General features: G+C 30.5%; 54 protein-coding genes, 2 tRNA genes, 1 riboswitch and 1 other annotated feature. Of the genes, 41 read left to right on the top strand and 15 right to left on the bottom strand.

What is annotated here, in order from left to right:
• Positions 1-449: 449 nt before the first annotated feature.
• The 3 genes from KPL38_RS19960 (at position 450) to aroD (ending at position 2064) form a co-directional block, all read left to right on the top strand.
• Complete coding sequence (locus KPL38_RS19960) at positions 450-572, top strand: hypothetical protein (RefSeq protein WP_281419323.1); 123 nt, start codon at positions 450-452, stop codon at positions 570-572.
• Positions 573-682: 110 nt separating this feature from the next.
• Positions 683-1204 carry a DUF421 domain-containing protein gene (locus KPL38_RS04950; protein WP_216287755.1) on the top strand — a complete coding sequence of 174 codons (522 nt, stop codon included), beginning with the start codon at positions 683-685 and terminating at the stop codon, positions 1202-1204.
• 98 nt (positions 1205-1302) lie between these two features.
• Entirely contained in the window at positions 1303-2064 is a 762-nt protein-coding gene (aroD, locus tag KPL38_RS04945; RefSeq protein WP_216287753.1) for a type I 3-dehydroquinate dehydratase, read from the top strand.
• 13 nt (positions 2065-2077) lie between these two features.
• Here aroD and dhaS read toward each other — a convergent pair whose 3' ends face one another.
• Positions 2078-2653 carry a dihydroxyacetone kinase transcriptional activator DhaS gene (gene dhaS / locus KPL38_RS04940; RefSeq protein WP_216287749.1) on the bottom strand — a complete coding sequence of 192 codons (576 nt, stop codon included), beginning with the start codon at positions 2651-2653 and terminating at the stop codon, positions 2078-2080.
• A gap of 602 nt (positions 2654-3255) precedes the next feature.
• On the opposite strand from dhaS, the gene KPL38_RS04935 reads away from it, so the two are divergent.
• Positions 3256-4635 (top strand): sugar porter family MFS transporter, encoded by a 1380-nt coding sequence (locus KPL38_RS04935; protein ID WP_312884154.1) that lies wholly within the window; start codon positions 3256-3258, stop codon positions 4633-4635.
• A gap of 159 nt (positions 4636-4794) precedes the next feature.
• On the opposite strand, the gene KPL38_RS19955 is transcribed toward KPL38_RS04935, so the two are convergent.
• Both KPL38_RS19955 and KPL38_RS04930 read right to left on the bottom strand, forming a co-directional pair.
• The gene (locus KPL38_RS19955; protein ID WP_281419322.1) at positions 4795-4917 is read right to left on the bottom strand and encodes a hypothetical protein; all 123 of its coding nucleotides are present in this window, start codon (positions 4915-4917) and stop codon (positions 4795-4797) included.
• 350 nt (positions 4918-5267) lie between these two features.
• Entirely contained in the window at positions 5268-5462 is a 195-nt protein-coding gene (locus tag KPL38_RS04930) for a hypothetical protein (protein ID WP_216287747.1), read from the bottom strand.
• A gap of 334 nt (positions 5463-5796) precedes the next feature.
• Between KPL38_RS04930 and adhE the strand changes: the two genes are divergently transcribed.
• From adhE to KPL38_RS04910, 4 genes are all read left to right on the top strand, one after another.
• On the top strand, positions 5797-8409 hold the full coding sequence (gene adhE / locus KPL38_RS04925; protein WP_216287745.1) for a bifunctional acetaldehyde-CoA/alcohol dehydrogenase: 2613 nt from the start codon (positions 5797-5799) through the stop codon (positions 8407-8409).
• Between the two features lie 205 nt (positions 8410-8614).
• Positions 8615-9262 (top strand): redox-sensing transcriptional repressor Rex, encoded by a 648-nt coding sequence (locus KPL38_RS04920; RefSeq protein WP_216287743.1) that lies wholly within the window; start codon positions 8615-8617, stop codon positions 9260-9262.
• A 26-nt stretch (positions 9263-9288) separates the two neighbouring features.
• Entirely contained in the window at positions 9289-9795 is a 507-nt protein-coding gene (locus KPL38_RS04915) for a hypothetical protein (protein WP_216287741.1), read from the top strand.
• 383 nt (positions 9796-10178) lie between these two features.
• Complete coding sequence (locus tag KPL38_RS04910) at positions 10179-10637, top strand: hypothetical protein (protein WP_216287739.1); 459 nt, start codon at positions 10179-10181, stop codon at positions 10635-10637.
• Between the two features lie 660 nt (positions 10638-11297).
• Here the strand turns inward: KPL38_RS04910 and KPL38_RS04905 are convergent.
• The 5 genes from KPL38_RS04905 to KPL38_RS04885 form a co-directional block, all read right to left on the bottom strand.
• The gene (locus KPL38_RS04905; RefSeq protein WP_216287737.1) at positions 11298-11492 is read right to left on the bottom strand and encodes a hypothetical protein; all 195 of its coding nucleotides are present in this window, start codon (positions 11490-11492) and stop codon (positions 11298-11300) included.
• A 361-nt stretch (positions 11493-11853) separates the two neighbouring features.
• Entirely contained in the window at positions 11854-13389 is a 1536-nt protein-coding gene (locus KPL38_RS04900; protein ID WP_312884153.1) for a phosphohexomutase domain-containing protein, read from the bottom strand.
• A gap of 389 nt (positions 13390-13778) precedes the next feature.
• Entirely contained in the window at positions 13779-14828 is a 1050-nt protein-coding gene (locus tag KPL38_RS04895; protein WP_216287736.1) for a hypothetical protein, read from the bottom strand.
• Between the two features lie 54 nt (positions 14829-14882).
• The gene (araD, locus tag KPL38_RS04890; RefSeq protein ID WP_216287735.1) at positions 14883-15572 is read right to left on the bottom strand and encodes an L-ribulose-5-phosphate 4-epimerase; all 690 of its coding nucleotides are present in this window, start codon (positions 15570-15572) and stop codon (positions 14883-14885) included.
• A complete protein-coding gene (locus tag KPL38_RS04885; protein WP_216287734.1) occupies positions 15556-16434 on the bottom strand; it encodes an L-ribulose-5-phosphate 3-epimerase in 879 nt (292 codons plus the stop codon). Before KPL38_RS04885 ends, araD begins: the two co-directional genes overlap by 17 nt.
• Before the next feature lie 334 nt (positions 16435-16768).
• Here KPL38_RS04885 and KPL38_RS04880 point away from each other — a divergent pair, with 334 nt between their 5' ends.
• The 6 genes from KPL38_RS04880 (at position 16769) to KPL38_RS04855 (ending at position 21856) form a co-directional block, all read left to right on the top strand.
• Complete coding sequence (locus KPL38_RS04880) at positions 16769-17752, top strand: sugar-binding transcriptional regulator (RefSeq protein WP_216287733.1); 984 nt, start codon at positions 16769-16771, stop codon at positions 17750-17752.
• Between the two features lie 99 nt (positions 17753-17851).
• Positions 17852-18328, top strand: coding sequence for a PTS sugar transporter subunit IIA (locus KPL38_RS04875; protein WP_312884152.1), 477 nt, complete (start codon positions 17852-17854; stop codon positions 18326-18328).
• A gap of 27 nt (positions 18329-18355) precedes the next feature.
• Positions 18356-19837 (top strand): PTS sugar transporter subunit IIC, encoded by a 1482-nt coding sequence (locus KPL38_RS04870; protein WP_376769016.1) that lies wholly within the window; start codon positions 18356-18358, stop codon positions 19835-19837.
• A 111-nt stretch (positions 19838-19948) separates the two neighbouring features.
• Entirely contained in the window at positions 19949-20242 is a 294-nt protein-coding gene (locus tag KPL38_RS04865; protein ID WP_216287732.1) for a PTS sugar transporter subunit IIB, read from the top strand.
• 28 nt (positions 20243-20270) lie between these two features.
• Entirely contained in the window at positions 20271-21335 is a 1065-nt protein-coding gene (gene ulaG, locus KPL38_RS04860) for an L-ascorbate 6-phosphate lactonase (RefSeq protein ID WP_216287731.1), read from the top strand.
• Positions 21336-21682: 347 nt separating this feature from the next.
• Entirely contained in the window at positions 21683-21856 is a 174-nt protein-coding gene (locus KPL38_RS04855; protein WP_216287730.1) for a hypothetical protein, read from the top strand.
• 52 nt (positions 21857-21908) lie between these two features.
• Here KPL38_RS04855 and proS read toward each other — a convergent pair whose 3' ends face one another.
• Positions 21909-23345, bottom strand: coding sequence for a proline--tRNA ligase (gene proS, locus KPL38_RS04850; protein WP_216287728.1), 1437 nt, complete (start codon positions 23343-23345; stop codon positions 21909-21911).
• Positions 23346-23933: 588 nt separating this feature from the next.
• On the opposite strand from proS, the gene KPL38_RS04845 reads away from it, so the two are divergent.
• The 4 genes from KPL38_RS04845 (at position 23934) to KPL38_RS04830 (ending at position 28767) form a co-directional block, all read left to right on the top strand.
• Positions 23934-26093, top strand: a complete 2160-nt coding sequence (locus tag KPL38_RS04845; RefSeq protein WP_216287726.1) for a Tex family protein — start codon at positions 23934-23936, stop codon at positions 26091-26093.
• A gap of 61 nt (positions 26094-26154) precedes the next feature.
• Positions 26155-26268, top strand: a riboswitch (FMN riboswitch).
• Between the two features lie 91 nt (positions 26269-26359).
• Positions 26360-26995, top strand: coding sequence for an ECF transporter S component (locus KPL38_RS04840; RefSeq protein WP_216287724.1), 636 nt, complete (start codon positions 26360-26362; stop codon positions 26993-26995).
• A gap of 105 nt (positions 26996-27100) precedes the next feature.
• Positions 27101-27790 carry a helix-turn-helix domain-containing protein gene (locus KPL38_RS04835; RefSeq protein WP_216287719.1) on the top strand — a complete coding sequence of 230 codons (690 nt, stop codon included), beginning with the start codon at positions 27101-27103 and terminating at the stop codon, positions 27788-27790.
• A 32-nt stretch (positions 27791-27822) separates the two neighbouring features.
• Entirely contained in the window at positions 27823-28767 is a 945-nt protein-coding gene (locus KPL38_RS04830; RefSeq protein ID WP_312884151.1) for an IS3 family transposase, read from the top strand.
• A gap of 123 nt (positions 28768-28890) precedes the next feature.
• On the opposite strand, the gene rimI is transcribed toward KPL38_RS04830, so the two are convergent.
• The 3 genes from rimI to tsaE are packed head-to-tail and all read right to left on the bottom strand — an operon-like array spanning position 28891 to position 30501.
• Complete coding sequence (rimI, locus tag KPL38_RS04825; RefSeq protein WP_216287717.1) at positions 28891-29340, bottom strand: ribosomal protein S18-alanine N-acetyltransferase; 450 nt, start codon at positions 29338-29340, stop codon at positions 28891-28893.
• On the bottom strand, positions 29333-30046 hold the full coding sequence (gene tsaB / locus KPL38_RS04820; RefSeq protein WP_216287715.1) for a tRNA (adenosine(37)-N6)-threonylcarbamoyltransferase complex dimerization subunit type 1 TsaB: 714 nt from the start codon (positions 30044-30046) through the stop codon (positions 29333-29335). The genes rimI and tsaB overlap by 8 nt, the downstream gene beginning before the upstream one ends.
• Complete coding sequence (gene tsaE, locus KPL38_RS04815) at positions 30043-30501, bottom strand: tRNA (adenosine(37)-N6)-threonylcarbamoyltransferase complex ATPase subunit type 1 TsaE (RefSeq protein ID WP_216287713.1); 459 nt, start codon at positions 30499-30501, stop codon at positions 30043-30045. The genes tsaB and tsaE overlap by 4 nt, the downstream gene beginning before the upstream one ends.
• 191 nt (positions 30502-30692) lie before the next feature.
• Here tsaE and KPL38_RS04810 point away from each other — a divergent pair, with 191 nt between their 5' ends.
• The 13 genes from KPL38_RS04810 to KPL38_RS04750 all read left to right on the top strand — a co-directional run bounded on the left by KPL38_RS04810 (position 30693) and on the right by KPL38_RS04750 (position 41414).
• Positions 30693-31313 carry a CBS domain-containing protein gene (locus tag KPL38_RS04810; protein ID WP_216287710.1) on the top strand — a complete coding sequence of 207 codons (621 nt, stop codon included), beginning with the start codon at positions 30693-30695 and terminating at the stop codon, positions 31311-31313.
• Positions 31314-31447: 134 nt separating this feature from the next.
• Positions 31448-31523, top strand: a tRNA-Trp gene (locus tag KPL38_RS04805).
• Positions 31524-31544: 21 nt separating this feature from the next.
• Positions 31545-31620 (top strand) — tRNA-Trp (locus tag KPL38_RS04800).
• Positions 31621-31733: 113 nt separating this feature from the next.
• Positions 31734-32714, top strand: coding sequence for an NAD(P)/FAD-dependent oxidoreductase (locus tag KPL38_RS04795; protein ID WP_216287707.1), 981 nt, complete (start codon positions 31734-31736; stop codon positions 32712-32714).
• A 197-nt stretch (positions 32715-32911) separates the two neighbouring features.
• Positions 32912-33177 (top strand) — a binding site (T-box leader).
• Positions 33178-33332: 155 nt separating this feature from the next.
• Positions 33333-34244, top strand: coding sequence for a cysteine synthase A (gene cysK, locus KPL38_RS04790; protein WP_216287705.1), 912 nt, complete (start codon positions 33333-33335; stop codon positions 34242-34244).
• A gap of 187 nt (positions 34245-34431) precedes the next feature.
• Positions 34432-35016 carry a serine O-acetyltransferase EpsC gene (gene epsC, locus KPL38_RS04785; protein ID WP_216287703.1) on the top strand — a complete coding sequence of 195 codons (585 nt, stop codon included), beginning with the start codon at positions 34432-34434 and terminating at the stop codon, positions 35014-35016.
• 14 nt (positions 35017-35030) lie between these two features.
• Positions 35031-36023 (top strand): tRNA epoxyqueuosine(34) reductase QueG, encoded by a 993-nt coding sequence (queG, locus tag KPL38_RS04780; protein WP_216287701.1) that lies wholly within the window; start codon positions 35031-35033, stop codon positions 36021-36023.
• A gap of 38 nt (positions 36024-36061) precedes the next feature.
• Positions 36062-36769, top strand: a complete 708-nt coding sequence (locus KPL38_RS04775) for a lysophospholipid acyltransferase family protein (protein WP_216287699.1) — start codon at positions 36062-36064, stop codon at positions 36767-36769.
• Between the two features lie 243 nt (positions 36770-37012).
• Positions 37013-37642, top strand: a complete 630-nt coding sequence (gene nth, locus KPL38_RS04770; RefSeq protein ID WP_216287696.1) for an endonuclease III — start codon at positions 37013-37015, stop codon at positions 37640-37642.
• A complete protein-coding gene (locus tag KPL38_RS04765) occupies positions 37632-38255 on the top strand; it encodes a DUF1836 domain-containing protein (protein WP_246577813.1) in 624 nt (207 codons plus the stop codon). The genes nth and KPL38_RS04765 overlap by 11 nt, the downstream gene beginning before the upstream one ends.
• A 34-nt stretch (positions 38256-38289) precedes the next feature.
• Positions 38290-39534 carry a peptidase T gene (gene pepT, locus KPL38_RS04760; RefSeq protein ID WP_216287695.1) on the top strand — a complete coding sequence of 415 codons (1245 nt, stop codon included), beginning with the start codon at positions 38290-38292 and terminating at the stop codon, positions 39532-39534.
• Positions 39535-39885: 351 nt separating this feature from the next.
• Positions 39886-41103: a S1C family serine protease gene (locus KPL38_RS04755; protein WP_216287694.1), complete on the top strand. Its 1218-nt coding sequence runs from the start codon at positions 39886-39888 to the stop codon at positions 41101-41103.
• A gap of 119 nt (positions 41104-41222) precedes the next feature.
• Positions 41223-41414, top strand: coding sequence for a hypothetical protein (locus KPL38_RS04750; RefSeq protein WP_216287693.1), 192 nt, complete (start codon positions 41223-41225; stop codon positions 41412-41414).
• A 190-nt stretch (positions 41415-41604) separates the two neighbouring features.
• On the opposite strand, the gene KPL38_RS04745 is transcribed toward KPL38_RS04750, so the two are convergent.
• A complete protein-coding gene (locus KPL38_RS04745; protein ID WP_216287692.1) occupies positions 41605-43596 on the bottom strand; it encodes a fructose-1,6-bisphosphatase in 1992 nt (663 codons plus the stop codon).
• Between the two features lie 319 nt (positions 43597-43915).
• On the opposite strand from KPL38_RS04745, the gene KPL38_RS04740 reads away from it, so the two are divergent.
• The 3 genes from KPL38_RS04740 to KPL38_RS04730 all read left to right on the top strand — a co-directional run bounded on the left by KPL38_RS04740 (position 43916) and on the right by KPL38_RS04730 (position 46552).
• Complete coding sequence (locus KPL38_RS04740; RefSeq protein ID WP_216287690.1) at positions 43916-44935, top strand: MarR family transcriptional regulator; 1020 nt, start codon at positions 43916-43918, stop codon at positions 44933-44935.
• A gap of 152 nt (positions 44936-45087) precedes the next feature.
• Positions 45088-45657 carry a LemA family protein gene (locus KPL38_RS04735; RefSeq protein WP_216287689.1) on the top strand — a complete coding sequence of 190 codons (570 nt, stop codon included), beginning with the start codon at positions 45088-45090 and terminating at the stop codon, positions 45655-45657.
• A gap of 121 nt (positions 45658-45778) precedes the next feature.
• A complete protein-coding gene (locus KPL38_RS04730; protein WP_246577816.1) occupies positions 45779-46552 on the top strand; it encodes a TPM domain-containing protein in 774 nt (257 codons plus the stop codon).
• A 73-nt stretch (positions 46553-46625) separates the two neighbouring features.
• On the opposite strand, the gene KPL38_RS04725 is transcribed toward KPL38_RS04730, so the two are convergent.
• Positions 46626-47237, bottom strand: a complete 612-nt coding sequence (locus KPL38_RS04725; protein ID WP_216287684.1) for a DUF4230 domain-containing protein — start codon at positions 47235-47237, stop codon at positions 46626-46628.
• Between the two features lie 257 nt (positions 47238-47494).
• On the opposite strand from KPL38_RS04725, the gene KPL38_RS04720 reads away from it, so the two are divergent.
• From KPL38_RS04720 to glgP, 7 genes are all read left to right on the top strand, one after another.
• The gene (locus tag KPL38_RS04720) at positions 47495-49270 is read left to right on the top strand and encodes a proton-conducting transporter transmembrane domain-containing protein (protein ID WP_216287682.1); all 1776 of its coding nucleotides are present in this window, start codon (positions 47495-47497) and stop codon (positions 49268-49270) included.
• A gap of 12 nt (positions 49271-49282) precedes the next feature.
• The gene (locus KPL38_RS04715; RefSeq protein ID WP_216287680.1) at positions 49283-50212 is read left to right on the top strand and encodes a respiratory chain complex I subunit 1 family protein; all 930 of its coding nucleotides are present in this window, start codon (positions 49283-49285) and stop codon (positions 50210-50212) included.
• Between the two features lie 11 nt (positions 50213-50223).
• Positions 50224-50835 carry a hydrogenase gene (locus tag KPL38_RS04710; RefSeq protein ID WP_216287678.1) on the top strand — a complete coding sequence of 204 codons (612 nt, stop codon included), beginning with the start codon at positions 50224-50226 and terminating at the stop codon, positions 50833-50835.
• 11 nt (positions 50836-50846) lie between these two features.
• On the top strand, positions 50847-52307 hold the full coding sequence (locus KPL38_RS04705) for a proton-conducting transporter transmembrane domain-containing protein (RefSeq protein ID WP_216287677.1): 1461 nt from the start codon (positions 50847-50849) through the stop codon (positions 52305-52307).
• A gap of 11 nt (positions 52308-52318) precedes the next feature.
• A complete protein-coding gene (locus KPL38_RS04700) occupies positions 52319-53776 on the top strand; it encodes a hydrogenase large subunit (protein WP_216287674.1) in 1458 nt (485 codons plus the stop codon).
• Positions 53777-53787: 11 nt separating this feature from the next.
• The gene (locus KPL38_RS04695; RefSeq protein ID WP_216287672.1) at positions 53788-54510 is read left to right on the top strand and encodes an NADH-quinone oxidoreductase subunit B family protein; all 723 of its coding nucleotides are present in this window, start codon (positions 53788-53790) and stop codon (positions 54508-54510) included.
• A 211-nt stretch (positions 54511-54721) separates the two neighbouring features.
• A complete protein-coding gene (gene glgP, locus KPL38_RS04690) occupies positions 54722-56341 on the top strand; it encodes an alpha-glucan family phosphorylase (protein ID WP_281419321.1) in 1620 nt (539 codons plus the stop codon).
• Between the two features lie 80 nt (positions 56342-56421).
• Here glgP and KPL38_RS04685 read toward each other — a convergent pair whose 3' ends face one another.
• On the bottom strand, positions 56422-57450 hold the full coding sequence (locus tag KPL38_RS04685; RefSeq protein WP_216287669.1) for a branched-chain amino acid aminotransferase: 1029 nt from the start codon (positions 57448-57450) through the stop codon (positions 56422-56424).
• Positions 57451-57578: the final 128 nt, after the last annotated feature.

Raw genomic sequence — 57578 nt, 5'->3', positions numbered from 1 at the left:
AAGGAATGTTAAATTTAATTAACATATTCCTTTATCCTTTTTATATTTTAAGGGTTACTTAAATTTGCAAGTTACTTATATTATTAGGATATATTAAACTACACGTCTACACGTAGGGAGATTTTGTTCTTGGATATTTTTTTGGATTTTAATATATTTAATATATTGAAACACCCATTAATTATATCGTTTTTATAAGAGTTAAATTCACATATAAAGTATTGTAGAAAGTGGGATATATTCATTAAAATGTTGTGAGTTGTTTAAGCACACTTATAGGGGGTAATGCACTTATCTATTTATGTCTAGGTTCGGGTGTTCACTTTTTAATAAGAATTAGATTTTTTTAAATTAGGCATATTAAAGACATGTTAAAATACTTATTTAATTGTGGAGACTAAGTGCAGAAGTAACTTCCTTTCAAGCATTTGCAATATCAGTAGTAGGATGTGCGTTGGTATATGCGATTAGTAGGGGCTGATACTGCCATAGCTATGGGAGTACCTAACGGTGTTTTCTGGATGGCGGATATGCATTTCTTGGATTTTCAGTTCGACCCAATAGCATTGTAGTCGGGGTAACTAATTGCATTTTTTATTAGAGTAATATAACATTGACATTATTATTGTATGAAACTTTGTTATAATGGTTCTTATAATAATTAATTAAGTTGAGGTGGGGTATGACAATATTATTATTTTCATATTTGAAGATATTTTTAAGTTGCATAAGTATATATATTTTCATTGTAGTTGCTATAAGGTTGTTTGGTAAAAATGAATTAGCTCAATTATCTGTAATTGATTTGGTATTTATTTTGCTTATAAGTAATGCTGTTCAAAATGCAATGGTAGGTACAAATTCTACATTAGGTGGCGGATTAGTAGCAGCAACCTCATTATTTGTTGTAGATTATCTGTTTAAATTTGTAATGTATAGATTTCCTAAATTTAACAAACTAATTCAAGGAGAACCATTAATGTTAATATATAATGGCAAAATCAACATTAAAAATATTACTAAAGCTAAAATATCAATGGAAGAAATTATGGAAGTAATAAGAGAACATGGAGTAGCAAAGATAGATCAGGTGAATTTAGCCATATTAGAAGTTGATGGAAATATAAGTGTAATGTCGAGTGGGTTCGGGCATAAAACCATGAAAAAGAGAAAAGCACATAAGGCAATTACAAAGAGTACATAATCAGCAGCTACTCAAATTTTTTTGTATTAATATTTTTTAATGATTTTTTATTTTGTATTTGATACTTTACTTAATATATACAAGGAAGGGCGATATATATGAAAAAAGTAATTAAGATTAAAGATGTTACACTTGGGGAAGGGCTACCTAAGATTTGTACATCGCTGGTTGGAAAGACTACTCTAGAGCTTGTAGAGGAAGCCGATTTTCTAAAAGATTTTGATTTAGATGTTATAGAATGGCGTGTAGATTTTTTTGAAGATGTTATGAATATAGATAAAGTTATGCAGGCATTACGATTAATTAGAAAAATACTAGTTGATAGGCCAATTATTTTTACATTTCGAAGTGCTAAAGAAGGAGGACAGAAAAAAATCAGCAATCTGAATTATGTTAAATTAAATAAATCAATTATTGAAACAAAACTTATTGAAATTATAGATGTTGAGTTATTTAACGACGAAAAAGATGTAAAAGAATTAGTTAAAGTGGCACATGAAAATGGAGTAGTGGTTATTATATCTAATCACGATTTTTATAAAACCCCAGAAAAAGAGGAGATTATATTACGATTATGCAAAGCTCAAGAGTTGGGGGCAGATATTCCTAAAATTGCAGTAATGCCTACTTGCGCAAAGGATGTAATTACACTCTTAGATGCAACACGTATTATGAGTGAAGAATACGCTAAGGGACCTATTATTACAATGTCTATGGCTAAAACGGGTGTCATAAGCAGAGTGTCAGGGCAATTGTTTGGATCTGCATTAACATTTGGTGCAGTTAAAGAAGTTTCTGCACCGGGACAAATTTCTATAAAAGAGTTACGTAAAATAATTAAGTTACTCAATAATATGTAAATAGGAGTTATATTTAATTCTGATGGTGATAATTAGAAAATCTAGTTAGAGCGCCGAGCATGCTTCCTTCAACTACATCATTAAGTTTGTCTACCATTAATTCCGGTGATTCTTTCATACTGTCTTTTATCCATTGTATGGTTATACCTACAAAGGCATGAGTGTAAAAATCTGCTATAAAGTTTTTATCAGTAGGGGTCACATTTAGATTAGATGATATATCATTTACAACACCCATAATAAGATCATAGGTTTTTTCAAAAAGATATCCATCAAATCCATTTTGACCTGGAGTATTAACAGCATTGGTATAAAATGACTTGTTATTCATGAAATATACTAATGTTTTGTACATGCCATCAGTCCAGTGAGCATAGTTTTTACAGTCTGATATACTTTCTATGGCTTCACTATAATATATCCAATTTACAAGGTCAAATTTGTCTTTGAAATGATAATAAAAGGTTTGTCTGTTAATTCCACAGTTATTAACGATTTCACGAATTGTTAATTTAGCTAAAGGGATTGTTTCCATTAATTTTTTAATAGATAATGCAAGAGCTTTTTTTGTTATTTGAGATTCTGACATTATATTCACCTACAAATATGTGTATTAGTAAAAAGTAATAATGGAACAAGCGTTTCCACAATGTTTTACTAATTTTATTATAACAAAAATAATTCAAGCATTCAACAAAAGACTGGTAACATGGCTAAATGATTATTAACACAAATATTTATTATATAAAGCTCTAATTATAATTAAAGGGAAACAGGGTATTATCAATAGTTTTAACACAGGGATGGATTTGAATATATAATTTTTCTTCAAAAATACTTTTTAAAATGCATTGAAAAAGTATTTTTGAAGTGGTATACTAAATTTATTAAAACAACTCATGAGGTTTTTTAATAAATATGAAACCGTTTAATGTGCTAATAAATTTACAAGTAAATAAAATATAAATTAGGAGTTGGTAATAATTTATACGAAAAATTTTAATAACCATGAAACCGTTTAACGTTTTTAGAACCATATATTAATAAATCTACAAGTAAACAAAATATAAAATAGGGTATGGTAATAACTTATGCGGAATTTTTTAATAATCATGAAATCGTTTAACATTTACAAAACCATGCATTAATAAATTTACGAATAAATTAAATAAAATATAGGAGATGCTTTCAGTGAGGGTAAAAAGGAAAATTAGTAGTTCTTTAATATATGTTTTTGGAGCACTTGGCGGACTTTTGTTTGGTTATGATACTGGAGTTATTTCAGGAGCAATTTTGTTTATTCAAAAACAAATGAACCTTGATTCATGGCAACAAGGCTGGGTTGTTAGTGCTGTATTAATAGGGGCCGTTCTGGGGGCTGCAATTATTGGGCCAATGTCTGACAAGTATGGACGTAGGAAATTGATTTTATTATCATCAATTATTTTCTTTGCTGGTGCACTTGGATCAGCATTTTCTCCAGGGTTTTGGGCATTAATTTTGTCACGTATTGTTCTTGGTATGGCAGTAGGGGCCTCCTCCGCTTTAATTCCAACATACTTAGCTGAATTATCACCTGCGGATAAACGTGGTTCTATGTCAAGCTTATTCCAGTTAATGGTAATGAGCGGTATTTTATTAGCCTATATAACTAACTATAGTTTCTCTGGTTTGTATAGTGGTTGGCGTTGGATGCTTGGATTTGCGGCTATCCCAGCTGCAATTCTTTTCTTAGGAGGTCTTGTAATACCAGAAAGTCCTCGTTTTTTAGTTAAAGATGGTAGGATTGATGAAGCTCGAGATATTTTAGAACAAATGAATAAACATAATAAAAGCGTTGTTAATGGCGAACTTATGCAGATTAAAAAACAAGCTGAAATGAAAAGTGGTGGAATTAAAGAATTATTTGGTGAATTTGTTCACCCAGCGTTGGTTATTGGTGCTGGACTAGCTATTTTTCAACAGGTTATGGGTTGCAATACAGTTCTTTACTATGCACCAACTATCTTTACTGAGGTTGGATTTGGGGTTCAAGCGGCTTTGCTTGCGCACATCGGAATTGGAATTTTTAATGTTATTGTTACTATTATAGCTGTCTTGATCATGGATAAAGTTGATCGTAAAAAGATGTTGATTTATGGAGCTATTGGAATGGGAACTTCATTATTAATTATGAGCGTTTCAATGAAGTTCTCTCATGGGTCATTAACTGCTGCAATTATTTGTGTTATCGCATTAACAGTTTATATTGCATTTTTCTCAGCTACTTGGGGACCTGTAATGTGGGTTATGATTGGTGAAGTATTTCCTCTAAATATTCGTGGACTCGGCAACTCGTTCAGTAGTGTAGTTAATTGGGGTGCTAATATGATTGTATCATTAACATTTCCTCCATTACTGAATTTCTTTGGGACTGGTAGTTTATTCATAGGTTATGGTGTACTTTGCTTTGTCTCGATATGGTTTGTTAGTTCTAAGGTATTTGAAACACGTAATCGTTCTCTTGAAGAGATTGAAGCTACACTTAGGGCACATGCTAGTAAGAACCATAAGCAACATATTAGTGGCTAGAATTCTAGATGAAATATATTCAATTAAATAGTGACTTATTGCACATAATGAAGTTGCAATGAGTTATAAACTAAATATAGTGCTATAACAAATGTCGTGAAATGAATAATTTCACGACATTTGTTTTGCATATATCACTACATGGTATATACAACTTTATTATGTTGTATGGTCTTTTGGTATAATTCCTTTGTCTATAAATAATTTTTTTATCTCATCTTTATGGTGGTTATTTTCTTTTAGTATTTCTTTTATTTTTAATTCAGATATAGAGTCTTTCATATTCTCATCTCCCTTTTTCCGAATACTTCAAACTTTTTTCTACAGAGATAGAAATATTTGTATAAACTTGTAAGTCTTATTTTTAACAAGTTATGAAGCAAGTTTAATGGTCAGACCGCTAAACTTACTTCATAATATCACATTATTTGTAATATTTCTACTCAAACTTATATGTTTTTAATGTTCATTTATAATTTTTCAATGACTAACACTAGAGCATAGCATTAGTACAAATTAAAAATAAAATTTACAGGTTAAGCTGATAGAAGCAGATATAAATATTTGTTCTTGCTGTGGCAAAGGCAAAATAATTACAAAAGGGAAGGTGTATCGCCAAAACTTTTAGCTATTTAAATAACTAAACCCCAAATACAACTTGTACCAGCAAGAGGAACTGAGACTGTTTTGTCAAATCTAATATTCGCTTGTATTTTCACAACTAAATCTTCAGCAACTGTTATATGTTCAGCGTATCTGCCATTGGAAGGAGTATTAGGTCTTGCTAATAACAGGCATACAAAAAACTGAATGCGTAATAGGATCATTAACCAATTACATTGAAATTTAAAAAATCAACATTTAGTTCAACATCTATTATTTAGGCTAAAATAAATATAAATGTAAACGTAAATGTCGTAGAAAATGATTGTTAAATGTTTGACAAACACATAGTACTGATATATACTAACCTAGAACTTAAATAAGTGATAATTTATAATATTACCAGTATTAGTGCATAATTAAAATTTAACCACAATATATTATATAAAATCGCTGTATAACATTAGCTTATCTTTGAATATGATACATATGTGTGTTAAATAAATATCAATATGTTGAACTTAAAATAATATAAATTCAAAAAAGGAGTATGTATATATGAAATTAACAAACGTAGAAGAATTAAATATGAAACTTAAAAGTGTAAAAGAAGCTCAAAAAAAGTTTTCAACTTATACTCAAGCTCAAGTAGATGAGATTTTCAAAAAAGTAGCAATGGTAGCATTAGAGGCTAGAATATCCCTCTCTAAAATGGCAATAGAAGAAACTGGTATGGGATTACTAGAAGATAAGGTAATCAAAAATCATTTTGCAGCAGAATATATCTACAATAAATATAAAGATGAAAAAACGTGTGGTGTTATCGAAAGAGATGAAACTTATGGTATAACTAAAATTGCAGAACCAATAGGTGTTGTAGCAGGTATAGTACCAACTACAAACCCTACATCAACAGTAATTTTTAAATCATTGATATGTTTAAAAACAAGAAATGGCATAATATTTTCTCCTCATCCAAGAGCAAAAAAATCAACAATAGCAACAGCAAAATTGCTTTTGGATGCTGCAGTTAAGGCAGGAGCACCAGAGGAAATAATAGGTTGGATAGATGAGCCTTCTATAGAACTTTCACAAATACTTATGAGTGAAGCTGATGTGATACTTGCTACCGGAGGCCCAGGAATGGTTAAATCAGCCTATTCATCAGGAAAACCAGCTATTGGTGTTGGACCAGGAAATACACCAGCAATAATTGATGAAAGTGCAGATATAGAAATGGCTGTAAGTTCAATAATACTATCCAAGACATATGACAATGGTACAATATGTGCTTCAGAGCAAGCTATAATAGTGTTAGATTCAATATATAGTAAAGTAAAAAATGAACTTATTAAAAGAGGAGCATACATATTAAATCAGGATGAAATAGATAAGGTTAAAAAGGTTATGTTTAAAAATAATAGGATTAGTCCAAGTATAGTTGGAAAATCTGCTTGTGACATAGCCAAGTTAGCAGAGGTTAATGTACCAGAATGGACAAAGGTACTTATAGGAGAAGTTGAATCAGTTGAACTAGATGAACTATTTTCACGTGAAAAATTATCAACAGTATTAGCTATGTATAAAGTAAAAAGTTTTGATGAGGCTTTAGAAAAAGCAGAAAGACTAATTGAATTAGGTGGCATGGGACATACATCTTCATTGTATATAGATTCTATGAAGGAAAAAGAGAAAGTAGAAAAATTCAGTTCTAAAATGAAGACTGTAAGAACTTTTATAAATATGCCTTCAGCTCAAGGGGCTAGTGGTGATTTATTCAACTTTAAGATAGCACCTTCATTTACCCTAGGTTGTGGATTTTGGGGCGGAAATTCAGTGTCAGAAAATGTAGAACCTAAACATTTGTTAAACATAAAAACAGTAGCAGAGAGAAGGGAAAATATGCTTTGGTTTAAAGTACCAGAAAAAATATACTTCAAATATGGGTGTTTGGAATCTGCACTTAAGGAATTAAAGAATATGGGTAAGAAGAGAGCATTTATTGTAACTGATAAAATGCTTTATGAATTAGGATATGCAGACAAAATAACAAAAGTTCTTGAAAAGATAGGTATAAGCTTTAAGGTGTTCTCAGATGTTCAGTCGGATCCTACACTTGGATGTGCTTATGAAGGGGCTAGACAAATGCTTGATTTTCAGCCGGATACTATAATAACAACTGGTGGAGGATCTGCTATGGATGCAGCTAAAATCATGCAAGTGTTATATGAACATCCAGAAGAAAAGTTCAATGAGCTTGCAATGAAATTTATGGATATAAGAAAGAGAATACATCATTTTCCAAAGCTTGGAATTAAGGCTATGTTAGTAGCGATACCAACAACTGCAGGTACTGGTTCAGAAGTAACACCATTTGCAGTTATAACAGATGAGAAAACAGGAATGAAATATCCACTTTCAGATTATGAATTAACACCTAATATGGCAATTATAGATGCAGAATTTATGATGAATATGCCAAAAGGGCTAACTGCAGCTACAGGAATAGATGCATTAAGTCATGCTATTGAAGCCTATGCATCTGTAATGGCTACTGATTATACAGATGGATTAGCACTTCAAGCAATAAAAATGATATTTGAATATTTACCAACAGCATATAGTGAAGGAACTACTAATATACTCGCCAGAGAGAAAATGGCACATGCATCTACAATAGCAGGTATGGCATTTGGAAATGCATTTTTAGGAGTAAATCATTCAATGGCGCACAAATTAGGAGCACAACACCATATGCCTCACGGTATTGCTATTGCTGTATTGCTTGAGGAAGTAATTAAATTTAATGCAGTAGATATTCCAGTAAGACAAGCTGCATTCCCACAAAATAAATACCCAGATTCAAAAGAAAGATATGCTTGTATTGCTAATTATTTAAATTTAGGTGGGAATACAGATGATGAAAAAGTAGGTTTATTAATAAAATCAATTACTGATTTAAAGAAAGAACTAAATATTCCGTTGACGATAAAAGATGCTGGAGTTAAAAAAGAAGATTTCTATTTAACATTGGATGATATGTCTGAGAAAGCGTTTGATGATCAATGTACTGTTGCTAATCCTAGATATCCTATGATAAGCGAAATAAAACAGATGTATATAAATGCTTTTGGTGAAATTAAACCACAAGTAAATCAAAATGAAAAGTAATTTATATACAAGTTAAAACTTGTATAATGATGAAAAGGCTACTAAAGATTTTTATAACCTTTAAGTAACCTTTTTGTTTTCTTATATAAGAAGGTTGTGTAATTCTAATCTATCTTGAAAACCCACCTCTGTATCTTGCCCTAAGTATACCAATATTTTTACTATTTTGTCTAAAATTATGAATATTTGCAAAGGAGAGTTAATTGTGGAAATTCAAAAAACTATACCAATTACGGTTATTCGAAGACTACCTAAATACCATAGATATTTGAGAAAATTTATAATTAATGATGTGGTTACAATATCTTCAAGAAAATTAGGGGATAAAATTGGTTTTACAGCTAGTCAAATAAGACGAGATCTAAGTTATTTTGGTGAATTTGGGACACCGAGAATAGGTTATAACGTTAAAGAATTGTTTATTGAAATTAGTGGGATATTAGGACTATTTAAAGAACATAATATGATCATAATAGGTGCAAAGAATATTGGAAAAGCTATTGCTAAATATACTAGATCTCAACAATTAAATTTTAAATTGGTTGGTATTTTTGATACTGATCCAAACCTTATAGGATCAACAATTCAAGATATAGAAGTAATAGAAATAGATAAATTAGTAAGTTTCTTAAAAGTAACACCAACAGATATCGGGATAATTTGTATATCAAAAAAATATGCACAAACGGTCACTGACATGATGGTAGAAAATGGAGTTAAATACATATGTAATATTACACCTGTGGATATAAATGTACCACAAGAAATAATTTTAGAAAATATAAATTTAAATGATAGCTTGTTAACACTTAGTTGTTTAATGAATGACAGTAAGTTAGTTGGAAAAAGATAAAATCAGATTTGAAAGGTGGTAACAAAATGGAAAAATCAGCTGTACAATGTTTCACAAGTGCACTTAAAGAATGGGATAAGGTTACAGGTGAAATTGGAGGTACTCCGTTTAACTCACTACTACACTTCATTAATTGTGAGTTATGTGATGATCCACTAGAATTTTCATGCAGTGCTACAAACCAGGAAAGGCTTAAAGACATAGAAAATAGGAGTATGTACCTTATAAAGAAACAGAGGGTGCGTGAGACATTTTTGGTAACAAGTTTAATTAATTCTGTTACTAAATTTTTAGATATCAAGATTGATTCTACATTAGATAAAATACAAATGCCCAACAAAATAGATAAAAATCATGAGGAAAAATCACAAAAATTACATTCCAACGAATATAAGGATTTAGTAAGTAATGCAGAAAAAAATGTTGCGAAAAATGAATATTTTAAATGGAAAAGTATTGTTGCTAATGACTTAAGTGAAGAAAAAATAGAAAGATTGGGAAGTAGGCTTAAATGTCCTGCTCTTAACTGCTAAAGTTTCAATGATTGCTAATAGCTATATTCATGTGACTAGGTAATCTAAGCAATTCAAGATAATATTTCATACGTTGATACAAGGGCATATCCATGGCGGATATACCCTCTTTTTTATATTTAATGGAGCAATATTCATAGAGAATTTGCTAAAGTATTTAGCAGGGTTTAAATCAAATAATAATAGAAATATATTTATAGTATATAAAGACTAAAATTAATCTAAACAACTTTAATATAGCATTTATGGTACTTGTTCTGAGATATTATTGGTTTAACCTTGGCAAAAGTCATGGTTTAACAACAAATAGATAAAATAGTAATTATATGGTGGCTTATTGCATATATGTATAAAGTATTAAATATGTTATAGGGGGTATTGTAGTGGAGCAATTAAGAATTTCAAGAGACTTAAAACTAAGAAATATAGAAATCTTTAGAATTACAGAGGGACATTTGGAGTTGCCTATTAGTTATATGTTACTTATAGATTTAAAAAGATCAAACACATTAGAATATTTTGAGTATCTTGAAGACGTAGAGGATAAAGATGATTTCGGAAGAAATAATTCTGTCAAAGTGATATATATTTCAAATAAGGAACTTCAGAAAAGTAGTAAAGAAGAATTGTTAAGTATTGCAGAAGGATTCTTAGACAATAAAGATGAGTGTTGGGATGCACGTTTTAAGACAATAGATGATAATCTGTTTGAATATATCTCGCATTCATTAAAAACCGAATTAGAATATATTCAAACAATTCTGGAAGAGTTTAATATAGACATAAATATAGATTTACTTAATACTTGTGAAAATAAGCTCAATTTATTATCGCAAAATTAGCCCATATAAAGTGCATTTTTGAATAGGTTTGGATTAGTAATAATGATACGTAGTTACCGTGATAGTATTAAAAAATGGAATTAATGAGTCAAACAATATTAGATGATTGTAATAAAATAATCAATTTAATGGATAATCGTGATAGAGAAATAGACTCATTAATTTAATATAAGATAAAAAGACTATACGGAATTAAAACTGTATAGTCTTTTGTATTTCCCCATATACTCTATATAATACTTTGGTTATGGGTTAAGCGTTTATCTTCATTATGCTAATAATTAAGTTTAATTGCCGCATTCTCTAATGCTACATAATAGTTGCTATTTGTATATACCTGTGTATCAAAATACTTTATTAAACTATGTGTGCTTATATTCTGCAATTGTTTTTGTACTGCTCTAACGGTTATATCAAATATTTTTGAGTTAACTTGATGCTATTTTCTAAAGTGTACATTTTATGTATAATTATATATCTTCTTTGAAATGTAAAAGTTATCCATTATTCCTATTATGTCTTTCTTGTTTTTCGTAAAGGTTATATTATTGTTATATTGGGTAATGGTAGCATTCCTGTGATGTACTGAAAAACAACTTGAAAAGTTGGAAAACTATAATAATAAAGTGGCATTTTTGATAAATATCCTTTCATATTTTTTTATTTCTTACACTTGTTATCCTTTTTAATTTTTATAAATTTATCAGCTATTAATTTACCTAAAAATAATAGTGGTAACAGTATTAGAATAAAGATTACCATGCCAAAAGCGCTATCAGTTTTAATACCACGTGTAATAAATATTGATAAAAACAACCACAAAATTCTAAATGCCCAATATAAATATTTTCTCATATAATTCTCCTTTTGTATCTTTGAGTATTAAAGAAAGTCTTTTTATAAAGACTTTCTCGATTAACCTGTAAAAAGAGTTTTGCTTAAGCTCCAAATTCTTCATGAAAAAATTTGTTGCAATCTCTTGAGATTCTTTCTTTTGTAATTATAACAAGATTAACTAGAACATATATAGTAGTTGATAATTTCTTTGTTCTAGATTATTTGCTTATGATAATTTAAATAGGCACATTTATAAGCTACTGTTTTTTATTATTTAGTAATAAATGATATTATATAGGTGTAATAATGGCTATTTATAATTATATAATACTACAATAACATGAAATTTAACAGTTGTAGTATTATTGTTTATTTTTTGCTATAAGCAACTATATTTTAATGTTTTTATGATATTTGTATCTAATTCATTATATTTATTAAAAAAAGGCATCAATTTACCTATTGTTGTTTTAATTCCACCATTTGAATCAGATTCCATATTCAAAGATAAAACAGGTTCATGCAGTGATAATCTTAATAAGAACCATCCATCCCCATTTAGTTCGTCACAATGTACTTTAATACCTTCATAATTATTAGGCACTAAACTCCAACCATCTATCTTTTTCACATATTTTTCTAGACCTTTTATTGCCAAAGTACCATATTTTTTAGAATTGTTATTTTTAATTGTTAATCTAGAATCCAAACTTTCACATGGTATTTTTAAATCTTTAATTAAGTCTTGGAGTTTCTTACCCTTTAAATTTAACTTGGCCATTTTTATCAGTATTTTAGCTATTAAATATGCGCCATCGTCTAGAAAATACTTCTCTTTTAACGCGGCATGACCCGATGTTTCAATAGCTAAATAACATTCTTTTCCCTCACTATTAAGTCTTATTGCTTCATCTATAACATTTCTATATCCTCTTTTGAATCTATGATGGATTCCACCTAATCTACTAATGAATTCACTTAAGCCGGTTGAAGTTACCGAATCAGTTACTATTACTGTTTTGGGGTGTTCTTCCAAAACAATTGCTGAAACTAAAGCTATTAATGCATTTTTATTTATTTGCATGCCATTTGAATCCACAATAGCCGCTCTGTCCACATCTGTATCAAAAATTATTCCTAAATCTGCATGATTAGTTAATACTGATTGGCTAATAGATTCCATTGCTTTCTTATCTTCTGGATTTGGAATATGGTTTGGAAATCTTCCATCTGGCTGGGTAAATTGACTACCTGTAATATCCGCTCCTAAAACCTTTAAAACTTTATCTGCAAAAAAACCTCCAGCTCCGTTACCAGCATCAACATTAAGCTTAAAACCTAATAAAGGTTTATCATAATTTTGGGAGGATGCAACCCCCTTTCTAATAGTAAGAACTAGGTCTTTTGAATACTCTTCAATAAAATTAATTTTAAAAATTTCACCTTTTTTTATACAGAAATGTGATTTTTCTTCTGATGCTATAGAAAGAATATTTTTTATATCATCCTTTTCGCATCCACCTTCTCTTGTAAAAAATTTAAATCCGTTATAGTAATAGGGTAGATGACTAGCAGTAATCATAATAGAAGCATCACATTCATAATTTTGAAAAATAGTAGTCATAAACATCGCAGGTGTTGTGCACATTCCACAATCGTATACATTACAACCTAGATCACTCAATGCATCAATAAAAGAAGATTTTAATTCTGGTCCAGATAGTCTAGAATCTATTCCAACTGCCACCTTTAGATCCTTAAAATTTACTTTTTTTTCATTCCTTAACCATTTTACAAATCCATAAGCGATAAATTTTGCAACTTTAGGTGTTAAATTAACTTCATTTTTAGAACCTTCAGTAGCAATCCCTCTTATGTCTGTACCACTTTGCAACTTATACCATTTTGCTATCACTTACTTGTCCTCCTCTACATATTAATAGTGTTAAAAATACACTATTAATATTTTATTATGACATATTTATTATTGAATATGTCATTCTAATCCTTAATGAATCTTCTAATACCATTAATGGGGGTTTAAACATTGCTTTAATTGTATTGGGGGTGATGAAGAATATATAAGATTCAGTTCTGTCTTAAAGTAGCCACCTATAATGGTCTTTTTATAATTGAAGCATAGTATTCCATCTCTATAAATCAAGCTGCAAAAAATCACTAAAACCTAGCACATCTATTACTTTTATTTTTTTATCACATACATAATCATCCAGTTAAATTTAAAGACTGTCCAATCATATATGTGGAATCTTTTGTAGCTAAGAACATAACTAAATATGTCTTTTAAGGTTCAATCGTGTACATAGCCACTTCGCCAATTTCACGGTTTGTAGCTATAATAATATCTTTATAATCTTTTATATAATGATATACATTTGCTGGGCCACATCCTGTATCAATATTTTCGCATTGTATCTTTCCTTTTTCAGCATCATACGTAAGTGCAAACAGAGATTTTTTACCCTGTCTATGTCCAACTACAACAGAAGGTTTTCCACACAAATTGCCTCCATAAATGGCATGGGTAAATTCTGCAGGTTCAGGATGTACATACATTTCTTTGTAAATTCCTTCTATCCTCTTATATATTGTTACAGTATCGCCATGAAAAGGTGAAAGTACAGCTAATTCCATTTCCCCGTCACTATCAATATCCACTAGTACTGCATCACTTGAAGGGGTATTTAGTAGCTGCTTAATTTCCCATTCTGATTCTTCTGCCTCTGGAGGTGTAAACTGAAAAACTCCATTTTCGGAAGAAATTACAGCAGTCTCTACTCCCGCTTCCAATACTTTATAATATCCGTGATTTTTTAGCATCCCATCCTTTATTACATTTAGATGAAGTTGAGATTTTTCATTAAAATTGCTTAAATCATTTGGAAGCTTAGCTGCATATACCTTTCCAGGGTTTGACCAGTCGTCTTTATATTCATGACCTGATTTTAAGGTACATGCTATTAGGTATGTGTTGCCGTTTCGCTTAATCAAGTCGAATCTGTGAACATGTGGAAGATTTACTAAAGTTCTAATACTCCATTTGCCTTCTGTGTCAGGTGTTGCTATTACAATTTTCGCTTCTTTGGAATCATTCGGTGAGTAAAACTTATGGGTTGCCAAAAACTGTCCATTTGTTCCAGGTACCTGAACCATACTCATAACACCGCCAGGTTCATTCCACACTGTTTCAAGTTCATTTCCATCTGAATCAAAAAGTATACAACGGTCAACTTTTTCAGCTGCTACTAAAAAACAGTTTGCACCCTTATATTTTAAAGGAGCTATCGAATAACATTTTGTTAAATTTGCAATAACCTTTTTATTAATCTTCATATTTTACACCTCATCTAAGCTATACAGCATCCAAAATACCGATCACTTATTATTTTATTTTTGACCATAGTAAGCATTTTCACCATGTTTTCTTAAAAAATGCTTGTCCAGAAGATTATTATCAATAGAGCCTAGTTCCTTATTTAATTGAATACTCCTATAAGCCATTTTTGCAACTTCTTCCATTACAACAGCATTATGAACTGCATTCATTGCATCTTTTCCCCAAGCAAAAGGACCATGATTATTTACTAATACACCGGGCACAAATTCAGGATTAATTTCTTTAAATGTCTCCACAATTACCTTACCAGTTTCATATTCATATCTTCCTTTAATTTCTTCTTGAGACATTTTCCTAGTACAGGGTATGCTTCCATAAAAATAATCTGCATGCGTTGTTCCAAAACAAGGTATTTCCATCCCGGCTTGTGCCCAGCTTGTAGCCCAACTTGAGTGGGTATGAACAATACCTCCAATTTCTTTAAATTTTTTATAGAGCAATATGTGTGTATCGGTATCTGAAGAAGGGTTTAATTTACCCTCTACTATTTTGCCATCTAAATCAAGCACTACCATATCTTCTAATTTCATTTCTTCGTAGGAAACTCCACTTGGTTTTATTACAATTAATCCTTTTTCTCTATCAATGGCACTTACATTTCCCCAAGTAAATGTTACTAAACCTTTTTTTGGAAGCTGCAGATTAGCTTCTAATACCTTTTGTTTAAGCTCTTTTAGCATTTAGCATCCCACCTTCAATCATTTTTTCTTGAACAAATATTCTTGCATTGTAAATATCTTGCACGGCATCTTCTTTTGTAGTAACCTTGCTATTATCAGCCCACATTTCTATTAAAAAAGGACCTTCATAATTTAGTTCTTTTAATTTTTTAAAAATTAAAGCAAATTTTACAATTCCCTCACCAAAAGGAACTTCCTTAAATACTCCTGGTTTTGTTTCTTTTACATGAATGGCAACAGTATGTGGAAGTCCAAGCTCTAGTTCCGCTTCAACATCACTACCCCATGCACTCAAATTACCTATATCAGGGTATATTTTAAACCAAGGTGAATTAAATTTAGTTATATATGGCATTGCCCTTAATATAGTACTTATAAATTTGGTATCCATTATTTCAAGTGCAAGCATTACACCTGCTTTACTTGCCATTGCTATAGATTTTCCCATTCCTTCTATAAAGAAAGCTTTTGTAGTTGCATCCTCTTCCTCATAATATACATCGTAGGCTGCTAATTGAATTGTTCGTATCCCTAAATCTACGGATAATTCAATTGCCTTTTTCATAATATCCAAGGCTTTACTACGAGTATTTTCATCTTTACTTCCAAAAGGAAATCTTCTATGACCACTTAAGCACATACTTGGAATCATAACCCCAGTAGTGCTAATAAGTTTTTTTAATTTTTCTCTTTGTTCCTTTGACCATTCAAGTCTGGATAACCTTTCATCTGTTTCATCTATTGAAATTTCCAAATAGTCAAAACCAGCTTCTCTTGCTGATGTTAACTTTTCTTCCCAGGAAAAACTAGAAGGTAAAGCTTTTTCATAAATACCAATAGGAACTCTATCTAAATCATACATATTAATTTCCACCCCTTTCAGTTAATATTAGTCCTTATATCACTTACTTGTAAAAAATAACAAAATTTAAATTAGGATATAATTTTAAAACTTTGTTCTGTTTAATCGTTTAATTAAATATATCATCTAACTTTTTCTTGGTCAACATATTCTCAAATGTTGCACATGTGTTCAGAAAGACTGTTAATCTTTATAAACCAAAGATTGTTGTGTTTTCTAAATTGATGTATTATAATTACAATATAATCATTTGTTCACTAAAGTAACATTTGAACAAAAATATGAAATTTCAATTTTTATTGGAACTTAAATAAGTATAAAAGGAGTTTAAACTATGAATGACTTTGATAATATGAATGAAAATGAAAAAAACAGCCTTTTAGCTAGTGTATCGAGCCTTTATTATGAACATGATATGACTCAATCACAAATTGCTGAACGTTTATTCACTTCTCGATCTAAAATTTCGAGATTATTGAAAGAGGCAAGAGACAAAAAAATAGTAGAAATAATTATAAAAGAACCTTGGGAAAGATTAATGGACATTGAAGATGAATTTATAAAAAGGTTCAAACTAAAGCATGTAAGAATTATTAATACAAAAGGAGTTTCTTATGAATTAATGCTAATTAAACTTGGTGAAATTGCAGCTTATTATATTGATGCTAAATTAAATAAAAATACCATACTAGGTATCTCCTGGGGAAACACTATATATAACACTGTTCAAAGTCTTAAATCCAATAAAAATATTCCCCTTACTGTAGTACAGATAATGGGAGCTGCATTAAAAGATAATCCAGAGATAGACGGAATAGATCTTGTAAAACAATTTGCTAAAATCTATGGTGGAAAGTATCACTATTTATTAGCACCCCTTTTTGTAGAGGATAAAGATATGAAAGATAAACTTATACGAGACCCTTATATATCAGATACCTTGTCTCTTGCTAAGAGAGCTACTATCATTCTAACAAGTGTAGGTTCTATAGATTCAACTATTTCAAATACAGCATGGAGTAAATATATAGACAGCTATATGCAATATGCTCTTCAAGCAAGTGGTGCTGTTGGTCATATAGGAGGGCATTATTATGATATAAATGGTAAGCAAGTTGAATCTGAATTAGACAACACTATTATAGGAATAGATCTAAATGATTTTCAAAAGGCACCAGATGTTATATGTGTTGCAGGTTCTAAAGAAAAATCAAAAGCTATACTTGGGGCGATAAGAGGTAAATATATAAAAACACTAATAATAGATGATACTGCAGCGTTAAAAATATTGGAATTAGATGATGAAAAACATTTATAGGTGAACACATGTGCAACATCTAATCATATGTTGACATTATAAAAAGATATCGTTATTATAAGAATATAAAGATTATTCAAAATTGAATTTATAAAGGACGTGAATATTATTAATAATAATAATAATAATAATAATGATATTATTCTTACGGAAAACATTAAATTAAAAGCTACAGCTAAAGATTGGGTTGAAGCTATGAGGCTTTCAGGTCAATTATTAGTTAACTCAAACTACATTACTGAGGGTTATATTGATTTAACAATCAAAACTGTTGAAGAATATGGTCCATACATTGTAATAATACCCGGACTTGCATTATCGCATTCTAGACCAGATGTAAGCGTTTTAAAGACTGGTATCAGCTTACTTACTTTATCAAAACCTGTGCACTTTAATTGCGAGAATGATCCAGTAGACATCGTTATAACGCTCGCTGCTGTAAACGATACTGATCATCTTGGTTTGCTTTCAAAGTTAAGTGATTATCTATCAGAAGAAGAAAATATGAACTTTATACGTAATTGTACCGACCCAGAAGAATTGGCAAGAGAATTAAATAAGTCTCATGTAGAATAACAATTAAATTATTAGGGGGTCAATTTAGTGGATATTAATAGTATTGCGAATAGTGGATTGTTTAAAACATTTTCAGACAATATTCTCGTAAGACCAGAATTTTTTATTAGTTTAATCGTATTGATTTGTTATTTGTTTTTAAGAAGACCATTACACGAAACTTTTGCAGGAACAATGAAATGTATCATTGGAATCATGATTTGGAATATAGGTGCAGGGGGTCTTGTTACTACATTCAGGCCTATTCTCGCAGGATTAAATGATCGTTTCCACATGAGTGCTGCAGTTATCGATCCATATTTTGGACTAGCGGCTGCAAATAAAAGCTTAGGTTCATTAGCCTCAATGGTTATGATTGCACTTATGTTCGCATTTTTATGGAACTTAGTATTGGTTGCCTTCGGTAAAATAACGAAAATAAGGACTCTTTTTCTTACAGGTCATATCATGCTTCAGCAGGCAACAACTGCTACCTTTATTGTGTTCTTTGCATTACCAGCTTATGCTAATGCAACTGGAGCTATTATAGTTGGTATCCTTGTTGGTACATATCAGGCTGTCTTCTCAAACTTAACAGTTGAAGCGTGTAACAACCTTACAGACAATGCTGGTTTTGCTATTGGTCATCAGCAAATGGGCGCAGTTTGGCTAACAGATAAAATTGCTGGGAAGCTAGGTAATAAAGATAAAAATCTAGATAACATAAAATTACCTAAGTCACTTTCAATATTTAATGATAACGTTGTTACTGCTGGGACTTTAATGTTAGTTTTCTTTGGTATCATTATGTTTATTCTTGGTGAACCGTACATGAGGGGACTAGAAAATCCAATAATAAATGGGGTGCTGGTTCCTAGTGGCAATTTTCCCAAAACATTATCTTTCCCTGCTTATATCATTAATCGGTCACTAACTTTTTCAGTTTACTTATTCATATTAATGAGTGGTGTTAGAATGTTTGTTGCAGAACTTACAACCGCTTTCCAAGGTATCTCTGATAAATTTATACCAGGATTAACTCCTGCTGTTGATTGTGCAGCTACTTATGGTTATGGTGCAAAAAATGCAGTTGTATATGGTTTTATCTTTGGAGCACTTGGTCAATTTATAGCAATTGCAGGTTTACTCGTATTCCATTCCCCTATTATGATTATCACAGGTTTCGTACCAGTCTTCTTTGATAATGCAACGCTTGCAGTATTTGCTAATAAACGTGGTGGTGTACGTGCAGCTACAATAATACCAATATGTTGTGGTATTCTTCAGGTACTAGGTGGCGCTTTTGCAATATGGTTCTTCGGTGCAGGAGTACAAAGCCCTCTTACTGGTGGATGGCATGGTAGCATTGATTGGGATACTATTTGGCCTGCATTTGGAGTTTTTGCAAACATCTTTAAAATATTTGGTGTATTTGCTCTAATTGTAGCAATGCTTGCTATTCCTCAAATACAATATCGTAAAAATAAAGCAACTTATTTTGCAAAGCCAGAAGAAGATTTAGATAATTAAAAAACAATAAATATGGCAATTTATATTCAATTACTCACAGATAACTCATTATTAAAAATGCTGTTATTTATGATCAAATGTAAATAATATATTCTAAAAGGAGAGATTTATATGAAAGTATTAGCTGCTTGTGGAAATGGAATGGGATCAAGCCAAATGATTAAAATGAAGATTATTAAAGTTTTTAAAAGACTAAAAATTGATGTAGATGTTGATCATCTTAGTGTTGGTGAAGCAAAATCTGTTATAAATTCATTTGACATGGTTTTCGTATCGGAATCCTTAGTATCAAATTTTACAAATACCCGTTCTAAAACTAAAATTATAGGACTTAGAAATCTTTTATCTGAAGTAGAAATAGAAAGTAAAATTAGAGAAGCTTTAAATTTAGGCGAAAAAAAATAATAATAATTGAAAGAAAGGTGAGTATAATATGAGTAAAATAGATGATATAACAAGAGAATCCTGGATACTAAACACTTTCCCTCAATGGGGAACGTGGCTTAATGAAGAAATAGAAAGAGAAGTAGTCCATCCTGGTAGCTTTGCAATGTGGTGGCTTGGTTGTACAGGTCTTTGGGTAAAATCAGAAGGCAATGCAAATATTTGTATTGATTTATGGTGTGGCACAGGTAAAAAAACCATGAAAAACCCTTTGATAAAACCAGAGCATCAGATGGCAAGAATGTGTGGTGGTAAGAAGTTGCAACCGAACCTTAGAGTCGCTCCTTTCGTTTTAGATCCATTTGCAATTAAAGAAATTGATGCAGTAGTCGCAACCCACGATCATAATGATCACATTGATATAAATGTTGCAACCGCAGTTATGAAAAATTGTGATGCATCTGTACCTTTTATTGGTCCTAAAACTTGTGTTGATCTTTGGATTAGCTGGGGAGTACCTTCAGAGCGTTGTATTGTAGTAAAACCTGGAGATGTTGTTAAGATTAAAGATACAGAGATCATTGCTCTTGAATCATTTGACCGTACTGCCTTAATTACAGTTCCGAAGGGTGTTACTTTAGCAGGCAAAATGCCTGGAAACATAGATGAGCGTGCAGTTAATTACATTATAAAAACGCCAGGAGGAACTATTTATCACAGTGGCGATTCACATTACTCTAATTATTATGCTAAACACGGAAATGATTATAAAATTGATGTTGCTTTAGGTTCTTTCGGTGAAAATCCTAGAGGTATAACTGATAAAATGACTTCATCAGACATACTTAGAATGGCAGAAGCTTTAAATACAAAAGTTATAATCCCATTCCATCATGATATATGGTCAAACTTCCAAGCAGACACTGAAGAAATAAATGTACTTTTCGAAATGAGAAAGGACAGATTACAATATAAATTCCTTCCATATATATGGCAAGTAGGCGGTAAATTTATTTATCCTGATGACAAAGAAAAACGTGAATATCATTATCCTCGTGGTTTTGATGATTGTTTTGAAAAAGACATAGATTTACCATTTAAATGTTTTGTTTAAAAATGACAAATTACATTAATAAAAATATCAAAGCTGACAATGCTTACATTTCTCAAAATATATTAAAAAACATCTGGAAATCCAGGTGTTTTTTTCGGTTTACTATAATTTTATATTATACTCAATGAATTTTTTGTTGTATGTATATCATTAAAGTCATTTATAGAGTGCAAAACATTGAAGTATTGACTTATATCATTAATGTATAATAAGTAATTATAATTTTAACTTAAGTATATTTTTATAAATATATAACAAGAAAATAATATAATATGATTACAAATATGGATAAAAAATATTTTAATGGATATAATTTCAAATACATATTATTTGGGAGATGAATGTATATGCCAGAAATTGAAATATTAAAAATGCTGAATTTAATTTGTTTGGCAAGCATTATATTATTATGCTTACTTATATTTGCTATAGCAGGCGCAATAACATATTATTTAAAATCTAAAAAAACACAGTTGAAAAATTTGCATGAAAAAAACTATAAAAGCTTATCGAACAAATAGCATCTGTTCGATAAGCTTTTATTTTTTATAATATAACGATCCAGGTGATGATTTAATATGCTCTTCCCCAGATAACGTTAGCTTTAGCTGGTTTACCACAACATAAGCAAACACCTTTTTCATCTGGTTGCTCAAATGGCATACATCTAGATGTTGCGCCGGCAACTTCTTTTACTTTCTCCTCGCAAGCGAGTTCTCCACACCATGGAGCGTAAACAAATCCTAAAGTTTTATCAAGAAGCTCTTTTAATTCTTCAACGGTTTTAGCATTGAAGGTTTTTTTAGATTGTGATTCTTTAGCTTTCTCAAATAAAGATTTTTGAATATCTATTAAAATTTCTGGAACTTTTGCTTCTAGTTCAGCCATTGGAACAAATATCTTCTCACGTGTATCTCGTCTTACTAAGACCACTTGATTCTTTTCTATATCTTTTGGACCAACTTCTAGGCGGAGTGGAACACCTTTCATTTCATACTCGCTGAATTTCCATCCAGCCATTTTATCACTGATATCTATTTTTACTCTAGCAATTTTTGATAACATATTTTTAAGCTCTGTTGCTTTTTCAATTACGCCTTCTTTATGTTGTGCAATTGGAACAATCATAAGTTGAATAGGTGCTATAGCTGGTGGAAGTACTAAACCACTATCATCTCCATGAACCATAATTAAAGCACCAATAATCCTTGTAGACATTCCCCAAGAAGTTTGGTGAACATAAGCAAGTTTACCAGTTTTATCTGTATATTGAATATTAAAGGCTTTAGCAAAACCATCTCCAAAATTATGAGAAGTTCCACATTGTAGTGCCTTACCATCATGCATTAAACTTTCAATTGTATATGTTTCACTTGCTCCAGCAAATTTTTCTTTTTCTGTTTTCTTACCTTTTATAACTGGAATAGCAAGGGTTTCCTCACAAAATTTAGCGTATATATTAAGCATTTTAAGGGTCTCTTCTTTTGCCTCTGCTTCAGTTGCATGAGCAGTATGACCTTCCTGCCATAAAAATTCTGAATTTCTAAGAAAAGGTCTTGTAGTTTTTTCCCATCTTACAACAGAACACCATTGATTATATAATTTAGGAAGATCATTGTAAGATTGAATTATTTTTGCATAGTGATCACAAAATAATGTTTCTGAGGTAGGTCTCACGCAAAGCCTCTCTGTGAGTAGCTCATTTCCTCCGTGTGTAACCCAAGCAACTTCTGGTGCAAAGCCTTTAACATGATCCTTTTCCTTATTAAGTAAACTTTCAGGAATTAACATTGGCATATATACATTTTCGTGTCCTGTATCCTTAAACATGCGATCTAATATGTTCTGAATATTTTCCCATATTGCATAACCATAAGGCCTAATTACCATACAACCTTTGACGCTGGCATAATCAGCAAGTTCTGCTTTTTTTACAATATCGGTATACCATTTTGCAAAATCTACTTCCATAGAAGTAATAGATTCTACAAATTTCTTCTGCTTTGCCATAATTATTTTCCTCCTATTTAATAAAACATTTAAAAATAAATACAAAAAAACCCGCATCCCGAAAAGAGACCGAGTGTAATCGGTGGTACCACCCTAGTTGATATAATATATATCTACGAAAAGACATGATTTACATGGATGCTTTTCTTTATAGTTGGTATATTCACTTGTAATAATAGGGCACTTTAAATTAATCATAGAATAAAAATAATAATATGTCAAGAAACAATTATTTAAACAATTGTAATACCCCCTGATATTACGTTATTTTGAATATAAAAGTCCAATTAGAGGTGCAAGATCTATGTAGTTTATAATAAAAGGGAGGGCTATAAAATAGTAATAAAAGAAAAAAAGTTAAGAAACAGGAATATATTAACTTTTTTATTACATTACTCCTATAAATTTCTATATTTTAATAGATATGAAGATTAAATTCGTGGTATGATTAAATATATTGATTTTAGTTGGTAAAATCTGAAATACAAATTATGTGAGGAGGATTGGCTATTAATCATATGATAATAAATAAACTAATATACATTATGATATTTATTTCAATTTGATGAGCATAGATAGCCAAAATATATGGAAAATATAAATAGTAGATTAATTAAAGAGTTTGATATAACTATAAAGCAAGCAGAAAGTGTAATTCAATTATTAGATGAAGGGAATACAGTTCCTTTTATAGCTAGATATAGAAAAGAAAGAACTGGTGGACTTGATGATATAATACTTAGAAATTTTACTGAGAGACTTATATATCTTAGAAATTTAGAGGAAAGAAAATCAGATGTAATACGTCTTATAGGTGAACAAGAAAAATTAACAGATGAAATTGAAAAATCAATAAATAAATGTGAGACACTTACCGAGATAGAAGATATATATAGGCCATTTAAGCCTAAGAAAAGAACAAGAGCCATAATTGCAATTGAAAGAGGGCTTAAGCCTCTTGCAGAAATTATTGCTTCTGGTGAGCTTAAAACCGATATAAATGAGTATGCACAAACATTCATAAATGAAGAAAATGGAGTTGGCAGTGCTACAGATGCACTTCAAGGTGCAGGAGATATTATTAGTGAAATGATTTCAGACGAGGCAGATTATAGAAAGTGGATTAGGGCGCAAGTACACAATTATGGAAGTGTAGAAACTAAGGGTAGCTCTGATGAGACAACTCCATTTGAAATGTATTATGAATATAAAGAAGGAATTAGAACTATACCACCACATAGAATTCTTGCTATAAATAGAGGAGAAAGTAGTAAGATACTTTCTGTTAAAATTAAGGCTGATAATGATAAGATTATTGAGTATCTAAGAACTAAATGTTTAAAAGGAAACAATGAAACAGATAAGTATATAGAACTAAGCATCATTGATTCTGTGAAAAGACTTATTTTCCCATCGATTGAAAGAGAAATTAGATCAGAATTAACAGAAAAAGGTGAAACTAGTGCCATTGAGATATTTAAAGCTAATCTAAAGGCATTGTTGATGCAATCACCTATAAAAGGGAAAGTTGTTCTTGGATTTGACCCTGGATTTAGAACAGGATGCAAAATAGCAGTACTTGATGACACTGGTAAGGTTTTGGATATGGCTACTGTATACGCTACTGCTGGTAGTAAAGATGGTGTTGAAAAATCTATAGATACTATTAAAAAACTTGTAATTAAACATAATGTAGAAGTAGTATCACTTGGTAATGGAACTGCTAGTCGTGAATCTGAAGAAATACTTGCTAGAATTATTACAGAACTAAAACAAGAATGTTCGAGAGATTTATATTATGTTATAGTTTCAGAAGCTGGTGCATCTGTTTATTCAGCATCAGAGCTTGCATCTAAGGAATATCCAAACATAGATGTATCTATTAGGGGAGCAATTTCTATTGGACGAAGACTTCAAGATCCATTAGTAGAACTTGTAAAAATTGACCCCAAAGCAATTGGGGTTGGACAATATCAACATGATGTTCCACCTAAAAAACTTGATGAATCTTTAAAAGGGGTAGTTGAAGATTGTGTTAATGCTGTTGGCGTAGATCTTAATATTGCAACGCCTTCGTTATTGTCTTATATATCTGGTATAAATACTACTATAGCCCAAAATATTGTAGCATATAGAGAGGAAAATGGTAAATTTAAGGCAAGAAAGGAATTACTAAAGGTAAAAAGATTAGGGGCAAAAGCATATGAACAATGTGCAGGATTTTTAAGGGTTATGGAAAGTAAAGAGGTTTTAGATAACACCTCAATTCATCCCGAGTCATATAATGCTACTAAAAAATTATTGGAATTCCTAAATTATTCAAAAAATGATCTTAAATCTTTAAATTTTAAGGATATGGATGAACGGATAAAAGATATTAATTTTAGTGAGCTAGCTGAGAAATTAGAAACAGGCGCTCCAACTCTTAGAGATATAATTAAAGAAATCAAAAAGCCAGGTAGAGATCCAAGAGAAGAATTGCCGAAACCAATACTTAAAACAGGAGTAGTTCAAATGGCTAATCTTAAACCGGGAATGAAGCTTATGGGTACGGTTAGAAATGTATCTGATTTTGGAGCTTTTGTTGATATTGGAGTCCATCAGGATGGTTTAGTACATATAAGCCAACTGTCGAATAAATTTGTAAGACATCCATTGGATGTGGTAAAGGTTGGAGATATAGTTGAGGTTAGTGTGCTAGATGTTGATGAGAAAAGAAAAAGAATATCATTATCAATGAAAAATTAGAAAATAATATCTTGCTTTTTACGAAATAAGTATATATAATCAAATTATGAAAATAAAATTTAATAGTCTTCAGGGCGGGGCGGAATTCCCCACCGGCGGTAAAGCCCGCGAGCCGAAAGGCAGATTCGGTTAGATCCCGAAGCCGACAGTAAAGTCTGGATGAAAGAAGATGCGATATATATATGAATTCGCCCTGGCATTAGTTAAATGTCAGGGCTTTTATTATATCCATCACTAGAAGATATATTTAATTAGGGGGTATAAAAATGAGAAACGAAAAACTTGTAAGACTTATCAAAATTTCACTTTTAGCTGTTATGGCCTTTCTTTTAATGTATATTGAATTACCGATACCAATATTTCCTGAATTTTTAAAAATAGATATTAGTGATTTACCAGCACTTCTAGGAGCTTTTGCTTTAGGGCCAGTAGCTGGGGTTATAATTGAACTATTTAAGAACATATTACATGGAATGCTTGCTAGTAAAACTGCATTCATAGGAGAACTTGCAAATTTTTTAGTAGGATCATGTTTAATATTAGTATCTGGATATATATATAAGGTTAGAAAAAGTAAGAAAGGAGCTATTGTAGGTTTATTAATAGGAGTAGTTTGTATGTCAATGTTTGCAGCCATATTAAACTATTTTGTAATATTACCATTATATGAGACAGTACTAGGATTCCCAATATCTGCTGTGGTAGGGATGGGGTCAAAATTAAACCATAACATAAATGATCTAAATTCATTCGTTATATGGATGATTGTTCCTTTCAATCTTTTTAAAGGAATAATAATATCAGCAATGACTTTAGCTTTATATAAAAGTGTTTCGCCTATACTTCATAAAGAGCACATGGACAGTAAATATAAAAAGAAAAATAGACAACAAAATTATTAATTGATAAGATAATAAACTAATATAAAAACGGACACCCTCAAAGCTGATATGATACCTCTAAAGTAGACACGGTAAATAACCAAATCTACTTTGGAGGTATTTTTTATGGGAAGAAAAGCCAAATGTACAGCTGAAGAAAAAGTAACTGCAGTCGAAGATTATCTTAATGGTATTCGATGTATATCTGAAATAATGAATGACTTGACTATAAAAAGTAAACAAAGTATTTTCGACTGGATCGCTGCGTATAACAATCAAGGGGCGGATTCTCTATTAACAAGAAGGTTCAATCGCTCATATACAAACGAGTTTAAATTGATGGTTGTTAAAGAATATCTAAGTGGTGTAGGTTCATTTTCAGAGTTATCAGCTAGATATGGCATTCCTGGACATAGTCTTTTACAGAACTGGATAAAGAAGTATAATAGCGATATAGAACTTAAGGATTATAATCCGAAACAGGAGGTCTATATGGCTAGTGCAAGAAGAAAAACAACGGTTGCAGAACGTAAAGAAATCGTGGAGTACTGTATTTCTAATAAAAGAGATTATAAAGGAACAGCTGAAAAATATGATGTTTCCTATAGTCAAGTCTATAGTTGGGTATGTAAATATGATACTACAGGTGAAGAAGGTCTCTCTGATAAACGTGGTCGTCATAAATCAGATGAGGAAGTTGATGAATTAGACAAGCTTCGCAGAGAAAACAAACGTCTAAGGCGCCAACTTGAAGAAAGTGATATGTCGGTAGAACTGTTAAAAAAAGTGAAAGAATTCGAAAGGAGGCGATTCTAGCCAAAGGAAAACTGGAACCCAAATATCTTGCTGTGCAGTATTTTAAACAAGAAAAGGAATGGGATATACTTTGGATGTGCAAACAATTGAATATTTCACGTGCTGGTTATTATAAATGGATTCATCGGGATAAACCAGCTAATGAAGTAGAAAATGAACAGCTTGTCTTATGGATAAAAGAATACCATGAAAAATTTAAGCACACCTTGGGCTATCGAAGAATGCGTAATTACATTAACAGAGATAAAAACAAGCATTACAGTAAGCGTCGTATTCAGCGAATTATGCGTGTACTTGGAGTAAAATCTGTAATACGAAAGAAAAGAAAACCATATCGTCATTCAACACCACAAACTACGGCAGAAAATGTTTTGCATAGAGAATTTGAGGCAACGAAACCTAATGAGAAATGGGGAACTGATGTAACAGAATTTAAGGTTCCAATGAGTAATAAGAAAGTATATCTAAGTGCAATACTTGATTTTTATGACAAATCTGTTGTGTCATATGTTCTAAGTAATCGAAATGATAATAAATTGGTATTTGATACTTATGATTTAGCATTAACCCATAATCCAAAGGGCACACCGCTTTTTCACAGTGACAGAGGATTTCAATATACAAGCAAAGTATTCCAAAAGAAACTGAAAGAGCAAGGTATGACGCAGTCAATGTCTAGAGTTGGATGCTGTATTGACAATGGACCGACAGAAGGATTCTGGGGGATTATTAAAGCAGAAATGTATTACGTCTCGGAGTTTTGTAACGAGAACGAATTACGCCATGCGATAGAAGAATATATAGACTATTATAATAATTACAGGTATCAGGAACGCTTTAACAATTTAGCACCTATAGAGGTTCGAAAGGCAGCATTTAATAGTAAACAGCCGCTTCAATATCCGATACCAGATAACAAACGAATACAAGCCTATAAGGCAGAATTAGAAAAGAAGAAACAGAGACAAAGTGCATAAGAAATGCGACCAATAAAGTGGTCGCATCAACTTATACTCTTTTAATTATTTAACCTGTCTACTTGACAGAGGTCAGTTCAAGCAGGTGTCCGTTTTTATATTAGTTTTTGTGTATTTGGTATATTATAAGTGTCGGTTCCACATAATTATTGCATCTTCGCCATTATCTTCATAATAATGGCTCCTAAGACCTTCTTTTTCAAAACCATATTTTTCATATAGGTTTATGGCTACAAAATTTGAACTTCTAACTTCTAAGGTTATACCTATGATTTTATGTTTTCTACAGAGCCTAAATAAAGCTTCCACAATTATGTTTCCACCTCCATGACCACGAGCCTCCGGGTGAATCGCAATATTAGTAACATGAGCCTCATCTAGAATAAGCCACATTCCACCATAACCTACTATAGTATTTCCCATTTTTAGTACAACATATTTAGCAAATTTATTATCTAGTTCACTTTGAAGTGACTCCAAACTCCACGAAATAGGGAAGCTTAGATCACTAATATTGAGTATATATTTAATAGATGATGAATCCATTGGATAAATTTTCAAATCGTTATTCATTTTTCTTTTGCCTCATTTTTTCTTCGTACTCACGCTCGGCTTGAGGTTGTCTAAGGTAAATAGGCACAGAATCATATAAATTGTCGAATGTTCCATTAGATAAAAGTTTAAGACCTAATTCTCCGAGAGATGATGCTTTAGCTAAATTTAAATGAGCGGGTGCAAAGCATACCTTTGGTAAACTAGCAGTAAGTCTTTCTTTGAATTTTATGGTTCCATCTCCAACAAAGGAAATATTACAATCTTTTTCTTTAAGAATGTTTATTAATTCATTTATAGAAATATTAGCGTAGTCATTAATGCGAACAAGCTCAAAATTTTTGAAAGTATATAAGGCTGTATAAACATTATCTCTTAAAGCATCTAGTATTGGACAAATAATTCCGTCAGTATATGCTAAGTTATATGCTAAAGAATCCAATGTAGATACAGTCACAAAAGGTTTCTTGGTACCTTGACTTAATCCTTTGATAGTGGCCATACCTATTCTAAGACCGGTAAATGAACCAGGCCCCTTAGAGACTACAAATGCATCAATATCATCTATATTCATTTCTGTATTGCTAAATAATTCATCAATTATTGGCATAAGTATTTGAGAGTGTTGTTTTTTATAATTAAATGTAATTTCACCAAGTACTTTATTGTCATCGAGAATTGCACAAGTTGCTGATTGTGTAGCAGAATCTAAACTTAAAATTTTCATAGTTTAATCTCCTTTATGTAATCATATCTTTTATCTGAATATTCAATGTTAATTTTCCTATAATTATCCCCAAGTTTGGGTAGTTTTTCTATAGTAATGGTTAGTTTGTTAGGCGGAATTAGTTCTTCAATATAATTAGCCCATTCAATGATACTAACCCCATCACTAAATATATATTCATCAAAGCCTATGGCTGCTATTTCATCAGGGTCGTTTACCCTATATACATCAAAATGATATAATTTTAATCTTCCTGTATATTCATTTACAATCGTAAAAGTAGGGCTTGTAATATTGTCTTTAATATCTAAGCCTTTAGCAATTCCTTTTGTTAAATGAGTTTTACCAGTGCCTAAGTCACCAATCAAACAAATTATGTCACCTGGATTTACAAGTGATCCTATTAATTCTCCTATTTTATAAGTTTCGTCTACTGTAGTTACTGTGTATTCCATAAGTTTCACCTCATTAAATATTTTATCCTAAATTCTAAAAAAAGAAAAGGTAATATAGGAGTTTGTATGCAACATAAATATTTTTTTAAATAAACATGTAAAATATTTTTTAAAATTAAGACAATTGGTTATACTTAAATTACAAAATAAGGTATAATAATAATATACACTTAAGTTAAGGAGGCAAGAAAATGTTTGTCAAGAATTTGATGTTGTTAAAAGGAAAATTAACTACGGTAACACCAAAGGTAACAATAGGTAAAGCTCTAGAAATTATGAAAAAAAATAAATTTTTATCAGTTCCTGTGGTTGAGGGCAATAAGTTTTATGGAGCTATTTCAAAAGAAAAAATTTATGCTTATTTTTATGAAAAAAGTATTGACAAAAGTTGTTTGCTAACTGATTTTGTAGTTGAAGATGTAATGAGGACAAATGTACCAGTTATTGATCCAATGCGACAAGTGGAAGAAGCAGTGCATCTGCTAGAAACAAAAAGTGTTTCATTTGTTGCTGTAGTGGATAATAATGGTGAGTTTGTAGGCATAGTTACACATAATGCTATATTTCATCAATTCACTGAATTGTTTGGAGCTGATAAAGGAAAAAGATTAGCTGTTATATCTTATGATATACAAGGTCAAATCTCTAAACTTACAAAAATAATAACAGAAAATAAAGGCGACATAATTAGTTTTGTAGTTATAGATCCTAAAAGTCTTACAGAGGTCAAAGAAATTATTTTAAGACTTAAGACCTCAAATTTTGAAGGAATAGTTGAAAAGATAAAAGTTGCGGGTTTTAAAGTACAATAAACTTGTTATAGTGGAATAAATATTAGAAAACAGGAAACATGGAATGATATAGTTATTCCGTGTTTCTTAATAAACGGGAGCAAGAAAAAATATTGCATTTTTTTGAATTGCATGATATAATATAAATGTATTTTAGGGGTATAGCTCAGTTGGTAGAGTAGTGGTCTCCAAAACCATTGGTTGTAGGTTCGAGCCCTACTACCCCTGCCATTTTTATTAAAAAGTTAATATAGGGATATGGCTCAATTGGTAGAGTAGTGGTCTCCAAAACCATTGATTGTAGGTTCGAGCCCTACTATCCCTGCCAAACTTAACCTGTGAAATTAATTTCACAGGTTTTTATGTTTTTTTATTAAATTTATGATTAGGCATCTATTTGAGACAATATTATAAAGATGTCTTGCAACTGGAGGGTATGCAATGTATACATATGACATAGTAGTTATTGGCGGAGGGCCAGCAGGCCTTTCAGCTGCTATTTCAGCTAAAGAACACTGTAAAGGCAATATCTTAATTTTAGAAAGAGAAAAACGATTAGGAGGAGCCTTAAATCAGTGTATCCATAATGGTTTTGGTAACAATATTTTTAATGAAAATTTGACAGCACCAGAATTTGTACAGAAATATGTAGATAAAGTTAATGAACTAAATATTCAATATAAGCTAAATACTACGGTTTTGAATTTAAATAAAACTAAAGAAATTAACGCAGTGAATTCCATTGATGGAACTTTTAGAATTGGAGCTAAAGCTATAATAATTGCTTCTGGGTGTAGAGAGAGACCAAGAGGATTTTCGAATCTACCTGGCAGTAGGTGCGCAGGTATTTATACCGTGGGGTGTGCACAAAAGTTTATAAATATTGAGGGTTATATGCCAGGTAAAGAAATAGTTATATCAGGCACAGGAGATTTAGCACTAATAGTAGCTAGAAGACTTACAATTGAAGGGGCGAATGTCAAGGCTGTAGTTGAAAATAAAGAGTTTATTGATGCAAAAGATAAAAAACTTAGTGATTCTCTTAGTGATTTCGATATACCACTTAGGATGAAACATAAGGTGATTTCTATTCAGGGTAAAGGTAGAATTGAAGGTGTTACTCTTGTAGAGTTAGATAGTGATAACAAAGTTATTAAAGATAGTGATGAGTATATTTCTTGTGATTCATTGCTTTTGTCTGTAGATTTATATCCTGATAATGAATTAGCGAAACAAGTCAATATACTTGTTAATTCATCAACCGGACAAGTTGAGTTAAATGAAAAATTTGATACTAACATAAAGGGAATTTTTGCTTGTGGAGCTGTGGTTAACGGGTATGACCATCCTGAAAATGTGGTAAAACAAAGCTACAATATAGGAACTTATGCTTCAAAATATGCAAATAAAGTTGGACTATAGTAGGTTGAATTTCTTATTTATGTATATAAATTATAAGAAGAAACTGTTAGTTTAATTCTAACAGCTTTTTTTATTATAAATTTTCAGCATACAAAAAAGTTATTCCAAAAAGAAACAATTTAAATGCTATTGACATATATTAATCTTAAGAATATAATTAAGAAAAGTAATTCATACTGAAATACTAGGAAATAATAAAAAATACTGAGAAAAAGGAAAGTAATATAAGAAGAATTTACAGAGAGAGAATCTAAAGTTGAGAAGGTTCTTATTGGAAACTTTTATGAAGTGCCCTTTGGAGTTATGCACCGAAATAGTCACAAATTTGTGACTTGAGTAGGCTGCATCGGAGTTCGCCCGTTATAGCGATAGAGCATAACGTTGTGCTTGAAAAAGTGGCTTTATAATCACTTTAGTGATTATAACTTAGAGTGGGACCACGAAGCAAAACTTCGTCTCTAATAATTGAGGAAGTTTTTTTTGTACCCAAAAATCATTTAAATAATACACTAATAACTAGATATGTGCCACTTTTTCATTTTAGAAAATTGTACTAATGTTTAAATATGGATAGCGTTTTAAGGCAAATTACTTATTTTAAATTGGAGGGATATTATTATGATGTTTAACAATGTTTTAGATATGATAGGAAAAACACCTGTTTTAAAATTAACTAGGTTAGTAAAAGATGATATAGCTGATATTTATGTAAAGCTAGAAAAATATAATCCAGCTGGAAGTATAAAAGATAGAGCAGCACTTGGAATGATAGAGAAAGCTGAGGAACTCGGAGTACTAAAAGAAGGATTTACTGTAGTTGAGCCAACCAGCGGAAATATGGGAATAGCTTTGGCTATGATAGGAAGAATCAAGGGATATAATGTAATTATTGTAATGCCAGACAGCATGAGTGTTGAAAGAAGAAACTTAATTAAGGCATATGGAGCACAACTTGTGCTTACTGATGGTTCAAAAGGAATGAAGGGTGCTATAAATAAAGCTAAGGAATTAGCAGAGGGAAAACCTGATTATTTTGTACCACAACAATTTGTTAATATAGCAAATCCAGATAAACATTATGCAACTACTGCAGAAGAAATTATTAGTGATGTAGCTGATGTCAATGTTTTTATAGCTGGAGTAGGAACTGGCGGAACAATAACTGGGGTAGGCAAAAGATTAAAAGCATTTAATAAGGACATTAAAATAGTTGCAGTTGAACCAGCAAGATCACCTGTATTATCAGGAGGAGAACCAGGTCCACATAAAATACAAGGAATAGGAGCGGGTTTTACACCAGATATATATGATAGCAGCGTTGTTGATGAAATAATAAAAATAACTGATGAAGAGGCTTTCGATATAGCAAGAAGAATGGCAAAAGAAGAAGGTATATTGGTAGGAATCTCAACAGGAGCTAATATTGCAGCAGCTATAAAAGTTGCTAAAAAATTAGGTAAGGGTAAAAAAGTTGTTACTGTTGCACCTGATGGAGGAGAAAAGTATATTTCAATGGGGTTATATGACTAGAATTTTATGATGGTTAAAACATTTATTTCTACTCTATAGATAAATAAGGTACATCAGGATAAGTTAACATACTGATTTTTTATTTATTAAATGTGCTTAGTATGAGTGTTTAAGAATATCCAAATTTATATGCAAATATATAGATTTGGATATTTACATACTATAAATCTATAGGAGGAATTTTGATATGTTTAAAAGGTTAAAATATGATATTAACAATATATTAGAAAAGGATCCAGCAGCTAAAAACTGGATTGAAGTAATATTATTATATCCGTGCATTCATGCTATTATTATATACAGAGTAGCTCATTTTTTGTATAATCATAAACGATATTTCATGGCTAGGTCTATATCTCAATCAGCTAGATTTTTTACTGGAATAGAAATTCATCCAGGGGCAATAATAGGAAAAGGACTATTTATAGATCATGGGACAGGAATAGTTATAGGTGAGACCACAGAGATTGGAGACAATGTTACATTGTATCAAGGAGTAACACTTGGTGGAACAGGTAAGGATGTAGGTAAAAGACATCCTACATTAGGAAATGATGTTATAGTAGGGGCGGGTGCAAAAATATTAGGCCCAATTGAAATAGGAACTGGTAGTAAGATTGGCGCTAATGCTGTAGTTTTGAAAAATGTACTACCAAAAGCAACGGCTGTAGGAATACCTGCTAGAGTTATTTTTGTGAATAAATTGACAATAATTGAAGTTAAAGACTATGCAGGGAATACTAAAAAAATATATAATGATATGGTAATATAAAAGGAAATGACAATATGAGTAATAAAGAAAAAATAATAAACTTTTGCAAAATTAATGGGTTAGACGCAGTAGGATTTAGCGAATGCAGAATTTTTCATGAGCTAAGTCCTTATTTTAATAAAAGGAAAAAACAGGGATTAGAAAATGAGTTTGAAGAGCCGATAGTAGATAAAAGGATAAACCCATTTATATATATGTTAGGTGGGAAAACTATAATTTCTATTGCATTTCCCTATTTATACAATCTAGATAAAGATCAAAATACATATTTTTCAAAATATACGCAAAGCAGGGATTATCATATTGTTACAACTAAGTACATGGAGAATATTTGTAAATTTATTGAGGGCATGGGTGCAAAAGCTATAAGTTTGGTGGATAGCAATTCATTACCAGAGAGATATATTGCTAGTATGTCTGGAGTAGGATTTATAGGGAAAAACAATACTTTAATAACACAGAAGTATGGGTCATATGTTTTTTTAGGAGAAATTATAACAGATTTAGTAATAGAGCCTGATGCACCTATAAAGAATAATTGTGGTAATTGTAATATATGTTTAGAATCATGCCCAACAAATTCAATAGTTGAGGGTGAATTAGGAATAAACAATAATGCAAATACATGTTTATCTTATATAACTCAAAAAAAAGATATAGATGACTGCTGGTTTGATAAATTGAATGGCAGAATATTTGGTTGTGATACTTGTCAAAGTGGATGTCCTTTTAATAAAGAGATTAAATTTAGTACCATAAAAGAATTTAGACCTTATGAATATATGGAAAAAATTGATTTGAAAGTTTTAATGAACATTGATAATAAGTTATTTAAGGATAAGTATAAAATAACCTCATGTGGGTGGAGAGGCAAAAATATAATTAAAAGAAATGCAATAATTAGTGCGATTTATATTGAAAAAAGTAAAATTATAAGTGCAAAGGGAGATACTTCACCTTATATAAGAGATTATTATTATAGACTTTTAAAGCATTTCAAATTATAATAATTGTATAGTTATTTTTTATGAAAGGTGGAATTTAGATGCTTTCGCAAACGGTGTTAAAGATAATAGAACTTTTTCCAGATAGAGTTGTATCACTTATAGCAAATAAATTAATAGATTCATACATTAATAAGTATGCAAACATTAAAACTTCTGGTATGGAGACGATTAAAGACATAAAATCTCCTATAATTTTTATATGTAATCATTTAAGCAATGCAGATGGTATAGTTATGAATAAATTATTAAAAGACAACAATGTAACATTTGTTGCTGGCGTAAAGTTAACAGACAACAAACTTACTAAATTAGGCTTTTTCGTTGCAAAAACTATACAATTAAAACCTAATTCTGCAGATAAAGAAGCTATATCTAAAATTGTTAATACTCTAAAACAAGGTAACAACATTATGATTTTTCCTGAAGGAACGAGAAGTAGAAATGGCAAAATGATAGAGGGAAAAAGAGGCCTTATATTAATGGCTAAATTATCAAAGGCAACAATTGTTCCAATGGCTATTTGGGGTACGGAAAACCTATTACCAATTGATGATAAGGATATGGCATCAGAAAAGTTCCATTATGCAGATGTAAATATTAATATTGGTGGTCCTATTACGCTTGCTAGTAAAAATCAAGATGAAGATAGAAATGATTATTATGATAGGGTTATGCATGAAATAATGTCAAGTATAGCTGTGATGCTTCCAGAGAAATATAGAGGTGTATACTCCGATTGTAAGTAATTAAAAATAATAGAATAAATATTATACTATAGAGTAAATAAATATAAAAATTTTAAAATTAAAGTCAATATTTCAAAGTTAATACTATGCGTTGTTTACCCATGTATGAGGTTAACAGCGTATTTTTATTAAATATTAAAATCTTAAAATATTTTTATATAAATTATGGAAAAAAATGAAAAGAAGAAGATAACTTAACAGTTTTAGAATATATAATTATATTAGTAAAAAGCAGGTGTTTATGTGAATAAAAAAAGAACTAAAACAGTGTTAGATATTCTTAATGAAACATATTCTGGGGCAAAGTGTGGTCTGGATTTTACATCACATTATGAGCTTTTGGTATCAACGATTTTGTCAGCTCAATGCACAGATGTAAGAGTGAATATTATTGCAAAGCAGTTGTATAAGGAATACAATACGCCAGAATCTATGATTACTTTGTCTGCCATGCAATTAGGTGAAAAAATTAAAAGTTGTGGATTTTATAATAATAAGAGCAAAAATATTTTAGGTGCTACAAAGATTATATTAGAAAAACATAATGGGAAGGTGCCCAATACGATGGAAGAACTAATAAAGCTCCCAGGGGTTGGAAGAAAAACTGCTAATGTTGTTTTATCTAATGCTTTCGGTATTCCAGCAATTGCGGTAGATACTCATGTTTTTAGGGTATCCAATAGAATTGGGCTTGCATCAGGTAAAAATGTTGAAATAGTTGAACAACAACTTATGAAAAATATTCCTAAAAAAATGTGGAGTGATGCTCATCATTTTATTATATGGCATGGACGAAAAATATGTAAAGCTAGGAAACCTAACTGTGAAATATGTCCTATAGCTCCTTATTGTGAATATTTGAATGGAAAATGAAATGGAGGTGAGTGAGGAACTAATGAATTATAACAAGGAAAGCCTTAATAAATTGGTTGAAGAAATTATAGGGTCAAAAGATATAAGTATAGTAGAAATACCATGTGTGGATTTGTATATGGATCAGGTTACAACGTTTTTTAATGAGAAGTTGGGAAGTCTTAAAAGAAATGAAGAAGATAAAATTCTTACAAAAACAATGATTAATAATTATACTAAAGGAAAGGTTTTGATGCCTGCAAAAAACAAGAAATATACTAAAGAGCATATTATTCTACTGACTCTTATTTATAATATGAAGCAAACAATATCAATTAGTGATATTAATACAATATTTGATCCTATAATTGATTTAAAAGCTCCTAAAAGCCTAAAAATACTATTAGAAGATTTATATAATGATTTTTTGGATATTAAAGAAGTACAAAATAAAGAGTTTGCACGTGACATAAATAAAGACAGTGAATTTATTAAAGCAAAAATTAATGAAATGGGAAAAGAAGATGGAGAGTTAATAGAATTAATACTAATGGTTTTGTTACTTATAAATAAGGCTAATTTGCAAAAAAGAATGGCAGAAAAATTAATTGATAGTTTTTTTAAAAAAGAATAACAAATTATATTAAAAAATATAAGGGGATGTGAACATGTCAAAAGTTGTAGAAAAATTTTTAAAGTATATAAGTTATGATACTAAATCTAATGAGGAATCAACTACTGTTCCAAGTACAAATGGGCAAATGGTCCTTGCGTTAGAATTAGTTAGTGAATTAAAAGCAATGGGTATAAAACAGGTAAGCGTAGATGATAATGGATATGTAATGGCTACAATTCCATCGAATGTAAATAAGGATGTACCTACTATAGGTTTCATTGCGCATATGGATACTTCTCCAGATATGTCAGGTAAAGATATTAAAGCTAAATTCGTTTACGATTACGATGGCGAAGATATAATATTAAGTGAAGAAAAGAATATAATACTATCACCAAAGGATTTTCCTGAATTAAAAGACTATGTTGGAAAAACTATTATTACTACTGATGGAACCACATTACTTGGAGCTGATGACAAGGCTGGAGTTTCAGAAATAATGGCGGCTGTTGAATATTTAATGCAAAATCCACTTGTTCCACATGGTGCTATTCGTATTGGATTTACGCCGGACGAGGAGATAGGTCGTGGTGCGGATATTTTTGATGTGAAAAAATTTGATGCGGATTTTGCATACACTATTGATGGAGGAACTATTGGCGAACTCGAGTATGAAAATTTTAATGCTGCAGGAGTAAAGATTTGCATTCATGGAAGAAATGTTCATCCAGGTTCAGCAAAAGGTAAAATGATTCACTCGTTACTTATAGCTAACGAATTTATAAATTCTATGCCACAAAATGAAACACCAGCGACTACGGAAGGTTACGAGGGATTTTATCATCTAATTAGTCTTAATGGTGAAGTTGAGGAAACAAAACTTCAATATATTATAAGAGATTTTGATAATAAAAACTTCGAAACCAGAAAATCATTTATTAAGAATGTAGCAGATGAACTAAATGATAAATATGGTCAGGGGACAGTAGATATTCAAGTTAAGGATCAATATTTTAATATGAAAGAAAAAATAGAGCCAGTTAAACATATTGTTGATACTGCATTTTTGGCTATGAATGAAGTAGGAATAAAGCCTATCATGCAACCTATTAGAGGTGGTACAGATGGCGCAAGACTATCATTTATGGGACTGCCAACTCCAAATATATTTGCAGGTGGACATAATTTTCATGGAAAATATGAATTTATACCTACATTTGCTATGGAGAAAGCGGTTGAAGTAATACTTAAGATAATTGAGTTATATACTGATAAATCATCTCCTAGGTCGCTGTAACGAATTCAGAAGGAGATTTAAACTTAACTTATAGAAGTGGGAGACTTTCCTTTTGAAATGTCGTTAAATAGTATATATTATGAAGCTTAGAAATCATTATAATTTGATATAGTGGTTTCTTTGTTTTAATTAAAAAAAGTATCTATTGATACAATGCTTTTATTAAAAGTTTGTTAACAAATTTGTCACCAAATTGTAACATAAGAGTTTTAAAATATAATAGAAGATAAAAGTTGAAAAATTACAAATATGTTAAAATAGAAATAAGAATATGAAATTATATTTTATAATAAGAAAACGATAATCAATTATCTATATTTGCTCGCAGAGATAAAGGGGGAGGAAAATATTATGAAAGAGGATAATAATGGGATAGATACAACAAATGAGAATATAAATGACAGCGAAAATACTTACGAAAGTCAAATTAATAGTATAAATGAGAAAAATTTTAAAAAAAACAAGGGTGGAATGAGAAATAGAATAGTATCCTACATAATTATTGGTGTAATATGTTCAACGCTAGGGGGTGTGGGTTCAGCTATAGTTACAATGAATCTAATGAATAATGCTAATGATACAACTAGCCCTAAAGTAGCTAGTACAAAGGTATCTAGTAATGCTAAAGCAAGGCTTATTACTAGTAATAGTACGCAAGACTTAACTGTCCCTGAGATTGTAAAAAAAGTAAACCCTTCAGTTGTTGCAATTTCTACAAAAAGTACTAGCGCAGGTACTAATCTTACTGGGAAGACATCAGAGCAAGAGGGTGTAGGTACAGGGATAATATTTAATAAAAATGGATATATTTTAACAAATTATCATGTTATAAGTGGTGTTAAAAATGTTAAAGTTACACTTAGCAATGGAAAAGAAGTTTCTGCAGAAGTAATTAATTACGATTCTGCATCTGATATAGCAGTAATTAAATTGGCCAATAATACTAAAGTTCCAGGTGTGGCTGAATTTGGAAATTCAGATGAACTTCAAGTAGGAGAATCGGTGGTAGCAATAGGAAATCCTCTAGGGAAAGAGTTCTTAGGATCTGTTACAACAGGAATTGTGAGTGCACTTAATAGGCAAGTAAGTATTGAAAACAAGAACCTCAGATTTATACAAACAGATGCAGCTATTAATCCAGGTAATAGTGGGGGACCACTTGTAAATAATAAAGGCCAAGTTATAGGAATAAACACAGCTAAAATAGGAGAAGAGGGTGTAGAAGGATTGGGTTTTTCAATACCAATTAACACAGTTAATCCTAAAATCGAGACCTTGGTTAAACCAATGCTTAATATAGGAATTACTTGTAGAGACATTACTAAAGATATGTCTAAGCAATATAATATTCCAGTTGGAGTATATATATCACAAATTCAAGAGTCTAGTTCTGCAGAAAAATCTGGTATGAAAGCCGCAGATATAATTACAGAGTTTGCTGGCGAAAAGATTAAAACTGTAGATGATTTAAATAAAATTAAAGCGACTCATAAAGCCGGAGATGTAGTTAAAATACAATTAACTAGAAATGGTAAGATAATAAAGATAAATTTAACACTTTCAGTATAGAAAGTTAGGGATTATATTAATATAATTCCTAACTTTTTTTATTATTAATCAAATTTAAATTTAAAAATACATAAAAAAACAAGTTTTGTGGGAAAATATTAATGAAGGAGTGATATAAAATGGAAATGAATACAAGAGACACAATTATGAAAAAATTATTAGATGCGCAAGAAAACACTAGAGATTATCAATCATTTGCAAGAGAGGTATCGGAAGAAGAAGTAAGTAATACATTTAGGGAATTTGCAGAACAATCTGCAATGCAAGCTCAGAAATTACAACAATTGTTAAGCATGCAAGATGGAAAGTAGAAACAATAGATATACCAATTAAATTAATTATAACTTATACTGTGTTGTAGGTTTAATAAAAATAAAGCCATTTGCCGATTAACGGCAAGTGGCTTTGATTTTAGATGGTTGCCGATTAACGGCAAGTGGCTTTGATTTTAGATGGTTGCCGATTAACGGCAAGTGGCTTTGATTTTAGATATTATCAGTGTTACCGCTGTTCTTTTATAAGACCTTTTCTATAGGCTGTAAGAAGTCTCTCTAAATCTTTAATTTGATCTTTTATTTCAAGACCTACATCTGTATCTATTACACGAATACGATTCGTAGATTTTTCTAGAACTATAGTGGAAGAAATAATATCTTTGCCTTCTTCAATGGCCTTTTGGGTAGACTCAAAAGGAGCATGTGATGCCAAAAGTAATCCATATGAATTATATATAAGAGTATATCCTGCTATGCCTGTTTGCGGCTGGTAGGCTTTAGAAAAACCACCATCGATAACTAAAAGCTTACCATTAGCTTTTATAGGGCTCTCGCCTTGCTTAGTTTTTACGGGAACATGACCATTTATAATATGCGAATCAGTTGTACTTAATTCAAATTCAGTTAATATATTATTACAGACTGTTTCATCATCTCTATATTTATAGTAAAAATTTTTAACTTCAGTATGTGAAGCTTTATCATCTATAAAATACCTTTCAAATGTAGCCATTTTATCTTTTCCAAATAAAGGAGAATTACAACCACACCACAAATACCATATGTTATCCATTGCATAAAGCTTAGATTTTGAATTGGGCTTTCCAAAGTAGGCCTCTCTTGCTAAACGTTCAGTTCTATCTATATAGGATTTGCCACTGTAAACTATGTTATCTATTTTCATCTTTTTAAAACTACCATCCTCGCTTAGAGAAATACAACCATGGTATAGCAAATTAGAGTTATATTTTAGATACATGCTACCCTTAGTGTATAAAAAGCGTATATGTTCTTGGAGTTTTTCACTATTCAAGAAGGAGGATTTAAGCTTATCAATAAGTTCCTTTTCATCTTGAGTTAATTTATAAGGATCTTTAGGGTCTATAGTTGGGAAATTAGTATCGTTTAGTTTATATTTTTTTCCATCAACATCAACGGTGCCGCTTTCAAAGTCAATTTTATCAAGAAGTAATCTGGATTGCATCTCATAATGAGGGCGTCTTTTTATTATTTCACCTTCAAGTTTGAATTGAATTATAGATATAGCCTTATGCATTCGTGACATTAAAGTAAGGTCTTTTTCTCTATAATTATTCTCAGAAAAAACTTTAGGTTTAAAGGAGTTACATGGATCATCATTATAAAAGTCTAAAGCAAATGTCGCGAGTGGCAATAAGTTAATACCATAACCTTCTTCCACTGTATCTAAATTTGCATATCTTGTTGAAATACGAAGAACATTAGCAATGCAACTCTCACAGCCAGCGGCAGCGCCCATCCAAAGTATATCATGGTTACCCCACTGAATATCAATAGAATGGTAGTGCATAAGAGTATCTAAGATTATATGGGCTCCAGGTCCTCTATCATAAATATCTCCAATTATATGGAGCCTGTCTATAGTAAGTCTTTGTATTAGGTTTGATATTGCAATTATAAATTCGCGGGCTCTACCAATTTTAATTATGGTTTCAATTATTCCGTTATAGTATTCTTGTTTATTAAAGGTGCTTTGTTGTTCATGAAGCAATTCCTCAATAATGTACGAGAAATCTGGAGGTAGTGCTTTCCTTACTTTAGATCTAGTATATTTAGAGGAAATGATTCTACAAAACTCAATAAGTTTATAAAGAGTAATTTTGTACCAATCGTCTATGTCCGCTTCTTCTTTAAGCGATATTTCTAATTTTTGTTCAGGATAGTATATAATTGTTGCTAGTTCTTTTTTTTCACATTCTCTTAGTGAATTGCCGAAAATATCGTTTATCTTTCTTTTAATTACGCCGGAAGCATTCCTAAGGACATGAGAAAAAGACTCATATTCGCCGTGAATGTCTGAAAGAAAATGTTCAGTTCCTTTTGGCAGATTTAAAATAGCCTGAAGATTTATAATTTCTGTACAGGCATCTGAAATTGTAGGATACTTGCTAGATAGTAATTTAAGATATCTTAAATCTTCTTCTAAAGTTTCAACAGATGTATCACTAGAAAATATCATTTTTGACTCTCCTTTATAATTTTATGGCCATAGTACATATAATAATAAGGTTACGATTACAGCATAATAACATTATATGTTATTGTAATACTAAAACCAAATATTTTTCTTTTAAGTGAGGATTAACTTACATAATTATATTGTAAAAATAGTGTTTATAAATTATCTGTTTAACAATGATGTAATGAATATGATATGGAATAAGTTAAAATCATTTTGTTGATTTGCAATAATATTTTTGATACAATGTTTTATGATATAAAGGCTTATGAAGGTAGCAATTAATATAAATTTGAACTAACATATAAGGGGACATTTTATGGAACAAAATGAGTATTTGTTTAAGATACATTCGTTATATAATCAAGCTAGATATGCTTTCTTAAAAATTGAGTCTAATTATGCGAGGACGGTAGAAACTTCGGGAATTACATTGCCACAGCTTAGAATTCTTTGGATTATCAAGGTTTTCCCAGGAATTTCACTTAGTAACGTTGCGAGGATAGGTTGTTGGAGTTCGCCTACAGTCAGTAATATGATTAAAATTTTAATCAATAAGGAATTAATATTTAAAGAAGAAACTATCAATAAAAAGGTCTATAAATTTCAGTTAACAGAAATGGGTAATTGGTTTATTAATATAAACAAACAAAACAAGAAGAAGAAAAAAATTTATTTATTTGAACTTATAGGATTGTTTTCACATAAAGAATTAGATTTTATAATAAATATATTTACTCAGATTATAATAAGAGAAAAGAAAGAATTTATCTTTGAGTATATTAAGAGAATTAATGAAATAAATTTGAAGATTGATATAAGGGATTATGATACAAATACAGTCAGTATTATAAAAAAGACGATTATTTTATATAATCTTTTAAGAACATTTATATTAACTATTAAAAGCAATCACAGCGCACCGCTTAAAGAATTTAATATAACGCATGCTCAACTGAGAGCTTTATGGATAATTGCGGCATTCCCAGGTATTACATCCAGTGAATTAAGTGAAATTAGTTTTTGGTCGCCTTCTACAGTTCATGTAATTGTAAAAAATTTAAATAGTAAGTATTATATTTATAAAGAAAAAGCTTTAATAAAAAATGCCCATTATTTAACTATATCAGAAATAGGTGAAAGATTGATAATGAGAGATTATATTAAAAACCAGAAAACTATGAGAATATTTGAGGAGTTAAAAGAGATAAGTTTTAATGATGTTGTAAAACTAAATTGTCTTTTAATTAGAATGAATAATAGATTAGGAAATTATAAAACTGAAGAGTATGTAAATAAATCTTTTGCTATTATTGAAGAAAAAGCACTTGTAAATTAACATATAATAAAATATGTTTTTAGAAAAATACATAATTTTAAAGAATAAACAGCAAATTAGTATAGTACTCTTAACAAATTCATAAAATATTAAATAAAGATAAGTTTAAATCAATAATTACATACTCTAAGAAATAGAAAGGTGGTATATAAATGAGTAAAACGTTAAGAACAGTTGCAATAGTCGCAGCAATATTTCTTGTGATTGCAATGCCTATCATTGGTGGGTACAACAAGATGGTAAGCTTAAATCAAAAAGTAAAGGTTGCAGAAGGAAACATAGATACACAATTGCAAAGAAGGTCTGATTTAATACCTAATTTAGTTCAAACGGTTAAGGGCTATGCAACTCAAGAAAAAGATATATTTATAAAAATTGCAGATGCAAGAGCTAAACTTGCAGGTGCAAAGACGATACCAGACAAAGCACAAGCAGACAGCCAACTTGGAAGTGCAGTTTCAAGGCTTTTAGTAATTGTAGAAAACTATCCTGACTTAAAATCTAGTCAGAATTTTAGAGACTTATCAGTAGCACTTGAAGGTACAGAAAACAGAGTGGGAATATCAAGGTTGGATTATAATACAAGTGTTGATAATTATAATACTACAATTAAAAAATTCCCTAATTCAATAATTGCAGGAATCTTCGGATTTACTGACAAACCATACTATAAAGCTAGCGAATCGGCTAAAGTAGTACCAAAAGTTGATTTTACTAAGTAGGAGATAGAATATGAAAACTTATTTAATCAAATTAATTAGGGATATTCATAATTTGCCAAATATAAAATTTAAATGTGCTCTAAAAAATAGAAAAATAAGGATAAGCGTTGTTTTAGCACTAATGATAAGTACGTTTATACTAAGCCCAATATTAGCCATAAATTCGGTGAATGCAGAGCCTAAATTTCCTAAAGCTACAGAATTAAAATATGTTAATGATTACGCTAAGGTAATAGACAATAACTCTGCACAGTACATTTTATCAGTAGGCAAGGAATTAGAGGCTAAAACAGGAGCACAGGCTACTGTTGTGGTTGTGGATTCTTTGCAGGGAGAGACTATAGAATCTTATGCTAATGGTATGTTTAGAAGCTGGGGAATAGGACAAAAGGGTAAAAACAATGGTTTATTAATTTTATTGTCAATGAAAGAAAAACAGTGGAGAGTAGAAGTAGGTACAGGACTAGAAGGTGCTGTTACAGACATATATTCATCAAGAGTGATGAACGAACTTGCTGTTCCAAAATTCAAACAAAAACAGTATGGAGAAGGACTGAGAGCGGCATATTCATCTCTAGCAGATAATATAGCTAAAGAATATAATGTTAAATTAGAGAAGAATGTTAATGTATCTCAAGTTACTCAAAATGAAAAAAGTTCTAATGCATCAAGTAAAGGAAGTGGAATTTTAGTAATAGGGTTTATAGGGTTTGTTTTTCTAGATTTTATTTTTAATAGAGGAAGAATAACTAAATTCTTGTTGACTTTATTATTTTGGAGTTCAATTGGTAGACGTGGTGGTGGAAATGGCGGAGGTTTCGGAGGCTCTGGTGGCGGATCTGGAGGATTTGGTGGTGGCTCATCAAGCGGTGGAGGTTCTTCTGGAGGCTTCTAAGATAATAAATCAGTAAAAAAAATAATCTTAAAACTTGTTTAATTTATAAGTTTAAGATTATTTTTTTTATGAATTATTTTAAAATTATTGTTACTTTTTCAAACCCCATATTTAATAAAATACCTTCTAAAAGTGATTTGGCATTAGTATTGGCTCCATCTAGAAAGTTTGTTTTTAGCAGATTGACTTCAACCTTACTTTTATCAACATTAATTTCATCTACCATATCTTGCATACTAAGTTTGTTAAACATTGATGATTTTTCATTATAAACTGATAGATCATCATTATTTATTGAGTTATCAAGAATTTTAGCTTTTTTTAAAGTTATAGTAATTCTCTTTTTATTAATAATAATATTTACATTTTTTAAATCTACTCCAGCTTTAATATAGCCACTATATTTTAGTAAAAATGATTTTTCGGTAAATGGAATGGAGTAGTCTTTAAATTTTACACTATTTTTTAAAGCTAATATATTAGAATAGTTATATTTCACAGTTGATAATTCTGAAATTTTTGATAACCGTTCTGAAATGACAGTAGAGTTTATAGCTTTATTATTTTTAATATTGTTTAACATGAAATAAATCATTATTATCCAAATAAATACACTTAAAATAACAATTAAAAATATTAGTTTTCTTATGTGCTTTATAGGTTTACATTTTGATTGATAATGCATATTAAAACAACTCCTTATAATATTAAGCTACATAGAATAAAAGAAAAAAATAATGATTAATGGTGTGTAATAAAGACTATTTTAATTATTAATTTAGCCGATTTTGACGTAAAAAAGTGGATTATAGGAGATATAGCTGGAATTTTACACGAACAATGATTTATAGTTAGTTGTTAACATACGCAAAGTAAGCTATAATAAAGTGTCACATTCCAACATTCGAATGATAACTAAATTTAACTAGGAGTTGATAACACGTGTTACCATTAATTAATTTTCAAAAAGATTGGCTTTCGGCATATTTCGTATTTATTATAGTATTAATATTTATACCTGTGGCAATTTACACAAAGGGCTACATAACGGAATATAAGAAACATTATTCAGCAAATTATATGTTAGTCTTAATAGTTTTATTTGTTGCTTCAATGATAGGGGTTGTAGTTTCAAATAATTCTATAAGTTTTCTCATTTTTTGGGAGCTTATGTCTATATCGTCGTTTTTCCTAGTGATTTATGAATATATGCATAAGGAAAATTTGAAAGCAGGAATATTTTATTTCGTTATGACACATATAAGCGGACTGTTTTTAATGATAATGTTTGCTTTCTTATATAAATATACTGGTAGTTTCGATTTTAATGAAATTATAAAAGTTTCTATGAATTTTTCATCAAAACAAAAGTATATTATATTCATACTTGCTTTGTTTGGATTTGGTGCCAAAATGGGTATTGTTCCACTTCATGCATGGCTTCCCAAAGCACATCCAACAGCCCCATCTAATGTTTCGGCTTTGATGTCAGGAGTAATGCTAAAGGTTGCTTTATATGGATTTATAAGAATAATATTTATTTTCTTGAAAAATACACCATTAAATTGTGGAGTTATAGTACTTATAGTTGGGACTATTACTGCAATATTTTCAATCCTAAATGCTTTACTACAAAATAACATAAAAAAATTATTGGCATATTCTAGTGCTGAAAATGTAGGACTTATTTTCGCGGCTCTTGGAATATCAATGATACTTATAAATTATAATTTGAAAATGTTAGCATCACTTGCTTTAACAGCAGCATTACTTCACTGTTTATGTCATGCAATTTTCAAGAGTCTTTTATTTTTAAATGCAGGAAGTGTATTGTATGCTACAGGTACTAAAAATATGAATGAGCTTGGTGGACTCAATAAAAAAATGAAATTTACTGCAATTTGTACATTTATTGGGACTTGTGCAATTTCCGCAGTGCCACCTTTTAATGGTTTTGCAAGTGAGATTCTTATACTCAGAAGTTTCATTGAGGCAATAACTAAAGTAAGTAATATATGGATTATAATATTAATATTTATCTCTGGCATTATTGTAGCATTAACAAGTGGAGCAGCTTTTTATGCAACTGTGAAATCTTTTGGTATTACTTTTCTTGGTAAACCAAGAACTAATAAAGCGGAACATGTAAAGAATATTCCATTGTCGATGGATATTGGGCAGGGGTTACTTGCTATGCTCACAATAGTTACCGGAGTGTTTTCACCATATATAATAAATAAAATATCTTATTTTACCAATAATTTAATGGGAATAAGTGAGAAAGGTCCTAATTTTAAAAATGAGACTGAGATAATAGTATTCACAGCAATATTAATATGCATTACATTTATTGTATATATGTTTAATAAATTAAATTCATTAAACAAAAAACAAGAAATTGGTGATACTTGGGCTTGTGGATACTCAAGGGATGAACCATATATTCAGTATACTGGAAATGGATTTGTTCAGCCTGCTGCTAAAATTTTTGGAACTATTGCAAATTACAACAAGAAAGTTAGCTATAAACAAAACATTCATATAAGTCAAACCACTAGTGACATTGTAGAAGATTATTTATATAAACCGATTTTAAAAGTAGTTAATTTATTAACAACAAAAATATTAAAAATTAATTATGGAAAGATTCAATTACACATTTTATATATATTTATATCGATAATAATTGCACTTGTTTTAGTTTTAAAATTTGTGTAGGGAGGAAATCATTTGAAATATTATTTAATTTATTTTATTCAGAGTTTATTAATAGTAGTATTATCACCATTATTTATAGGAGTTTTGAAAAAGATGAAGACTACTCTTAGGGGCTCTATTGGATCATCTATTCTTCAACCGTATTATGATTTAAGTAAATTATTAAAAAAAGGAAGAATAATATCAAATAGAGGTTCGTTTATAACATCTATTGGTCCAATAGTTATACTCTCAAGTACTATAACAACAGTTTTTTTTATTCCTGTTTTTTATACGAGTATGAAACAAAGTATTGGTGACATGTTTATTCTTATGTTCGCATTTGGAATAGTAAAAATGTTTACTGTATTAATTGGACTAGATAGTTCAAGTACTTTTGGTGGAATGGGATCTAGTCGTGAATCTTTTATTTCGATGATGTCGGAACCTATAATATTTTTTCTTATAATTTTTTTATATATTGAAACTAATGATTTCAATATTTTTCATATTTCATTTATTAATAGTGAAATTTTACACTATGATACTGCACATCTTATAGCTATGGTAACTTTTGTAATTGCTATACTTGCTGAAAATGCTAGAATACCTTTTGATAATCCAGAAACACATTTAGAGCTTACAATGATGCATGAGGCAATGATTTTGGATTTATCAGGTAGCGATTTAGCATATGTTGAACTATCCTCATATATTAAGTTAATCGTATATTTGATTGTTTTAATTAATTGTTTTATTCCTATTGGAATTGCCACAACATTTACTATTTCAGCATTGATGATAGGTCTTGTGAGCTTTATAGTTAAACTTTTATTTTGTTTACTAGGAATTGCCATAATAGAGACAACTTTTGCAAAATCTAGGCTTTTTAGAGGAGCAGAACTGTTCCCAGCTATGATATCTCTAGGCATTGTGGCAATTACTTTAATCTATATTTTATAAGGAGAAAGATTATGATACAGGCCTTACTTACAATTATATTAATATCCAGCATTTTTATGTCTGGAGTTAGACGAATAAAATTAATCACAGCAGGATTTATATTCCAATCTGCAGCTATAGGTTTAATAGTTTTAAAGCTTGGATATGAGACAGGAAAGGTGGATTATTACATATTAGGGATTTTAACCATAGTAACTAAAGTTATTATAATACCGATAATAATTAATAAATCTGTTAAAAAATTAAAAATAAAAAGAGAAATGGAATTAATAGTAAATGCGTTTGTTTCTTATCTTATAACAGGACTTGGGATAATGATAGCTTTTGGTCTTTTAAACAAGAGTCAAGATAATTTTTTAAAGACTGGGATTGCCCTATTCATTATAGGTGTTTTACTTATGGTAGCAAGAAAAAAAGCTATTACACAAATGATAGGATTCTTAATATTTGAAAATGGCATTGTACTCTTTGAAACTTCATTATCTAAGATGTCACTTGTAATTGAGGCAGGTATAGTTTTTGAAACATTAATGCTTGCACTTATTATGGGGATAATGATTTTCCATATTAATAGAACTTTTGATTCAATAAATACAGACTTTTTTGAAAATCTAAAAGAATAGTTGGTGAAATAATGTATATTATAGTACTTGGTATTTTGTTCTTGATTTTAATAGTAACACCTTTAATCTTTAAAAACGTGAAAACTACTGGATTTATTACAATATTTGGAGCTGTGTTAGTTTTAGGTATTGCACTCAAAATTATTACTCTTGTTTCGGGAGGTCATTCTCTTAGTTATTTTAATGAATTCTTTTATATTGATAGTTTAAGCATTATTCAGCTTTTAATTATAGCTAGTATAAATTTAATTGTGAGTATTTACTCATTTAGTTATATTCAAGGTGAGGTAAATGAGAAAACAATTACTCTTAGAAGAAGCAAATTTTATTATTTCTTATTTAATTTTTTTGTGTTTTTTATGATGTTTATCGCATTAACTAATAATATTGTAGCGATGTGGATAGGCCTTGAAGGAACAACACTTACAACTGCATTTCTAATTGGATTTAACATTAATAAAAATTCCTTAGAATCTGCTTGGAAATATATTATCATTTGTTCAATTGGAATAGGTATTGGGTTAATTGGTATACTTATTTTTGTTAATGCTTATAGTAATCAAGATACTGACCAAATATTAAAATGGTCCCATCTTGTAAATAATCAAAATCCTCAAAGCACTTATGCTATTAAAATAGCTTTTACATTAATATTTGTAGGACTAGGTACTAAAGCAGGACTCGCACCTATGCATACGTGGCTTCCAGATGCTCATAGTGAAGCACCATCACCTGTTAGTGCAATGATGTCAGGGGTTCTTTTAAACCTTGCACTGTACGTTATTTTAAGATTCTACATTATAACTAAACACATACCAGGATTACAAAACACAAAATGGTTGTTTATTGTTTTTGGCTGTGTATCCTTAGTGATTTCATCATTTAGTATTTTAAGACAACTTAATTATAAAAGATTACTTGCATTTTCATCAGTTGAGAACATGGGAATCATAGCATTAGGATTTGGAATTGGAAGTAAAATTGCAGTCTTTGGTGCAATACTTCATTCATTAGTACATGCTTTTGGGAAATCTATGTTATTTTTAACTGCAGGTAATATACTAAATGTATACAAGACAAAACGTATAGATAAAATAAATTCCTTAATAAAAACGATGCCTATAAATGCTGTATTTCTTATCTTAGGAATGCTAATTATAACAGGTGCACCTCCATTCCCAGCTTTTTTCAGTGAGTTTTATATAATTGTAGGAACTGTTGAAACTGGAAATTATGTTGTAACTGCGGTATATACTTTATGTTTATTATTAGTTTTTTCGGGGTTTTTACGGGTATTTATTAAGATAGTTTTCAATACTGAACCTGGCGTTAAATATGTTAAGATGGTAGAGGATAAAGAAAATACATTACCACTTGTTTTATGTTTTGTTTCAATTATAGTAATAAGTTTATGCATGAATGGTTATTTGTCAAATATGATAAATAATGCTGTTTCAATTATTTGTGATTAGGAAGTGAAAATATGAAAATAGAAGATACTATAAACAGTCTACAGGAATTGAATTTTGATTTAAGATATGAAGTTAAAAATAATAACGAGTTATACGTTAGAATAAAAAAAGACCAAATTAGGAAGATTGCGCTTATTTGTGTTGATTTGTATAAATTTAATTATATTTGTGAATTTTCTGTTGTAGGAAAAGAAACTTTACTGGGAGAAAATGAAACTACAATAAATTGCGTGTTTTCAAATAGTAAGCAAGGATATTATGTTATATGTAGTTATGTTACAAAAGATAAACCAATTGATCTTAGTAATATAATTTATCAAAGCAAATTGTTTCAAAGAGAAATTAATAATGATTATGATTATAAGGTTAAAAAAGTTTCAGGTACTGGTGCATACCAAGTTGCAGTGGGACCTGTACATGCAGGAATAATTGAACCTGGACATTTTAGATTTAGTGTTATGGGTGAACCAATAGAAAACCTTGAGATAAGGCTTAGGTATAAATATAGGGGAATTGAAAAGCAATGCACTGATATAGATGCAAATATATTAAATCTTATGTTTGAACGAGTGTCAGGAGAATCGAGCGTTGCTTATGGGGAAGTATATGCTATTCTTGTAGAAAAACTTTTAAAAGTCGAAGTTAGCGTCGAGATTAAGGCGTTTAGAGTTGTTCTTTTAGAACTTGAGCGAATGTATAATTATATGGATGATTTAGGTGGGGTAGGGAATGATATAGGCTATAGTTATGTAGCTAAAAAATTTGGTTATTTCTCGGAAATTATACATCAGCTATGTGAAAGAGTAAGTGGAAGTAGGTATATGCGAAATGTAATAGTCCCACTTGGAATAAATATAGATTTTAATGAAGAAAAAAGAAAAGATATTTTAGAGACACTAAAAAGCCTTAAATCTCGGGTTATTAGCATAATTAAAATGAGTATGAATTCAGTTTCATTTTTAGATAGGGTAGAAGATTCAGGAATGGTAAGTCGCGATATGGCTAAAAAGTTATGTATGACAGGTGTTGTAGCAAGGGCATGTAATTTAAAGTATGATGTTAGAGTGAAATTTCCATATGAGATATATGGGAAAATAAAAAAAGATATAAATACAGAAATAAAAGGTGGAGTATTTGAAAGATATAAATTAAAAGCTCGCGAGCTTAAGGATGCTTTTAATTTTATAGAGAATTCACTGACGTATATAAAGACTGATATCAATAGGGATAAAAAAGAAGTTTGTTTAAAAGAGGGGTTAGAGGCGATAGCTTCAGTTGAAACAGTAAAGGGAGAACTAGTAGTCTATGGCTTAACAGGAGAAAACAATAAATTTGATAGAATTTATTTTAAAACACCTTCATTTACTAATTGGACAGGTCTTAGTGAAGCAGTTCTTGGAGAGATAATTCCAGATTTTCCGCTTATTAATAAAAGCTTTAATATGTCGTATTCTGAGAACGATAGGTAGGGAGTATTAAAATGAATAATATATTTGATAGAATAAAATATGGAACGGAAACAATAAAGGAGCCCCTAAAAGACAATGAATTCTCTTATGGAAAAGTAGTTGCTAAAGAGAATTCATGTAATAATTGTGGTAAATGTGAAAGTGTATGTGTTGTAAATGCTATAAAGATTAATACTATTAAAAATGGTGAACATTTAGTAACTATAGATAATAAAAAATGTTTGTATTGTAGAAATTGCGTTGATATTTGTCCGAGTGCTGTACTTAAGATGACATCTGAGTATAAAATGGCGCAGCTTCAACTTGCAGGTGATAAACTTAGGGAAAAAATATATAAAACCTTTAAGAGATCACTTGTACTAAGAGTTGTAGATACTGGATCTTGTAATGCATGTATGTCGGAACTTAATGCAATTTCAAACACTTTTTATGATATTTCAAGATTTGGAATTAATGTATCACCATCTCCTAGACATGCAGATGGACTAGTGGTGACTGGCGTTGTTACTATAAACATGAAAGAAGCATTAGAAAAGACCTACAATGCAATGGCTGATCCTAAAATAGTTATTGCTGTTGGAAGCTGTGCATATAATGGCGGAATGTTTAAAGATGGTGACGGAGTTTATGGAGTGTTAAAAGATATTTTACCTGTAGATTTGATAATTCCAGGATGCCCTCCTTCACCACAGGCCATTATTTTTGGACTTTTAAAAATAATGGACAAAATTTAAAAGGTAATTAACTTTCAAATAAATGATTTTGGTACTAATAGCAAGCGTTTTTTTAGTGAATGCTTGCTATTAGTATTTTTTTTATGTAAAGTGATGTTTTTTTCTAGAAAATTATGTATAATAACTATAAAAGATAAATTTGTAATAAACGTGAAAAATTGTATTGATATACAATTGTTTTATATTAAAAAAGAATATAGGAGGGGACATATTGGATATTAATAATCTTCCAAAAGTTGCTTATTTTTGTATGGAGTATGGATTACAATCAGATTTTAAGACTTATGCGGGTGGGCTTGGAATACTTGCAGGTGATCATTTAAAAGGAGCTAAGGATTTAAACTTACCACTCGTAGGAATAGGGCTTAAGTGGAAACAAGGATATACTGATCAATTTATAGATAAGAATGGACAAGTATATGATACATATCATAATTACAGTTATGATTTTTTAAAAGACACAGGGATAAAAGTTACTGTTAAAATTAGAAATATAGATGTAGTATGTAAGGTTTGGGAACTAGACGAATTTGGGAATAACCCATTATATCTTTTAGATACTGACATACCTGAAAATAGTGATAACTGGATAACAGGTCAATTGTATGGTTGGTTTGGAGAGGAAAGAATTGCCCAGGAAATAGTATTAGGCATTGGAGGAGTAAAGGCTTTGAGGGCTTTAAATATTCCAATAGACGTATATCATTTTAATGAAGGACATGCAGCTCTTGCCGCAACTGAACTTATTAAAGAGAAAATGCAATCAGGTTATAGTTTTGAGCAGTCTTGGAATAAAACTCGGGATGAAGTAGTATTTACAACTCATACTCCAATAGTTGAAGGTAATGAATCTCATGACATTGATAAATTACAGTATATGGGAGCATTTAATGGACTAAATAGGCAGCAAATGATTAGAATTGGTGGAGAGCCATTTAACATGACGATAGCAGGACTTAGGCTTTCAAGAAAGGCTAATGCCGTAGCACAACTCCATATGAAAACGGCAAATAAAATGTGGAAAACAGTTGCTGGGAGAGCTGAGATTATTGGTATAACCAATGGAATTCATAAACCAACTTGGGTTGATGAACGTATTACTAAGGCTTACGAGAATAATGGTGATCTATGGGGAACTCACATAACTGTAAAGAAGGAACTAATAGAGTTTATTAGAGAAAGAACAGGAACCAAGCTTTCATCTGACAAATTACTTATAGGATTCTCAAGGAGAGCTGCAGCATATAAAAGAAGTGATCTAATATTTACGAGTGAAGATATTATTTCACCCCTACTTAAAAGTGGAAAAGTTCAAATTGTATTCTCGGGTAAAGCTCACCCTCTTGATGATGCAGGGAAAGAAATAGTAGCAAAACTTATAAGAATGATGAGGAAGTATCCAAATAGTGTAGTATTTCTCGAAAATTATGATATGAATATAGGAAGAATGTTAACTAGAGGCTCGGACATCTGGTTAAATAACCCTAGAAGGCCGCTAGAGGCTAGTGGAACTTCAGGTATGAAGGCAGCAATGAATGGTGTACTGAACTGCTCAACTTTAGATGGATGGTGGCCAGAGGCTTGTATTGATGATGTAAATGGGTGGCAGTTTGGCGATGGGGTAGGTCTTGATGATTTATCGGAAACTGAATTAGACAAACATGATACGCAGGCTCTATATGATACTTTAATAAACCGAGTAATTACTACTTATTATGATGATAGACAAAAGTGGGTAGAAATGATGAAGCAAAGCATTAAAACTACAAGTCACGAGTTTTCAGTTGAGAGAATGCTTAATGAATATTATAATAAAATGTATATAAAGTAGAACATAAAAACAGCTCCGAAACGTAAGTCTCAGAGCTGTTTTTGTTATATCTAAATTTAAAATTATTTTCACAACCTAATTTATTTTACTTTTACAATCCAACCTTCTGGTGCTTTAACATCACCAAATTGAATTCCGTAAAGAGTGTCATAAAGTTTTTTAGTAACTGGTCCTACTTCTGTTTCACTGTAGAAAACATGAAGTTTACCCTTATGCTCAATGCCACCAATGGGTGTAATTACAGCAGCAGTTCCACATGCACCAGTTTCTTTAAAATCAGAAAGATTATCTATTGGAACATCCCTTTCTTTTACTTCCATTTTTAAATACTCTTTTGCAATATAAATTAATGATTTTTTAGTTATACTAGGAAGTATTGATGGTGACTTTGGAGTTACAAATACATTATTCTTTGTAATACCAAAAAAGTTTGCGGCACCAACTTCTTCAATTTTAGTGTGAGTTGCAGGATCAAGATATATACAGTCTGCAAAACCTTTTGATGCAGCGTGTTCATGAGCAAGAAGACTTGCGGCATAGTTTCCTCCAACCTTTACGTCGCCAGTACCAAATGGTGCAGCCCTATCATATTTATCTGATGTCAGAAAGTTTACAGGTGATAATCCTGCTTTAAAATAAGCACCTACAGGGCAGCAGAATACGCCAAATAAAAATTTAGGAGCTGGACCTACTCCAAGGTTGTCCCCAATACCTATTACATAAGGTCTTAGATAAAGTGTTGCCCCAGTTCCGTATGGTGCAACATAAGCTTCATTTGCTTTAACAACTTGCAAACATGCATCAATAAATTTTTCAGTTGAAATCTCAGGTATTAGAACACGTGAGCAACTGTTCTTCAAACGCTTTGCATTTTCAGTAGGTCTAAATAATTGAATGCTACCGTCTTTTGTGCGATAAGCTTTTAAACCCTCAAAACATTGTTGACCGTAATGGAGTGATGTAGAAGCTTCACTTATAGAAAGATTGTTGTCTTCAATTAGTTTTCCGTCATCCCATTTACCATTTTCCCATATTGAAATATAACGTAGATCTGTTTTCGAATAAGCAAAACCTAATTTGCTCCAGTCGATATTAACATTTGTGTTCATATTAATCCTCCTTGTATAATCTAATTATAAGTTTGATAAGAAACCTTCTTTAAATAATACGAATGATTTCTTACTTATCTTTATTAATGTTAATGTTTATTTTTATTCATTTCTAAATTTAATATTTA

It is taken from the genome of Clostridium psychrophilum (assembly GCF_018861705.1).
Taxonomy (GTDB): domain Bacteria; phylum Bacillota; class Clostridia; order Clostridiales; family Clostridiaceae; genus Clostridium_AD; species Clostridium_AD psychrophilum.
This window is presented reverse-complemented; position numbering and strand designations above follow the sequence as displayed.

Bases quoted from the DNA above. Each gene is read 5' to 3' on its own strand.
- KPL38_RS04950 (WP_216287755.1), top strand. From the start codon at position 683: ATGACAATATTATTATTTTCATATTTGAAGATATTTTTAAGTTGCATA.
- aroD (WP_216287753.1), top strand. From the start codon at position 1,303: ATGAAAAAAGTAATTAAGATTAAAGATGTTACACTTGGGGAAGGGCTA.
- dhaS (WP_216287749.1), bottom strand. From the start codon at position 2,653: ATGTCAGAATCTCAAATAACAAAAAAAGCTCTTGCATTATCTATTAAA.
- KPL38_RS19955 (WP_281419322.1), bottom strand. From the start codon at position 4,917: ATGAAAGACTCTATATCTGAATTAAAAATAAAAGAAATACTAAAAGAA.
- KPL38_RS04930 (WP_216287747.1), bottom strand. From the start codon at position 5,462: ATGATCCTATTACGCATTCAGTTTTTTGTATGCCTGTTATTAGCAAGA.
- adhE (WP_216287745.1), top strand. From the start codon at position 5,797: ATGAAATTAACAAACGTAGAAGAATTAAATATGAAACTTAAAAGTGTA.
- KPL38_RS04915 (WP_216287741.1), top strand. From the start codon at position 9,289: ATGGAAAAATCAGCTGTACAATGTTTCACAAGTGCACTTAAAGAATGG.
- KPL38_RS04905 (WP_216287737.1), bottom strand. From the start codon at position 11,492: ATGAGAAAATATTTATATTGGGCATTTAGAATTTTGTGGTTGTTTTTA.
- KPL38_RS04895 (WP_216287736.1), bottom strand. From the start codon at position 14,828: ATGAAGATTAATAAAAAGGTTATTGCAAATTTAACAAAATGTTATTCG.
- araD (WP_216287735.1), bottom strand. From the start codon at position 15,572: ATGCTAAAAGAGCTTAAACAAAAGGTATTAGAAGCTAATCTGCAGCTT.
- KPL38_RS04885 (WP_216287734.1), bottom strand. From the start codon at position 16,434: ATGTATGATTTAGATAGAGTTCCTATTGGTATTTATGAAAAAGCTTTA.
- KPL38_RS04880 (WP_216287733.1), top strand. From the start codon at position 16,769: ATGAATGACTTTGATAATATGAATGAAAATGAAAAAAACAGCCTTTTA.
- KPL38_RS04865 (WP_216287732.1), top strand. From the start codon at position 19,949: ATGAAAGTATTAGCTGCTTGTGGAAATGGAATGGGATCAAGCCAAATG.
- ulaG (WP_216287731.1), top strand. From the start codon at position 20,271: ATGAGTAAAATAGATGATATAACAAGAGAATCCTGGATACTAAACACT.
- KPL38_RS04855 (WP_216287730.1), top strand. From the start codon at position 21,683: ATGCCAGAAATTGAAATATTAAAAATGCTGAATTTAATTTGTTTGGCA.
- proS (WP_216287728.1), bottom strand. From the start codon at position 23,345: ATGGCAAAGCAGAAGAAATTTGTAGAATCTATTACTTCTATGGAAGTA.
- KPL38_RS04845 (WP_216287726.1), top strand. From the start codon at position 23,934: ATGGAAAATATAAATAGTAGATTAATTAAAGAGTTTGATATAACTATA.
- KPL38_RS04840 (WP_216287724.1), top strand. From the start codon at position 26,360: ATGAGAAACGAAAAACTTGTAAGACTTATCAAAATTTCACTTTTAGCT.
- KPL38_RS04835 (WP_216287719.1), top strand. From the start codon at position 27,101: ATGGGAAGAAAAGCCAAATGTACAGCTGAAGAAAAAGTAACTGCAGTC.
- rimI (WP_216287717.1), bottom strand. From the start codon at position 29,340: ATGAATAACGATTTGAAAATTTATCCAATGGATTCATCATCTATTAAA.
- tsaB (WP_216287715.1), bottom strand. From the start codon at position 30,046: ATGAAAATTTTAAGTTTAGATTCTGCTACACAATCAGCAACTTGTGCA.
- tsaE (WP_216287713.1), bottom strand. From the start codon at position 30,501: ATGGAATACACAGTAACTACAGTAGACGAAACTTATAAAATAGGAGAA.
- KPL38_RS04810 (WP_216287710.1), top strand. From the start codon at position 30,693: ATGTTTGTCAAGAATTTGATGTTGTTAAAAGGAAAATTAACTACGGTA.
- KPL38_RS04795 (WP_216287707.1), top strand. From the start codon at position 31,734: ATGTATACATATGACATAGTAGTTATTGGCGGAGGGCCAGCAGGCCTT.
- cysK (WP_216287705.1), top strand. From the start codon at position 33,333: ATGATGTTTAACAATGTTTTAGATATGATAGGAAAAACACCTGTTTTA.
- epsC (WP_216287703.1), top strand. From the start codon at position 34,432: ATGTTTAAAAGGTTAAAATATGATATTAACAATATATTAGAAAAGGAT.
- queG (WP_216287701.1), top strand. From the start codon at position 35,031: ATGAGTAATAAAGAAAAAATAATAAACTTTTGCAAAATTAATGGGTTA.
- KPL38_RS04775 (WP_216287699.1), top strand. From the start codon at position 36,062: ATGCTTTCGCAAACGGTGTTAAAGATAATAGAACTTTTTCCAGATAGA.
- KPL38_RS04765 (WP_246577813.1), top strand. From the start codon at position 37,632: ATGGAAAATGAAATGGAGGTGAGTGAGGAACTAATGAATTATAACAAG.
- pepT (WP_216287695.1), top strand. From the start codon at position 38,290: ATGTCAAAAGTTGTAGAAAAATTTTTAAAGTATATAAGTTATGATACT.
- KPL38_RS04755 (WP_216287694.1), top strand. From the start codon at position 39,886: ATGAAAGAGGATAATAATGGGATAGATACAACAAATGAGAATATAAAT.
- KPL38_RS04750 (WP_216287693.1), top strand. From the start codon at position 41,223: ATGGAAATGAATACAAGAGACACAATTATGAAAAAATTATTAGATGCG.
- KPL38_RS04745 (WP_216287692.1), bottom strand. From the start codon at position 43,596: ATGATATTTTCTAGTGATACATCTGTTGAAACTTTAGAAGAAGATTTA.
- KPL38_RS04740 (WP_216287690.1), top strand. From the start codon at position 43,916: ATGGAACAAAATGAGTATTTGTTTAAGATACATTCGTTATATAATCAA.
- KPL38_RS04735 (WP_216287689.1), top strand. From the start codon at position 45,088: ATGAGTAAAACGTTAAGAACAGTTGCAATAGTCGCAGCAATATTTCTT.
- KPL38_RS04730 (WP_246577816.1), top strand. From the start codon at position 45,779: ATGATAAGTACGTTTATACTAAGCCCAATATTAGCCATAAATTCGGTG.
- KPL38_RS04725 (WP_216287684.1), bottom strand. From the start codon at position 47,237: ATGCATTATCAATCAAAATGTAAACCTATAAAGCACATAAGAAAACTA.
- KPL38_RS04710 (WP_216287678.1), top strand. From the start codon at position 50,224: ATGATACAGGCCTTACTTACAATTATATTAATATCCAGCATTTTTATG.
- KPL38_RS04705 (WP_216287677.1), top strand. From the start codon at position 50,847: ATGTATATTATAGTACTTGGTATTTTGTTCTTGATTTTAATAGTAACA.
- KPL38_RS04700 (WP_216287674.1), top strand. From the start codon at position 52,319: ATGAAAATAGAAGATACTATAAACAGTCTACAGGAATTGAATTTTGAT.
- KPL38_RS04695 (WP_216287672.1), top strand. From the start codon at position 53,788: ATGAATAATATATTTGATAGAATAAAATATGGAACGGAAACAATAAAG.
- KPL38_RS04685 (WP_216287669.1), bottom strand. From the start codon at position 57,450: ATGAACACAAATGTTAATATCGACTGGAGCAAATTAGGTTTTGCTTAT.